This window comes from Streptomyces sp. NPDC052036 (assembly GCF_040680495.1).
Classification (GTDB): Bacteria; Actinomycetota; Actinomycetes; order Streptomycetales; family Streptomycetaceae; genus Streptomyces.
In genome coordinates this window covers 1-54854 of the sequence record NZ_JBFAWW010000032.1, presented here as the reverse complement: position 1 = coordinate 54854, position 54854 = coordinate 1, and the positions used below count along the sequence as shown (strand labels likewise).

The window sequence follows — 54854 nt, the reverse complement described above, 5'->3', positions numbered from 1 at the left end:
CGCCCGTGGTGACCTGCCACCAGCGCTCGGAGCGGTTGACGGCACCGGCCTGGCCGGCGCGCAGACGCTCGTGCAGCGCGGGGCCCAGCTCCCGCACCGCGGCGCCGTCGACGAGGTCGATCCGGCCGCCGTCGTCCGGGACGGGCCGGTGGCGGTCGAGGCCGGTGCGGGAGATCTCGACGACCCACTGGGTGGTGTGGGCGGCCGGGCCGAAGCCGAAGCGGCCGTAGATCGGGTACTCGGCGGCGATGAGCGTGGCGACGACGTCACCGCGCTCCTTCGCGGCCGCGAGGTCGAGGGCCATCATGCGGCTCAGCAGGCCACGGCGACGGTGGGTGGCCGTGACGGAGACGTTGGTGATCGCGTCGGCCGGGACCGGGGTGCCGCCGACCGCGGTCAGCTCCTGGGGGAAGGAACGGAAGGTGGCCACGACGGGGGTCCCGCCGCCCGGGGAGCGGGCGGCGCCGCGGTCGAAGGCGCCGAGGGTGCGGGACGGGATGAGGTACGTGGCCAGGTCCGCGACGTCGTGGTCCGAGATCTCCGGCGGGCGGAGGAAGCCGGTCACGAGAGCCCGGTTCCACTCCTTGATCTCGGACTCGGTGATGGCGCGTACGTCGATGTCCTCGGGGCGGCTCATGCGGACACGCTAGGCGGGTGGCGGCATGGCTGTCGCCCGGATATGCGAGCCGGGGACATGCCGTCGGCGGCCGGTGCCGCGACCGGAAGGGTTCAGCGGCCCTCGACGGGCGACGGGTGCTGGAAAGCCGCGCGTATCGCGCCGACCTCCCGGCCTCCGCCCAGCAGGGGTGCCCGGCCGATCCGGGTCACCACCGGGGCCTCGACGCCCATCAGGGTCAGGGCCCGGGCGAGGATCGGGCCCAGCGTCCGGGTGCCGCCGTCGTCCACCTTGAAGGCGAGGGCCCGGCCGTCGGGCAGGGCGACCGCCTGGACCGCCTCCGCGCCCATCTTCGACAGGGCGCCGGGTATCTCGCGCATCAACCAGGTGTCGGGCCTGCGGGTGCCGGCCACGTACTCCGGGTGCGCCCGCATCGCGTCCGCCACCCGGCGTTCCGCCGTGCCCGGCACCGCGAGGACGAAGGAGCGGAAGGCGCGGGCCAGGCCGACGAGGCTGATCGCCATGAGCGGGGCACCGCAGCCGTCCGTACCGACCGCCGCCACCGGCTCACCGGCCGCCTCCTCCACCACCGAGTGGATCAGCTGCTGCAACGGGTGCGCGGGGTCGAGGTAGGAGTCCAGCGGCCAGCCCCGCAGCGCGCACGCCGCCAGCATCGCCGTGTGCTTGCCGGAGCAGTTCATGGTGATGGGGTCCCGCACGGCCCCCGACGCCAGGTACGCCTCCGCCTCCGTCGGGTCCAGCGGCAGGTCGGGCGGGCACTGGAGCCGCTCGGCGCTCAGGTCGTGCTCCGACAGCATCTGCCGTACGAGTTCCCGGTGGAACGCCTCGCCCGAGTGGCTCGCGGCGGCGATCGCCAGCCGCTCCCCGGTCAGCTCCAGGCCCGCGCGCAGCACCCCGGCCGCCTGCATCGGCTTGTTGGACGACCGGGGGAAGACCGGTGCCCTCACGTCCCCGAGCGCGAACTCCACGGAACCGTCCGCGGCCAGCAGCGCCAGGCTTCCGCGGTGCCGCCCCTCGACGAACCCGGAGCGCACCACCTCGGCGAGCACCGGGGGCACGGGGGACGCGACGGACGGGGTGGGCTGGGCGGAGGTGGCAGGCTGGGCGGATGTCGACATGGGCGGTGGCCTTCGGGACGGGACCCGCCCGGCGGCGCCCGGCCGGAGGTTCTCCGGCCCGGCGAGCGCCTCCGTGCACACTCGGGGCCCCGGGTTCGCCAGGGCCCTCGCGTCACATGAGCAGGTCGTCTACTTGTGCTTCTCCTTCACGGTACCTGCGCGCGATTTCCGCACTGCAATCGTCCGCCGTGCGCTGGAGGTGCTGCCGTCGCCGGGACACCTGCCGCTCGTACCCCACGAGCCGGATCATCCCCGCGCCCAACTCCTCGTCCGTGCGCGCCTGGAGGTCCGACAGCTCGACCTCGCCGAGCATCCGGGACGCCAGCCGCCGGTACTCCTCTCCGTGCGGTGTGCCGAGCGTCACATGGCGGGCGGAGGAGCGCTGGCGGGCGGGCGCGTCCCGGAGGATCTCCGCGAGCCGCTCCATGACGCCCTCGGGGGCGGCCCGGCCGCCGCGCCGGGCCAGCTCCGCCCGCAGGATGTCGATACGACCCTGGAGCAGCCGTCGTACATAACTGAGGTCGGCCTCGTCCCGCTGGGCGTCCCGGCGCACCGCGCGCAGCTCGCTCAGCCGTAGTGCGGACAGATCGTGCCCGGGCGGATCGGTGGCCAGGGGGCTGTCCGTGCGCTGCACGGGCGGCCGGTGCTGTCCCAGAACTCCCGACAGGGCGGGCGCCACAATCCCGGGCGGCTGCCCGGTACTCGATGTGCTCATGTACCTCTACCGTCCCCTCGACCGGCGCGGCACCCCCCACGGATGGGCCGCGACACACGCATCGTGCCACTCCATGCCACCGTCGCGTGACCGAGTGCCACCGATCTGCCCCGGATGGAGGTGTTAAGGGGCAATAAGAATGCCCTCATAAGAAATCACCGGTCCGGTTTTCACCGACCGGTCCCGGACCGCTCTCCCCGGTCCCGGAACGCTCTCCCGGGTGCCCGCACGGGGCGTTCGGGCCGCACGGCATCATGGACCGCATGCGTGCGGTGGTGCAGAGAGTGGACGGCGCGAGCGTCGTCGTGGACGACGAGACGGTCGGCGAGATCGACGGCGAGGGGCTGTGCGTCCTCGTCGGGGTCACCCACGAGGACACCAAGGAGAAGGCGGCCCAGCTCGCCCGCAAGCTGTGGTCGATCCGCATGCTGCACGACGAGAGGTCCTGCTCCGACATCGCTGCGCCGCTGCTGGTGATCAGCCAGTTCACGCTCTACGGCGACGCCCGCAAGGGCCGCCGCCCCACCTGGAACGCGGCCGCCCCGGGCGATGTCGCCGAGCCTCTCGTCGAGGAGGTGGTCGCCCAGCTGCGTGCGCTGGGCGCGACGGTGGCGACGGGCCGGTTCGGTGCGCAGATGCGTGTGTCGCTGACGAACGACGGCCCGTTCACCGTGCTCCTGGAGATCTGAGCCCTACGGGCCCCCGGAAGCTCTGAGCCCTACGGCTCCACGACGACTTCCTGCGCCGCCGCCGTCGAGTCCGCCATCAGGCGGGCGTCCACCGGGATGCTCCGCTTGACCAGGGCGAGGGCGACGGGGCCCAGTTCGTGGTGGCGTACCGACGTTGTCACGAACCCGATCTTGCGGCCGTCCGGGCCGTCGTCCGCGAGCCGCAGCTCGGTGCCGTGCGGCGGCAGATGCACCTCGCTGCCGTCCAGGTGCAGAAAGACCAGGCGGCGCGGCGGCTTGCCCAGGTTCTGGACGCGCGCGACCGTCTCCTGACCGCGGTAGCAGCCCTTCTGGAGATGCACGGCCGAACCGATCCAGCCCAGCTCGTGCGGGATGGTGCGGTGGTCGGTCTCGAAGCCGAGGCGGGGCCGGTGCTGCTCGACCCGCAGCGCCTCGTACGCCAGCAGGCCGGCCGCGGGGCCGCTCTTCTCGGCGTAGGACTCCAGGTCCCCGCGCGGCAGGAAGAGGTCGCGGCCGTACGGCGTCTCCCGGGCCAGGACGCCCTCGGGGACCTCGGCGATGGAGCCGGCGGGCACGTGCACGACGGCGAAGTCGTCCGTGCGGTCGGCGACTTCGACGCGGTAGAAGAACTTCATCGACTCCAGGTACGCGATCAGCGCGTCCTGGGTGCCGGGCTCCACATGGGCCCAGACCGTCTCGCCGTCGTCGACCAGGTACAGCGCGTGCTCGATATGGCCGTGCGCGGAGAGCACGAGCGCCTCGGTGGCCTGGTGCGGGGGCAGTTCGCTGACGTGCTGGGTGAGCAGCAGATGCAGCCAGCTCAGCCGGTCCTCGCCGCTGACGGTGAGGACACCGCGGTGCGAGAGATCCACGAATCCGGAGCCGTCGGCAAGGGAGCGCTGCTCACGGAACAGGTCGCCGTAGTGGGCGGCGACGCCTTCGTCCACGCCTTCGGCGGGGACCGCACCGGGCAGGGACAACAGGGGACTCTTCATGGATCCAAGCCTACGACGCGGTATTTGAACTCTTCACTGAACAGTCCTCGCACCGGCCGAAGATCGCGAAATGCTTCATGTCCGTGTCGAAACCGAACGTCTCGCGCAGCTTCACGATGAACTCGGCGGCGATGTCGAGATCGGCTTCGATCACGTTCGTACAGTCGCGGCAGACCAGGTGGATGTGGTGGTGCCGGTCCGCGAGGTGGTACGTCGGCGCGCCGTGCCCCAGATGGGCGTGGCTGACGAGCCCCAGCTCCTCCAGCAGCTCCAGGGTGCGGTACACGGTGGAAATGTTGACCCCCGACGCCGTCTTCCTCACTTCCACGAGGATGTCGTCGGGGGTCGCATGCTCCAGGGTGTCCACGGCTTCGAGCACGAGTTGCCGCTGCGGGGTCAGCCGGTAGCCGCGCTGCCGCAGATCGCTCTTCCAGTCGGTGCTCACCACAGCACCCAGTGTAGGACCGGGGCCCGCGTCGCGGGTCGCGAGCGAGGGGAACCAGCCGCCAGGGCGTGGCGGGCACCATGCGGCCGGAACGTGATCGCTCAGGAGGCACGACGGACGGCCGCATCGTGCACACGTGGGGCCTGTTCGTTGCGATCCGGCGTCGCCCCTCGCGCGCCGCGCGGCTGCGCCACCTGGACGAGGTGATCAGCGGGGGCGTGGAGGACCCGGCGGACGCCATCGCCGAGATCGGAAGGATCCACGCCGAGGCAAAGGCGGAGGCCGGTCTGCGAGCGACCTGCACCACTGTCCGGAACGGGTGAACCCGACCTACTTGAAGAAGGCGATGCCGTCGTCCGGGAGGTCGTCCGGGAGGGCCTTCGCCCAGCGTTCGACGTCCTCCGGGGTGACGACCTTCTTCAGGTGGGCCGACATGTAGGGGCGCAGCGGGACCTCGGGGGTCTGCTTCTCGCCGACCCACATCAGGTCGCTGTTGACGTACCCGTACAGCCGCTTGCCGCCGGTGTAGGGACCCGAGGCCGCCGTCCGGGCGACGGCGTCCGTGGCGATGTCGACCTGCGGCTTCTTCTCGGCCAGCTCGCCGTACCAGACCTCGACGACCCCGTCGTCGCGGACCATCGTGACCTCGACCTTGCGGTCCTGGTCGATCCGCCAGTAGCCGGACTCGGACTCCAGCGGCCGGACCTTGTTCCCCTCGCCGTCCAGCACCCAGCTGTGGGAGTGGTACTCCAGGAAGTCCCGGCCGTCATGGGTGAAGGAGACCTCCTGCCCGAAGTTGCACTTCTCGGAGCCGGGGAAGTCGTGCACGCCCGCGCCCGCCCAGTTGCCGAGCAGGAAGACGAGCGGGACAAGGTCCTTGTGAAGGTCGGACGGGATCTCGATCATGAGCAGCTTTTCGGTCGTGTCCGGCGGGGGTGTGGGGGTCAGCGCTGGCCCTGGTACAGCTTCTTCACAGCCAGCCCGGCGAAGGCGAGCACGCCGACGCAGACCAGGACCAGCAGGGTTTCGAAGAAGATCTCCACAGGGTGCTCCTCGGCTGAGCGGGGTGAGGTACGTACGTACAGGACCGGCCCCCAGCTTACGCGGCCGGGGCCCGGTCCTCCCTTCGAGGTACGTCCTCACGGGGGTCGGCTGCGGTCAGCCGAGCAGTTGGCTCTGCAGGATCACCGTCTGCTGGAAGGGGACGGCTGGTGCCATGCCCTTACGGGACTGGAGGACCAACGCCACGATGTCACCGGCCTGGAGGTACGCGTGCCGGACCTGTTCGTCGCCGTACGGCTTGTCCTCGGCGTAGACGACGCGCTCGACGTCCTTGACCTCGGCCGCGTAGGGGAAGTCCGCGTCCAGGTGCGACACGTCGGCGCCACGTACCTCGTGCTCGGGCGAGTTCCCCCCGCCGAACGCCTCGCTCGCCCGGTGCGCGACCTCCGCCGTGCCGAATTGCAGCAGGTAGACGCGGGTCCGTGTGCCGTCCTGGGTGGTCCAGCCGCGGGCCGCGATGTGCCGCAGGCCGAGATCGGTGAGGCTCTGCCCGAGCTCAGTCCGGTCCTCCTGCATGGCGAACTCCGCCAGGAAGTCCTTTGTCGCCAGCCAGCCCTCCTCGCCGTTCAGCGCCTTGTCCTCGGTCGCGCCCTTGGGAGCCGGCAGGACGAGGGCGCGCAGGTCGGCGTAGTGGGCGCCGGCCGGGTTGTCCTCGGCGAACGGCCCGGGGCTGCCAGAAGGCAGCGGCGGCTTGCTGAGCATCGGGTAATCCCACCGCCCGTCCGACTCGGTCGCCAGCGCCGGGAGGTCGGTCCGTTCCATGCGCGTGACGCCGTACGCCGTCCCCGCGCCGGCCGCCGCGAAGACGAGCACGGCGGCGGTCCACCGCAGAACGGCCCGCAGCACCCGCCGCTCCCTCGGCGGCTCGGGGCCGTCGGCGGAAGAGGGCCCCACCGGCGCGGCGTCCTCCGGCATCCCGGCCTGCCCCTCCAGTTGTCGCGCCTGCTCCGTCATACGGCCGCCCCCGGCTCTTCGATGCGATCGAGCTGCTTGGTCAGCAGGGCGGCGACCTCCTTGGTGTTCAGGTCACGCGGACCCGACGCGGTGACGCTGACCAGGACATTCCCCTCGTATGCCGAGCAGGCCATCGTCTCGACGCCCTTGTCGCCGTCCTCGCCCTTGGTGTCCTCGTCCTTGGGCGGCAGGAAGCACTTGGCGTTCTTGTGGCCCTTGATCTCCGGACCCTTGCGGAAGATGTCCAGGGCCGCGAGGAACTCGTTCTGGAACGTCGAGAGGTCACGGACGGCGGCCTTGTTCTCCATCTGCGTCAGAACGATGCTCACCGTGACGACCCCGTGCGCCTGGTAGATGTTGCCGACCGCCTGGACGCCGGCCGGCTGGACGTAGCTGCGCATGGCCATGCCCTGGACGCGCTGCTTGTCGATCTCCTTGTCCAGCCGCTCGCGCTGAGTGCGGGGCAGGTCGTGATACGCCTCCTTGCGCAAGGCGGTGGCCTGCTCCCCGCTGAGCCGGGCGTCAGAGCCGAACTCGTCGAGGTCCGGGCCGCGCTGCCAGAGGAGCTCGTACGGCACGAGCATCCCGGCCAGGCCTGCCTGCGCGGCCGGCTTCGCCTGCGCCGCCTTGTCCTTCGGGAACGTCCAGAGGGGAGCGCCGGGATCCCGGTCGGCGTCCCGGACGGTCACGACGGTGTACCCGACTCCGGCGACGACCGCGCCGACGACGAGTACCGCCCCGGCAGCGGCGGCGACACGGCCACGGCGAACCCGCCGTACGGGGTCCTTCGGTGTCGGCTCTTCTTCTGCCTGGCTCTGATCTGCCTGGCTCTCGCTCACAGACGCTCCAACTGTCGCTGGGCGAGATCCATGATCTGCGCCTTGGGAACCGGCTTGGCCGAGTCGATGAAGACTTCTACGGCGATGTCACCGCGCCAGGCGAGGGCCTCGACGCTGTGACCCGTGTCCGGCTTGGAGAGGACGTAAGCCATGCCCGCCCCGGTGCCGGGGATCGGCCAGCTCTTGGTGCCGTGCTCGCCCTGTATCCAGTCCTCCTGGGATTTGGTTGTGTTGGCAGCGCCCGTGGTCTCCTGCTGGCGGTACTGGAGCAGCCGGATCTCCACGATGGATCCGTCGCCGGTCTCCCAGCCGGTGACGGCGCCCCGGCGGAACTCCTCGTCGACCAGGTTCCCGAAGGCGGCGCCGGGCTTGGTGAAAGCATCGGCGTACGCCGTCAGCCCCAACCAGCCGTCGTCGCCCTTCAGCACGTCCACGTCCTTGGCGCCACGCGGCTTCGTCAGCAGAAACTTGCGCAGGTCTCCGTCGGTCCTCACCTGGCGATCCTGCGCGGCCGGCAGCGGCTCGGGAGCGGGCCCCTTGGCCTGCGGGAGCGTGGGCTGTGACAAGGAGGGCAGCCGGGTGGGTTCCCTGTCGGCCTCGATCAGGTAGCCGGTACAGGTGCCGGCGACGACGCCGAGCACGGCGGCCGTGGCGATGAGAAGCGCGGTACGGCCACGACGGCGGGCGCGAGGCGCGGGCTCAGGCAGCTCCGCTGCCACTTCGGGCACCTCTTCGGGTACTTCCAAGACATCCCCCACAAAAGGCGAAGCGCGCATTCCGCATGCGCGCTTCACAGGAGACTCTCGGTCAACACCCGTGGTTGTACGGGAGTTTGATCACGACTTGATGTCGTCTCCCTTGACCGCCTCGACGAACACGGCCCAGGCGGCGGCCTCGAAGACGAGGGCGGCGCGGGCGGGGTCCTTGCTGTCGCGGACGGGGACGACGGAGGGGAGGTTCTGGGCGACCTCTACGCAGTTGCCGCCGTCCGGATTGCTGTAGCTGCTCTTGCGCCATGTCGCGGTGCTCAGGTCGATGGCTCGCACGGCACTTCCTCCAACATCCGCAGGATGAACTTCCGCGACTCGGCCGGGTTCAGAGCCAGGTCACGCATCGCATCGTACGCACGTTGCAGCAGTTCAACTGAGCTGTTTTCTTCCACGAGTTCACCACGGTAGGCATTCTCCGTGTACGCCACCGTCTTGCCATCCAGTAGCCGCAGGAACATCACGTCAGTGCTGACCAAGCCATGCAACCCGGTCTCCAGCGGCAGGACCTGGATCGTGATGTTCGGGCGCCCTGTCGCTTCCAGCAGGTACTCCAGTTGCTCCCGCCATTCCTCCGCGTCGCGCTGCGGGGTGCGCAGCACCGTCTCGGTGAGGAGAGCGCGGAACGGGGGTGCCTCGTCCCCCTCCAGCAGCTTCCGTCGTCCTGTGCGGGCTTCGACCTGCTGGTCCAGCTCTTTACCCTTGGCGCCACCCAGCGCGAGGACCTCACGCGCGTACCCCTCCGTCTGAAGCAGACCCGGAATGATGCTCACCGAGAACTGCCAGAGGCTCACCGCCTCGGCCTCCAGCATCATGTACCGCCGGTACTGCTCCTTGAACTGCGTCGGGTCCCCCACCGCCAGTTCCCACAGCGCCAGCAGCAGCCCGGGGGTCCCGTAATGCTGGTCCAGTGCCTGGACCACCTCGGGGCTGCCCAGCGTCTGGCCGCTCTCCATCTTTCCGAACAGGGACCAGTCCCAGCCCAGCACCTCGCCGAGCTTCCGCAGGCTGTCGCCCCGCTCGGTGCGCAGTAACCGGAGTTCCTCCGCGAACCGCTTCCTCGGTTCCTGGCTGCGTCCCGTGATCACCCTTCGCGGCGGCATCGCGCTCCTTTGCGGAAGACGGCCGTGGAAGGTGTGGAAGGAGCGCCGGGGGGCGGCGAAAGAGGTCTCGACCACGGCATTCCGGCCCTGCTCAGCGGCCATGCTCATACGGTACGGAACACGCAGCGTAGTTCAACTGTCACGCGGCGCGCAGGCGTTGTCGGGAAAGGAACGGCACCCATGACGGCGGAGTCCCCCGAGCGCGGAGCGCTTCTCTACGACCCGGCGACGGGCAAGGTCGGCGCGTACCAGGACCGGTCGGGGCCGTACGCGATGCTGCGCCCGGTCGGCGGGGGCCGGGAATGGCAGGCCGACCCCGCCGCGCTCCGCCCGGCGACGGCCCGGGAACGGCTCAGCGCGGGGGTGACGGCGGCGAACGAACGCACCCGGTCGGCCGGCGACACGAGCCGCCCGCCGCTCCCGGTCCGCGGCTGTGCGACGTGCACGAGGCTGGAGGGGCTGCGGGAGGCGGCGCGGGCGGAGTGCGACGCCAGCGCGGAGACGGACGCCAACGTTCTGCTGCGCCGCCACCACAACCAGGAGCACCGCGCATGACCCCGCCGGACTAGGCTGCGGGCATGGCGAAGAAGCTCGTGATCAAGGTGACGGCCGGGGCGGACGCCCCGGAGCGCTGCTCGCAGGCGTTCACCGTGGCGGCCGTGGCGGTGGCCAGCGGCGTGGACGTCTCGCTCTGGCTGACCGGGGAGTCGTCCTGGTTCGCGCTGCCGGGCCGGGCCGCCGAGTTCGAGCTGCCGCACGCGGCGCCACTGCCGGACCTGATCGAATCGGTCCTGGCGGCCGGGCGGATCACCCTGTGCACGCAGTGCGCGGCCCGCCGTGAGATCACGGAGAAGGACGTCATCGAGGGCGTACGGATCGCGGGCGCGCAGATGTTCGTCCAGGAGGCGCTGGCGGACGACACACAGGCGCTCGTGTACTGACACGCGGGCACATCAGGGCCTAGGGGGTGTGTGACGATTCGCGTCGGATCAGCGCGCGGCGCCTGGTGCGGTGCATCGCAAGGCGGAGGATCGCCCGCGTACTGGACGTACTCGGGTGATCCGACAACGCGGCGAGGTGCCGTGCCAGGCGCCGCGCGCCCGGCGGGAATTGTCAGACACCCCCTAGTGCCGCTTCTTCCCGTCCAGTTCGTCCCACCACTCGTCGGACTTCGCGTCCCCGGACGGGTCGTCCCACCAGCGGTCGTCGGGGCCGCGCCGGTTCGCCACCACCGCGGCCACCGGCGGGATCACCATGGCGACCAGGCACATCCCCACCGCCGCGGGGACGGACCAGAGCCGCACGACGCCCCACGCCAGGACGAACAACCCGATGCAGGTCCCCATCATGGCGAAGTACAGATGACGCCGGCGTGCGTACATACCTCCAGGCTATGCCCGGAACCCGGCATGCCGAAGGGCCGCACCCCGCCCAGCAGCGTCCAACCCCTGGGGGATGCGGCCCTTCAGCCGTCACTCACGGCCCCTCGGACCGTCGTGGAGTGTGCCGTCAGACGGCGATCGCGACCTCCGCGAGGCCGCCCTGCTGGGCGACGACCGTACGGTCCGCGGTGCCGCCCGGCACCAGGGCGCGCACGGTCCAGGTGCCCTCGGCAGCGTAGAAGCGGAACTGTCCGGTCGCCGAGGTCGGGACCTCGGCGGTGAACTCGCCGGTCGCGTCCAGCAGGCGCACATAGCCGACGACGGGCTCGCCGTCGCGGGTCACCTGGCCCTGGATCGTGGTCTCACCGGGCTTGATCGTCGAGGCGTCGGGGCCGCCGGCCTTCGCTCCACACATGGTTCTTCCTTCGGGTAGGTCCGGGGTCCGGGTTACTTGGCGGCGCCGAGCTCGATCGGGACACCGACGAGGGAGCCGTACTCGGTCCAGGAGCCGTCGTAGTTCTTGACGTTCTGGACGCCGAGCAGCTCGTGCAGGACGAACCAGGTCAGCGCGGAGCGCTCACCGATGCGGCAGTAGGCGATGGTGTCCTTGGCCAGGTCGACCTTCTCCTCCGCGTAGAGCTCCTTGAGCTCCTCGTCGGACTTGAACGTGCCGTCGTCGTTGGCGTTCTTCGACCACGGGATGTTGCGGGCGCTCGGGACGTGGCCCGGACGCTGCGACTGCTCCTGCGGCAGGTGCGCCGGGGCGAGCAGCTTGCCGGAGAACTCGTCGGGCGAGCGGACGTCGACCAGGTTCTGCGCACCGATCGCGGCGACCACGTCGTCACGGAAGGCGCGGATGGAGGTGTCCTGCGGCTTGGCCTGGTACTGGGTGGCCGGGCGCTCGGGCACGTCGGTGCCGTCGACCAGCTCGCGGGCGTCCAGCTCCCACTTCTTGCGGCCGCCGTCGAGCAGCTTCACGCTCTCGTGGCCGTACAGCTTGAAGTACCAGTAGGCGTACGAGGCGAACCAGTTGTTGTTGCCGCCGTAGAGGATCACCGTCTGGTCGTTGGCGATGCCCTTCTCCGACAGGAGCTTCTCGAAGCCGGCCTGGTCGATGAAGTCGCGGCGGACCGGGTCCTGAAGGTCCTTCGTCCAGTCGATCCGGATGGCGTTCTTGATGTGGTTCTTGTCGTACGCGGACGTGTCCTCGTCCACCTCGACGATCGCGAGGGTCGGGTCGTCCAGGCGGTCCTGCAGCCAGTCGGCGTCGACCAGGACGTCGCTGCGGCTCATGCGCTTTCTCCTCCGGGGCAGTTGCGGCGGGTGATACGGGTGCGGTGGGCGCGGGTACGCGATCGGGCTGTGGCGTACACGGCGCACAGGGGCCCCGGGGTCAGGCGCGGGGCCGGCGATACGCGAGGGGTACGGGAAGGAGTTCCCGCTCAGAAAGGGCGACAGAGCATGGCGGCGACGCGGCACAGGTCTACTGCCCGCCGCTTCGTGAGATCCGCCTGTCGCTGCATGAGGTCGATCGTAGGGACGTATCGCCGGGCATGTCACCGGCGTGTCGCATACTGAGATGCGATCGTCCGAGATGTGGGAAGGGATCGAGATCGGCCCGCCGCCGGGCGACCGGCGGACGCGCCGGGCCGTCGGCCCATCTGCGGAGCGGACGGGTACGTCTCGCCCTTCGGACAGTCGCCCTTCGGGGCGGGCCGTCGGGGCGGCCCGTCGGGCGTCCTACCCCGCCAGCCTGACGTCCGAACCCTTCGCCGTGATCTCCACGCCGTCCTTCGCCGCCCGCACCGTGTCGAGGCGGATACCGCCGGGCAGTTGGGCGATGCCCTGCTGGAAGTCGGTGATGGCCCGGATCCGGTTCTCGACGAGCGAGACCCCGTCGATTTGGGGCAGCCCGTCGGCGTGCACCTGGACGTTGTTGCCCCGGACCGTGACCGAGCTGAGCACGGAGACGGGCTGCGTCGTCTTGATGCCGGGGGCCGTGAAGGTGAGCGTCACCTTGATCTTGCCGTTGCCGCCGTCCGACAACCCGATCACCCGGGCCGTCACGCCGAGGCCCACGTCGGTGGGCTCCGACTTGGCGGTCCTGAGCAGCTCGGCGTAGGAGATCAGCGCGGTGCCCGTGGCGTCGGAGGCGGTGGCGGAGCTGTAGTTCCCGGAGAACCGGACGCCCTTCATCTCCGCGTGAAGGTCGTCGATACGGACCTTCTGCCCGTCGTTGCCGGTGGGCGCCTCGTAGTCCTTGATGCCGACCTCGACGTCGTCCAGCTCGCCGCCGGCGACCTGGGTGAGGAAGGGGAATCCGTTGATCGACACGTCCGGGGTGGCGGCCAGGTTCTCGGTGGTCCGCAGCTTGTCGGCCACCTTCCCCTCGGCGAAGTGGACCGCGACCCGGTCCACGATCGCGAAGAGTCCGCCCAGGATCACGACGACGATCAACAGTATTCGCAGTGCGCGCATGCTCGGTGTTCCCCCACCTCGGCGGTCGTGCATGACAGATCACCGACGGCCGGGTGGCCGCCGAGCGCGACTGTAACCCCGTGCGCTGTGGCGGCCGTCGGATTGTCGATCACTTGTGACATGCACGGGGGCATGCACGTGTGACATGCACAGGGGCATGACTAACCGAAGGCACGCCCCAGCAGGTAGACGGCCGGCGCCGCCGTCGTCAGCGGCAGGGCCACGCCCGCCGTGAAGTGGACGAAGCGGGACGGGTAGTCGTAGGACGCGGCCCGGTGGCCGATCAGGGCGCAGACGCCCGCGCCGAGACCGAGGAAGGCACCGGAGGTGCCGAGGCCCGTCGCCCCGCCCATCGCGATGCCGGCCCCCGCCGCCGCCAGCAGGGCCACCACCACGGAGGCCGCGGTCGGCAGCGGCAGCGCACGCGCCAGGACCGTCACGGCGACCGCGACGGCGCCCACCGTGACGGCGTCCGGCGTGGCCGCGAGATGCCCGGCCGCCACGATCGACAGCGCGGCCGAGGCGACCGTAGCCATCAGGCCGTACATCCGTGTGTCCGGATCGGCGTGCGACCGCAGCTGGAGCGCGAGGGAGAGCAGCACCCAGACCCCGAGGGTGCCCAGGATCGCGGCGGGCGCGTGTTCCCGGCCGGCCACGAGCAGCACGACGTCCGCGGTGACCGCGCCGAGGAACGCCAGTGCGATGCCCTGCCGGGCGGGCCACATGCCGTTCAGCCGGAACCATCCGGCGGCCGTCACGGCCTGGAGCACCACCAGCGGCACGACGAGGGCGTACGTCCCGAGGGCCGCGGCACCGGCGAGCAGAACGGCGAGGCCCGCGGTGAGCGCGGCGGGCTGGAGTCCGGGCTCGATGATCGGCGAACGGCCCTCCAGCCGGGCCCGCTGGTTGGCGGGGAGGGAGGAGAGGTCGACGGGGGCGGACGGCGCGGCCGTCGCCGTGCCGGCGTGCGCGCCGTCGGCCCGGGTCGGATGGGCCAGGCCTCCGGTGGGGGGTGCCGCGTAGCTGTGGGGCTCGTACGCCGAGCCCTCCGGCGGCAACGGCTGCCCGTACGCCTGTCCCTGCCACTGCTGTTGCGGCGGATACGGCTGTTGCTGTTGCTGTTGCTGTTGCTGTTGCTGTTGCGGATACGGCTGCTGCTGTGGGTACGGCTGCTGCTGCGGATACGCGGCCGCGTTCGGGTCGTACCACCCCTGCTGCGGTGTCTGCTGGGGATAACCCTGCTGCTGGGGACCCGGCTGCTGCGCCTGAGGCGGATAGCCCTGCTGTCCGTAGGCGTCGTAGCCCTGGTCGTACCCCTCGTGGGGCGGGTTGCTCATCGCTCATCCTCCTGCGAACGGCGGGAGCACCTCGACCGTGCCGCCCTCGGCCAGCCGTACCGTCTCATGCGCGCGTGTCCCGACGGGGTCACCGTCGACGAGGTAGGAGCATCGCCGCAGGACACGCACGAGTTCCCCGGGGTGTCGCAGACGGGCCGCGTCGAGCGCCTCCGCGAGCGTCGTCGCGTCGTACGGCTCCTCGGCGGTCCCGGCCGCGGCCTTGGCGGCGGCCCAGTAACGCACCGTGCCCTTTGCCATCTGCTTCCTCAGCTCGTCGTTGTGAACGCCCTCAGGCTAGCCCGCGCGCGAGACCGCCCACGCCCCGATCCTCGCCATCAACGCGTCGTCGGCGGCGTGCTCGGCATGGCCCATCCCGGGCTCCAGCCACAGTTCGGCGTGGCCGGGCGCGGCGTCCGCCAGCATCCGCGGGTGGTCGACGGGAAAATAGCCGTCCCGGTCGCCGTGCACGATCAGCAGCGGGGTCGGCGCGATCAGCGGGACGGACTGCACCGGAGAGACGGGCACGGGGTCCCAGTCGCGGTGGTGGATACGGGTGCGCAGGCCGTAGCGGCCCACCAGGCGGCCCTCCGGCCGGGTCACCAGCCAGTGCAGCCGCCGCATGGGGGCCGTACCCCGGTAGTACCAGCGGGCCGGGGCGCTGACGGCCGCCACCGCGTCCGTGTCCGCGTCCCCCTGGTGCAGTGCCGCGTGCCGCAGCACCACCGATCCGCCCATCGAGAAGCCGACGGTGGCCACCCGGGAGTGCCCCAGCTCGCGCGCCCAGCGCACCGCGGCCGCCAGGTCGTGCACCTCGCGGTCGCCGACCGTGGAGCGTCCCCCCGACGCGCCGTGCCCGCGGAAGGAGAAGGTGACCACGGCGCCGTGCCGGGCGAGGACATCGGCGACGCGGCGGACATGGGGCCGCTCCAGATCGCCGGTGAAGCCGTGCGCGACGACGATCGCAAGATCCCGCAGAGGGCCGGTCGGTGCACGCCCGGTGTCGGGTACGCCGGATCCCGGCTCGTATGCGGCGTCGATCGCGACTCCGTCGACCGTGCGCAGAAAAGTCCGCAAAGGCCCACGACGCGCCGTCTCAGAGTGCGGACGAACCGTGGATCGTGCCATGTGACCTGCCCGACCAGTGCTCATGTGGGCTATTCTGCTGGGCAGAGGACTCGGGCAGCGTAGCCCCCGGGTCCTTTTGTGCTTTCGGACGCGTTGTATACGAAGCGGGAAACCGCAGGTGTACGGGCCGGCGAACGCATAGCGGGTCCCAGGTGGCGGGGATTCGCCACCGTACGAAGCAGTGCCGCAAACGTCCTCGAAGGGACCGAGGAGGAACCAGACGTTATGGGCGAGCGAACCGTGCACGAACCGACGACGATTGAGGCGGGAGGCGCACGATGAGTTCTCTGCTTCTTCTGACCAACGCACTCCAGCCGTCCACGGAGGTGCTTCCCGCTCTCGGCCTGCTCCTGCACAACGTGCGAGTGGCTCCGGCGGAAGGCCCCGCTCTCGTCGACACCCCGGGCGCCGACGTGATCCTCGTCGACGGACGGCGGGACCTGCCGCAGGTGCGCAGCCTGTGCCAGCTGCTGCGCTCCACCGGGCCCGGCTGCCCCCTCGTACTCGTCGTCACCGAGGGCGGTCTCGCGGCCGTCACCGCCGACTGGGGCATCGACGACGTGCTGCTGGACACCGCGGGACCGGCCGAGGTCGAGGCGCGACTGCGGCTGGCCATGGGCCGCCAGCAGATCGTCAACGACGACTCCCCGATGGAGATCCGCAACGGTGACCTGTCCGTGGACGAGGCGACCTACAGCGCCAAGCTCAAGGGCCGCGTCCTCGATCTCACCTTCAAGGAGTTCGAGCTCCTGAAGTACCTGGCGCAGCACCCGGGCCGTGTCTTCACCCGGGCCCAGCTGCTCCAGGAGGTCTGGGGCTACGACTACTTCGGCGGTACGCGCACGGTCGACGTCCATGTACGACGGCTGCGCGCCAAACTCGGCCCCGAGCACGAGTCGCTGATCGGCACCGTCCGGAACGTCGGCTATCGGTTCGTCACCCCGGAGAAGCCGGACCGCTCGGCCGAGGAACCGAAGGCGAAGGCCCCGGCGGACCGGCCAAAGGCGGAGGATGCGGGCGTGACGGCAACCGTGTCCGCGGCCGAGGTCACGGCTGAGGCATAGAACCACGTAAGCCCTGCCCAGGGGCGGTCCATCCGCGTAGACTCCGCGCGTGGCCAAGGTGACTCGGGATGATGTGGCGCGGCTGGCGGGGACTTCCACGGCGGTCGTCAGCTATGTCATCAACAACGGACCCCGGCCGGTTGCCCCGGCCACACGCGAGCGTGTCCTCGCGGCGATCAAGGAACTGGGGTACCGGCCGGACCGGGTCGCCCAGGCCATGGCGTCGCGGCGCACGGACCTGATAGGCATGATCGTCCCGGACGCGCGCCAGCCCTTCTTCGGCGAGATGACGCACGCGGTCGAGCAGGCCGCCGCCGAGCGCGGAAAGATGGTGCTCGTCGGCAACACCGACTACGTTGCCGAGCGCGAGGTCCACTATCTGCGTGCCTTCCTCGGTATGCGCGTCTCCGGGCTGATCCTGGTCAGCCACGCGCTCAACGACCACGCCGCCGCCGAGATCGACGCCTGGGACGCCCGGGTGGTGCTGCTGCACGAGCGGCCCGAGGCGATCGACGACGTGGCGGTCGTGACCGACGACCTCGGCGGCGCCCAGCTCGCCGTCCGCCATCTGCTGGAGCACGGCTACCCGTATGTCGCCTGTATGGGCGGCACCGCGGAGACCCCGGCGGTCGGCGACCCGGTCTCCGACCACGTCGAGGGCTGGCGGCGGGCCATGCAGGAGGCCGGGCTGCCGACGGAGGGCCGGCTTTTCGAGGCGCCGTACAACCGTTACGACGCGTACCAGGTGGGCCTTGAGCTGCTGGCCGGGCCGAACCGTCCGCCGGCCATCTTCTGCTCCACCGACGACCAGGCGATCGGCGTGCTGCGCGCGGCGCGCGAGCTGCGTATCGATGTGCCGGGCGAACTGGCCGTGGCCGGGTTCGACGACGTCAAGGAGGCGGCACTGACGGATCCGCCGCTGACGACGGTGGCCTCGGACCGGTCGGCGATGGCCCGGGCGGCCGTGGACCTGGTCCTCGACGACGGCCTCCGCGTGGCCGGCTCCCGCCGCGAGCGCGTCAAGCAGTTCCCCTCACGCCTGGTGGTACGCGGCTCCTGCGGCTGCGAGGGCTGAGCCGGTAGCCCGGGTTCCCCGGCGCCCGGACCACTCCCGGCCGGGTCGCGTCCTGTCCCACGCCAGGTCCCCGCCGGGCCGCGTCCTGTCCCATGCTGCTCCGACACGACGACGGCCCGCCGGTTGACCGACGGGCCGTCGCCAGGGCTGTGTGCCGAGCGTCCGTGTTCCGAGGGTGCTCGGAACCGCGTGGTGCTCAGATCAGCCTGGTGCTCAGATCAGCCTGGTGCTCAGAACAGCAGGTTGTACTGGTTGAAGCCGGTGCCCAGGCTGATCCGGGAGCCGAACAGGTCCGCGGACGCCTTGTTGGTGCCGGGGTAGAGCCACAGCTTGCCGCTGGAGTCGCGGGTGATGACGTCGGCGATGCCGTCGCCCGTCACATCGCCGTTGGCCACGTTCGAGGTGAAGTTCCACCCCGTACGCGCCTTGATCCGGGCCGACCACGGGGTGTGCTCCTGCTGGGTGCCCCGGTACAACCACAGCGTGCCGTCGGTGGAGCGGACCAGCAGGTCGGCCTTCCCGTCGCCGGACAGGTCGCCCCGGCCGAAGATCTGCACGCCCTTCCACGCCCGGTCGACGACCTTGACCCGGCCGTAGAACTGGCCGTTGCCCTTGCCCGGGTACAGGTACACCGAGCCGTCCGAGTCCACCGCGACCAGGTCCGGGCGGCCGTCACCGGTCATGTCGCCCGGGACGGCGTAGGACTTGTAGCCGCCCCACACCGAGCTGATCTGCATCCAGGTGAACTCCTGGGCGGCGTGGTCGTAGTAGCTGCGGTACAGCTTGCCGTCGCTCTTCTCGCGGACGATCAGGTCCTGGAAGTAGTCGCGGTCCAGGTCGGCCTGGAGAGCCCAGCTGGCGGTCTGCCAGCCGCTGCTGCCGAAGGCGCGCTGGGTGAGCGAGGTGCCCTTGCTGTCCTGCTCGAACAGGCCCCCGGAGGGGGTGCGCTCCAGCAGGTCGGCGCGGCCGTCGTAGTTCAGGTCCGTGTCGTCGATACGGGGCTGGGCGGCCCAGGTGTACGAGGAGACCTTGGTGAAGACCGGGTAGGCGCCCTTGGCCGTGCAGCCCGCGACGCCCCACGACACCACACCGACGATCTTGCCGCCGACCACGAGCGGGCCGCCGGAGTCGCCGTTGCAGGTGCTCTTGGTGCCCTCGTCGGTGCCGGTGGCCGGGGTGCCGGCGCAGATCATCGAGCCCTCGGCGAAGTAGTCCGCGCCGATGACCGACTTCATCGCACTGTTGCAGGTCGTGTCGGCGACCATCGGCAGGCTCACCTTGCGCAGCGTGGCCGACAGGTCGGCACCGTCGGCACCTGAGGTCAGGCCCCAGCCGTAGACGGTGGCGTTGGCGGTGGTGCTGGGCTTGTAGAGCGCGCTGTCGTTCGACGCGGCCAGGCGCATCCACTGCTGCTCCAGCGGCGCGCCGAGGGTGAGGACGGCGATGTCGTTCTGGAGCGTGTCGTGGTTGAAGTGGGGGTGGCTCCACTGACGCAGGACGGACACCGCGGTCCCGCCGTCGAGGTCCCCCGAACCGGCCCGCACGACACCGTTGTCGACCCAGTTCAGGCCCGCGACGCAGTGCGCGGCGGTGAGGACCTTGTTCGGGGCGACCAGGGTGCCGCCGCAGAAGTAGCCCTCGTCGGTGGCGGGGTCGTAGTAGCCGAGCTGGACCATCCACGGCGCGGAGGCGATCGTCGTCGTCGTGCCGCCGATGATGAACGAGGACGGCTTGCCCGTGGCGGCGGGCGCCTTGACGGCCGCCGTCTGCGCCTGCTCCTTGTTCACGGCCGCCTGCTTCTTGGCGGCGTTGATCAGGCGCTCGTGCAGTTCCTGGGACGATGCGGCCGGCTTCGGCGCATCGGTCCGCTGTTGGGTGACTCCGGGCGTCGGGAGTCCGTCGGCGGCGGCCGCCGACTGGGCCGCCAGGGCGCCGACACCGCTCAGGGTCAGCGCAAGGGCGGCCACGGGAAGCGCCACGGCAGGGCGTCTCCAGCGGTCGCGCAGGGCACGTATCACTCAGGGCTCCTGGGATATGTCGTAGGCAAGGGCCCGAGGAGGGCGTACGACGCACCGGCCCGACGCAGCGCGCGCAAAAGCCGCGCAGAGCAGTCGGGCGAAACCGCGGAGCCCCCCTCCGGTGGGCGTGATCGTAGCCTCGGGCGCCCTTCCGTCACACGGGCTTCACAGCCCTCAGACAAATGTTCGTCTGCCGCTCCCCTGCCACTCATCTCACAGAAACCTCAGATTTCCCCGATCTCCATGGCACCAGGGGCCCCGGGACTGTCACGGCCTTCCTGCGCCCCGTTCCCGAGGGCGTCCGCGGGGCGCCTTTATATCGGGCATACGAGGTTCTGTCGGGCTTCTCAGCGGTGACTCAGCTGGCTCTCATGATCCCGGGACACTCTCTATTCCATGACCGAGAGCTTCCGCCGCAGCAGCGAGTACGACCCCCAGGGTGACGGACACCAGTCCGCGTACCCCCGGCAGCAGCACGTCGCTCCCTCCGTGAACCCCGAGTGGCCGCCCCCGCCGGCGTACGAGCCGGCCCGGCCGGCCTTCGCCCCGGGATACGGCGGAGGCGACGGCGACGGTGGCGACGCCACCGCGCACCTCGGCACCGTCCCCGCAGCACCCGAGCCGAAGAAGCGGACCAAGGGGCCGCTCGCGATCCTCGCCGCCGTGGCGATCGTCGCCGCGGCCATAGGCGGCGGCACGGCCTACGGCATCCAGGAACTGACCGGCAAGACCACCACCCCCTCCAGCTCGACCAGCACCAATGTCGTGCCGTCGAGCAAGAGGGGCACGGTCGCCGGGGTCGCCGCCGCGGTCAGCCCGAGCATCGTGGAGATCAGCGCCACCTCGGGCCAGGGCCAGTCGACCGGCTCCGGCGTGATCATCACCGGCAACGGCGAGATCGTCACCAACAACCACGTCATCTCCGGCGCGTCCTCGATCAAGGTCGCCACGAGCAGCGGCAAGTCCTACACCGCCCAGGTCGTCGGCACCGACAGCAAGAAGGACCTCGCGCTCATCCAGCTGGAGGGCGCCTCCGGGCTCAAGGCCGCCACGCTCGGCAACTCCGACGGCATCCAGGTCGGCGATCAGGTCGTGGCGATCGGCTCCCCCGAGGGCCTGACCGGGACCGTCACCAGCGGCATCGTCTCGTCCCTCAACCGCGACGTCACCGTCTCGACCGACGAGAGCCAGGGCCAGGGCCAGGGCAACAGCAACGGCCAGTGGCCGTTCGAGTTCGGCGGCCGCCAGTTCAACGGCGACACCGGGTCCTACACCACCACGTACAAGGCGATCCAGACGGACGCGTCCCTCAACCCGGGCAACTCCGGCGGCGCCCTCATCGACATGAACGGCAACATCATCGGCATCAACTCGGCGATGTACTCCGCCAGTTCGGACTCGACCTCGTCGAGCACCGGCAGCGTGGGTCTCGGCTTCGCCATCCCGATCAACACCGTCAAGTCCGACCTGGCGACTCTCCGCTCCGGTTCTCAGAACTGAACGGACGCCCGGTAGGGCCGGTTGGTAAGGAGCACGACATGATCAAGCAGGTTCTGCACCCCACGACCGCCCCCGTCGCCCCCGCCCGGGTCTGCCTGGCCCTGGCCGTGGCACACGAGCTCCACACCCCTGCGGCCCCCGCGCCGGAGGCGTACGAACTCCGCATCGTCGTGGCCCCCGCGGCCCCCGCCTCGAAGGCGTACGAGCTGCGCGCACCGGTCGGCCGGGCCCCCGAGGTGGCGGTCCCCCAGCTGATGGGCCTGCGGCGCACCAACGTCGGGCGCCCCCGCCGCAAGGTGCCGCTGAACCGTCTCACCACGGCGATGTGCTGACCGCACGCCACACGGCCCCGGCACGCACACCGCACAGCCCCCGCAGATCCGCAGCCGCCACGCACCTTCGCCCCGCCCGCCCCTCCGCAGATCCGCCCGCCTCAGCGCCCCGGCGCCGGCGCCCACCCGATCCGCCCGCCCGTACGCTCCCGGCGCCGGCGCACGCCCTCCGCGCGCAGACGATCCCGGCGCCGGTGACCGTTCCGGTCCCTTCCGCCTCTTCCGCACGAAACGTGCGAGGCTGAAGACGTTCAGCCACCGTCCCGCCGCACCCCGAGGAACCCCCGACCCATGAGCCCCGCCGAAGGCGACCGTGAACCCCAGCGCATTCTGATCGTCGACGACGAGCCCGCGGTCCGCGAAGCACTCCAGCGCAGCCTCGCCTTCGAGGGCTATGACACCGAGGTCGCCGTGGACGGCGCGGACGCCCTGGCGAAGTCCACCGCGTACCAGCCCGACCTGGTCGTCCTCGACATCCAGATGCCGCGGATGGACGGCCTCACCGCCGCCCGCCGGATGCGCGGCGCGGGCACCACCACCCCCATCCTGATGCTCACGGCCCGCGACACGGTCGGCGACCGCGTCACCGGTCTCGACGCCGGGGCCGACGACTACCTGGTCAAACCCTTCGAACTGGACGAGCTGTTCGCCCGTATCCGCGCCCTGCTCCGCCGCAGCTCGTACGCGGCCACCGCGGTGGGTGCCCTGGAGGAGGAGGCCCTGACCTTCGCGGACCTGCGGATGGACCTGGCGACGCGCGAGGTCTCACGGGGCGGGCGGCCGGTGGAACTGACCCGTACCGAGTTCACGCTCCTGGAGATGTTCCTGGCACATCCGCGCCAGGTGCTGACCCGCGAGCAGATCCTCAAGGCGGTCTGGGGCTTCGACTTCGAACCGTCGTCGAACTCCCTCGACGTGTATGTGATGTACCTGCGCCGCAAGACCGAGGCGGGCGGCGAACCCCGTCTGGTGCACACAGTGCGCGGTGTGGGCTACGTCCTGCGGCAGGGCGGCGCCGAGTGATCAAGCGTTTCCGCTCCCTGCCGCTGCGCTCCCGGCTCGCTCTGCTGGTGGCGGCGGCGGTGGCGTTCGGGGTGGCGGCGGTGTCGGTGAGCTGCTGGTTCATCGTGCAGGGCAAGCTGTACGAGCAGGTGGACAGCGACCTGAAGAGCTCCACCGCGCCGGTGCGGCCGGGCGGTCTGGCGAACGTCCTGGCCGACTGCACCACCACGCCCTCCCCGCAGGGCGACCGCGGCCCAGAGATGAGCACGTACTACACGCAGGTGGTCAGCGTCGACGGCCAGATCTGCGTGTACCCGAACTCGGCCGGCATGGTCAAGATCACCCACAGCGACACCGAGATCGCCCAGAACCCGACCCACGGGATCCTCCACAACAGCGTCGACAGCAAGGGCGCGCCGGTGCGGGTGCTGACGACGCCCCTGCTGAGCGAGAGCCCCGCGGGCCCTCAGCTGAACCCGGGCTATGTCCTGATCGTGGCGTACCCCCTGAAGGACACCGACAAGACGCTCGACGACCTCGCCGTGATCCTCCTCATCGTGTCCGGCCTCGGCGTCGTGGGCGCCGGTGCCGTCGGCCTGGCCGTGGCCCGTGCGGGTCTGCGCCCCGTCGACAAGCTGACGGAGGCCGTCGAACACATCGCCCGGACCGAGGACCTGACCACGCGGATCCCGGTGGACGAGGTCAGCATGGACGAGATCGCCCGGCTGTCCCGCTCCTTCAACTCGATGACCTCGGCCCTCGCCAGCTCCCGCGAACTGCAGCAGCAGCTGATCGCGGACGCCGGCCATGAGCTGCGCACCCCGCTCACGTCCCTGCGCACCAACATCGAACTGCTCACCCGCAGCGAGGAGACGGGCCGCCCGCTCCCCGCGGAGGACCGCAAGGCGCTCCTCGACTCGGTGAAGGCCCAGATGACCGAGCTGGCCTCGCTGATCGGTGACCTCCAGGAGCTGTCCCGCCCCGAGAAGGGTCTGCACGCCGGCAAGGCCCAGGTGGTGGAGTTGCAGGACACCGTCGAGGCCGCCCTGCGCCGGGCCCGGCTGCGGGGCCCCGAGCTGACCATCACGACGGCCCTCCAGCCCTGGTACGTCCAGGCGGAGCCGTCCGCGCTGGAGCGGGCGGTCGTGAACATCCTCGACAACGCGGTGAAGTTCAGCCCCGACGGCGGCACGATCGACGTCGCCCTCGCCAACGGCGTCCTGACGGTCCGCGACCACGGCCCCGGCATCCCGGCCGAGGAACTCCCGCATGTCTTCGACCGCTTCTGGCGCTCCCCCTCGGCCCGCGCGCTGCCCGGCTCCGGCCTCGGCCTGTCGATCGTGGCCCGCACGGTCCAGCAGGCGGGCGGCGAGGTGGCCCTTCAGCCGGCGGACGGCGGAGGCACGGTGGCGACGCTCCGGCTACCGGGCGCCCCGACACCGCCGCCCACTCCGGACGAGTGACCGCCGGACCTTCCCACACCCCTCCCGGTTCCCTCCCCTCCTCCCGGCCCGCCCCTTACCCTCGTATCCATGACCAGCGACGACACCGCCCGCCCGGCACCGACCCGCTCCATCGACACCGTCACCACGCTCCCCCCCGCACAGGCCGAGGCCGTGCTGGAGCTGCTCGCCGACGCCGCCCGGGTCGACGGACAACAGGCGGTGTCCGAGCAGGGGCGGCTGCAACTGCGCGGCGGTGAGCGTGAGGGCGTCTCCCATCTGCTGCTGAAGGTCGGCGAGACGCTCGTCGGGTACGCCCAGCTGGAGGACACCGACCCGGTGGAGGCCCCGGCCGCCGAACTGGTCGTGCACCCCTCGTACCGCGGCCACGGGCACGGCCGGGCGCTGGGCGCCGCCCTTCTGGCCGCCTCCGGCAAGCGGCTGCGGGTGTGGGCGCACGGCGGTCACTCCGCCGCCCGCCACCTCGCCCAGGTGCTCGGCCTCACCCTCTTCCGCGAACTGCGCCAGCTGCGCCGCCCGTTGGACCAGCTCGAACTGCCCGAGCCGAAGCTGCCCGACGGTGTCACCGTCCGCACCTTCGTGCCCGGCCAGGACGACGCGGCCTGGCTCGCCGTCAACGGCGAGGCCTTCGCCCACCACCCCGAGCAGGGCTCCCTGACCCAGCGCGACCTCGACGACCGCAAGGCCGAGTCGTGGTTCGACCCGCAGGGCTTCTTCCTCGCGGAGCGGGAGGGTGCGCACGGCCCCGAACTCATCGGCTTCCACTGGACCAAGGTCCACGCGGAGGAACAGCTCGGCGAGGTGTACGTCCTCGGTGTCCGGCCCGGCGCCCAGGGCGGCGGCCTCGGTCGCTCCCTCACCACGATCGGACTGCGGTACCTCACCGCCCAGGGCCTGCCGACCGCCATGCTCTACGTCGATGCGGACAACGCGGCGGCGCTCGCGGTGTACGAGCGGCTGGGCTTCAGCACCTACGAGACGGATCTGATGTACCGGACGGAGACCTGAGAGACCTGAGAGACCGGTGAGCCGCTGCCGGGTCCGGAGCACCGGCAGCAGGTGTCCGCGCAGGGGCTCCGGCAGCGGCACGGCGCCCGTCGGCGGGGCACGCAGACCGGGCAGCCCCCCGCTGACGGGCCACCGCCCGGCCGGGTGACGACGGTCCCCACCGAGCCCGCGGCAGCCCTCGGCGGAACTTGCGGGAGACCCGGGCCCGACCGCAGCAGCCCCAGCGCGACCAGAAGCAGCCCCCGCCCCGTGCACCGCACCCGTCCCGGGCCGGGGCGCCGTATACGCCCCGTCCAGCCCTTCGTACGCCGCCACGCCTCCTGTAGACGTCCGCGAGCCTCTCCGCGCTATCCCGCACGTCATGTCGCCGTAACCATTGATTCAGACGGACTTGCGACGCTCAGCCAATGAACGCCGTCGTGCCAGAGCCCTCGCCGCCCCCGCACCACGGGGCCGGCGCGGAACGCGGGGTTCCGTTCTCCGCACCGCCGCCCGCCCGCTCCGACGCGCCTGTCACCCGGTCGGCGCGGAAGAATGGGTTTATGAGCCAGCAGAACGCCCAGGCACCGGCCCACCCGTCCCCCGCCGCCCCCCGCGAGGGGGAACCCTCGGGTCGCGCGAACACGCAGAATCAGCAGCCCTCTGTGGGTTCCATCGCCGCGCACCGCCCGCACACCGTGGCCGCGACGGTCTCCGAACTCGAACCCGACATCGACGCCGACCTCGACGCCTACGAGGAGGGAGAGGGCGCCCAGCTGCCGCAGGGCCGCTTCCTCGACCGCGAGCGCAGCTGGCTCCAGTTCAACGAGCGCGTGCTCGAACTGGCCGAGGACCCGAACACACCCCTGCTGGAGCGCGCCAAGTTCCTGGCGATCTTCGCCAGCAACCTGGACGAGTTCTTCATGGTCCGGGTGGCGGGTCTGAAGCGCCGTATCGCCACCGGTGTCGCCACCCGCTCGGCGTCCGGCCTCCAGCCCCGCGAGGTGCTGGAGATGATCTGGGCCCGCTCCCGCGAGCTCATGGCCCGGCACGCGGCCTGCTTCCACGAGGACGTCGCCCCCGCGCTCGCGGAGGAGGGCATCCACCTGGTCCGCTGGAACGATCTGACGGACAAGGAGCAGGCGCGCCTGTTCACGCTGTTCCGGCACCAGATCTTCCCGGTGCTCACCCCGCTGGCCGTCGACCCCGCGCACCCCTTCCCGTACATCTCGGGACTCTCGCTCAACCTCGCGGTCGTCGTGCGCAACCCGGTCTCCGGCCACCGCCACTTCGCGCGCGTCAAGGTGCCGCCGCTGCTCTCCCGCTTCCTGGAGGCCTCCCCGCAGCGCTACGTCCCCATCGAGGACGTCATCGCCGCGCACCTGGAGGAGTTGTTCCCGGGCATGGAGGTGCTGGAGCACCACACCTTCCGGATAACGCGCAACGAGGACCTCGAGGTCGAGGAGGACGACGCCGAGAACCTGCTCCAGGCCCTGGAGAAGGAGCTCATGCGGCGCCGCTTCGGACCGCCGGTGCGCCTGGAGGTCGAGGAGTCCATCGACCGGTATGTGCTGGACCTGCTGGTGCGCGAGCTGAAGATCTCCGAGGCCGAGGTGTACCCGCTGCCGGGTCCCCTGGACCTCACCGGTCTCTTCGGCATCGCCGCCCTCGACCGACCCGAGCTCAAGTACCCGAAGTTCGTCGCGGGCACCCACCGTGACCTCGCGGAGGTCGAGTCGGCGTCCGCGCCCGACATCTTCGCGGCGCTGCGGGAACGGGACGTCCTGCTGCACCACCCGTACGACAGCTTCTCCACCTCGGTGCAGGCGTTCCTGGAGCAGGCGGCCGCCGACCCGGACGTGCTCGCCATCAAGCAGACGCTGTACCGGACCTCGGAGACCTCGCCGATCGTCGACGCGCTCATCGACGCGGCCGAGTCCGGCAAGCAGGTCCTGGTGCTGGTCGAGATCAAGGCCCGCTTCGACGAGCAGGCCAACATCAAGTGGGCCCGCAAGCTGGAGGAGGCGGGCTGCCATGTCGTCTGGGGGCTCGTCGGCCTGAAGACGCACTGCAAGCTGTCCCTGGTCGTACGGCAGGAGGGCGAGACGCTCCGCCGCTACAGCCATGTCGGCACGGGCAACTACCACCCGAAGACCGCACGCCTGTACGAGGACCTGGGGCTGCTGACCGCCGACCCGCAGGTGGGCGCGGACCTGTCCGACCTGTTCAACAGGCTGTCCGGCTACTCCCGCCGGGAGACCTACCGCCGGCTGCTGGTCGCCCCCAAGTCCCTGCGCGACGGCCTGGTCTCCCGGATCGACAAGGAGATCCAGCACCACCGGGCCGGCCGGCCCGCGTGCGTGCGCATCAAGGTCAACTCGATGGTGGACGAGGCGATCATCGACGCGCTCTACCGCGCGTCGCAGGCCGGCGTCCCGGTCGATGTGTGGGTGCGCGGCATCTGCGCGGTGCGCCCCGGCGTCACCGGCCTGTCGGAGAACATACGGGTGCGGTCCATCCTCGGCCGCTTCCTCGAACACTCGCGTGTCTTCGTGTTCGGAAACGGTGGCGAACCCGAGGTGTGGATCGGCAGTGCCGACATGATGCACCGCAACCTCGACCGCCGCATCGAAGCACTTGTCAGGGTCACCGACCCGGCGCACCGGGCGGCCCTCAACCGGCTCATCGAGACCGGCATGTCCGACACCACGGCCTCCTGGCACCTGGGCCCGGACGGCGAGTGGACCCGGCACGCGACCGACGCGGACGGCCAGCCCCTGCGGAACATCCAGGAGATGCTCATAGACGCCCGGAGGCGCCGGCGTGGCACAGCAACACCTTGACCCCCCCACCAACCCCACGGCCGGGCCCACCGGGGACGCCCTCGCGGGCTACCTGCGGGCCCAGGCCACGGAGTTTCTCCGCTCGCTGCGGCAGCACCGGGAGACCGGTGTGGGTGGACCCTCGGCTCATGGGGGTCCCCCGGCCCGAGCGAGGTCGAGAGTGGGGGAGGAGCCGCACGTGGGGGGTCCCGACGACTCCGGCGACGCGGCGCTCGCCCTGCGGCGCTCGGCCCGCCGCATCAGCGGCACGCTGCACACCTTCCGTCCTCTCCTGGACGCCGACTGGTCGGAGGCGATGCGCCCGGAGCTCGCGTGGCTCTCGGGCACTCTCGCCCGCGAGCACGCGTACGCGGCCCGGCTCGAACGGCTGCTGCTCGCGCTGCACCGGCTGTCGGGCTCCTCGGTCTTCCCCGCGCCGACGGGGGGCGCGGCGGAGTCCGGCACCGGGCCGCGCAGCCAGCCCGGCGTCCCTGAGCGGGGCAATCTGACCGTCGGCGCGGCGAAGGCGGGAGCCCTGCTGGAGCGCCAGCTGACCCTGGCCCGGACGCGCGCCCACTCCGCGGCCCTCCAGGCCCTCGGCTCCAGCCGGTTCCACGCGGTGGCGGACAGTGTCGCCGTCCTCGCCAGCGAGGTCCCGCTCACGTCCGCGGCGGCCACCGCCGATCTGCGTCCGCTGGCCGCCGCCGCGGAGGAGCGTCTGTGCGACGCGGTGGCCACGCTGCCGCTGGTCACCGCGGGCCACCCGTACAACGCGGAGGCCCTGATCCACGGCCTGTCCCCCGACCCGGCCCCGCACCCCCAGGACGGCCCCTGGCACCAGGTCCGGCTGCTGCTGCGCCTGCACCGCTATGCCCGGGAGGTGCTCTACGGGGAGGACGCGCCCGTCGACGTACGACTGCTGGCGGCGGGCCAGGCCCTGAACCGGCACCGGGACGCCTCGGAGGCCGCCGCGGCCGCCGCGGCGGCGGCGCGCACCCCGCGCATCGCCCCGGCCACGGCGTACGCGCTGGGCGTGCTGCACGCCGACCAGCGCCATGAGGTGGAGGCGGCCCGCTTCGCGTTCCAGCAGTCATGGCAGAAGCAGGCGGTGGGTACCCCGTAGGCGCCCCGGGGCGGGCGCACTCACCGGCTCCCGCCCCCGACTCCGCGGGCACACGCACGACGGCACGGCACAACAGCACGGCAGGCACTCGCACGACGGCACGGCACACCGCGACAGGCGTGCCGCAGCCACGAGAGAGGAGCCGGAGCACCCGATGAACGACGACATCATCCGCGCGGCGGGCTGTGTCCTGTGGCGCCGTTCCCCCGTAGACGGCGAACCGCAGATCTGCCTGGTCCACCGGCCCAGATACGACGACTGGTCCCATCCCAAGGGCAAGCTCAAGCGCGATGAGGACCCGCTCGCGGGTGCGCTGCGCGAGGTGGCGGAGGAGACGGGGTACACCGCCGTCCCCGGCGCGCCCCTGCCCACCGCCCGCTACGAGGCGAACGGCCGCCCCAAGCAGGTCCACTACTGGGCGGCCGAGGCGACGGCGGGCTCCTTCGCCCCGAACCGCGAGGTCGACCGCATCCTGTGGCTCCCGCCCGCCGCGGCCCGGGCCCGGCTGACCCAGCCGCGCGACCGGGAACTGGTCGATGCCTCGCTCAACGTACTTAACCTGACATAAGGGCCATGCACCCCGAAAAAGGGCAACCGCTCGACGCCCGCGCCCGCACGGAGCGCGGTACCGCGCGGGCGGCCGGAAACAACCGCAACCGGCCGAAACTCGCAGGCCAACCACCCACCAGTGCGGCCCGGCCACCGGAATGACCCCGTGTCCGAGACGTAAGCGTTCCGTGACCTAACCACACCGACCGCAGGGGTTCACCTTCCGTTCACTCTCGACCATCGGCAGCTTCACCTGTTCTGCCTAATTTCGGCCGTACACGGTGCGAAGCGCGCATGGGGCGTGCTGTCGCGTTCACCGTCACAGCAGCCCTGACGGGCTACCACACTTCGCACGCCGCCGCGGACGGCGGCTTCTGGAAGGAACTCCCGAAAGTGATGCTTCAGCGCAAGAACCGGCTTCGCGCCCTTTCGCTCGGTGCTGTCGCCGTCTCCGGCGCCCTGGCCCTGACGGCGTGCGGCTCCGATGACACGGGCAAGAGCAACAACAGCGGCGGCAGCTCGGCCTCGGCGTCCAGCGCCTCCGCCATCAAGTGCGACAACGCCAAGGGCCAGCTGCAGGCCTCCGGCTCTTCCGCGCAGAAGAACGCGATCGACGCGTGGGTCAAGCAGTACACGCAGTCCTGCCACGACGTTCAGATCAACTACAACCCGACCGGTTCGGGCGCCGGCGTCACCGCGTTCCTCGGTGGCCAGACCGCGTTCGCCGGCTCGGACTCCGCGCTGAAGCCCGACGAGGTCACCCAGTCGAGCAAGGTCTGCACCGGTGGCGGCAAGGCCATCGACCTCCCGATGGTCGGCGGCCCGATCGCGGTCGGCTTCAACGTGCCGGGCGTCGACAGCCTGGTCCTCGACCCGTCCACCATCGCCCAGATCTTCAACGGCAAGATCAAGATGTGGAACGACAAGGCGATCGCGAAGCTGAACCCGAGCGCCAAGCTGCCGGCCCTCAAGATCCAGGCCTTCCACCGCTCGGACGAGTCCGGCACCACGGACAACTTCACCAAGTACCTGATCGCCACCGCCAAGAGCGACTGGCCCTACTCGGGCGGCAAGGCCTGGCAGGCCAAGGGCGGCCAGTCCGCTCAGGGCTCCGCCGGTCTGGCCCAGCAGGTCAAGCAGACCTCGGGTGCGATCTCCTACTTCGAGCTGTCCTACGCCGCCGACGGCATCAAGACGGTCGACCTCAAGACCGGCGCCTCCACCCCGGCCAAGGCCACCGTCGAGAACGCCACCAAGGCCATCGCGAGCGCCAAGGTCGCCGGCACCGGCAAGGACCTGGCCCTCAAGCTGAACTACCAGCCGACCGAGGACGGCGCCTACCCGCTGACCCTCGTCACCTACGAGATCGTCTGCGACAAGGGCAACAAGGCCGACACCCTGCCGGCCGTCAAGTCCTTCCTCAACTACATCGCGTCGGAGGACGGCCAGAACCAGCTGGCCGAGGCCAAGTACGCGCCGATCCCCGCCGAGATCAACTCCAAGGTTCGCGAGACCATCTCGAGCCTGAGCTGACCCGATGTGCGGCCCGCTCCCCGAAGGGGGAGCGGGCCGCACCGTCCGGTGCACCGCCGCCTGGAGCCGCCAACCCGCCACGGCTCCGCAGACCGGAGATCCTGATGGACATCACTACACAGAACACAGAAGCGCCTCCCCCCGCCCCCCAGCCTTCCGCGGCCTCGCACAAGCGCACGAGCCGCGGCGCCACCCGCCCCGGGGACCGGATCTTCCTCGGTCTCTCCCGTGGGTCGGGCATCTTCCTTCTGGTGATCATGGCCGCGATCGCGGTCTTCCTCGCCTACCGTGCGACCGTCGCGATCAGCAACGACCACGGCAACTTCCTGACCACGTTCGAGTGGAACACCAACCTGACCCCGCCGGTCTTCGGCATCGCGGTCCTGGCCTTCGGCACGGTCGTCTCCTCGATCATCGCCATGGCCATCGCGGTCCCGGTCGCGGTCGGTATCGCGCTGTTCCTCACGCACTACTCGCCGCGCAAGCTCGCCGGGCTCATCGCCTACGTCATCGACCTGCTCGCCGCCGTGCCGTCCATCGTCTACGGCCTGTGGGGCGCCCTGGTCCTCGTACCGCACATGGCCGGTCTGTTCGGCTGGCTGAACGACTACCTCGGCTGGACCGGCATCTTCTCCTGGCAGGGCGGTGCCCCGCGCTCCCTCCTCACCGTCGGCATCCTGCTCGCGATCATGATCCTCCCGATCATCACCAACGTGAGCCGTGAGGTCTTCCGGCAGGTCCCGCAGATGCACGAGGAAGCGGCCCTCGCCCTCGGCGCCACGCGCTGGGAGGTCATCCGGATGGCCGTGCTGCCGTTCGGCCGCTCCGGTGTGATCTCCGCGTCGATGCTCGGCCTCGGCCGTGCGCTCGGCGAGACGATGGCCGTCGCCACCGTCCTCTCCCCGACCTTCGACATCCAGACCAGCCTGCTGGACCCGGGCGGCGGCACCTTCGCCCAGAACATCGCCAGCAAGTTCGGCGAGGCCACCGACCAGGGCCGTGACGCCCTCATCGCCTCCGGCCTGGTCCTCTTCGTCATCACCCTGCTGGTCAACGGTGCGGCTCGCGTGATCATCGCCCGCCGCAAGGAGTACTCGGGGGCCAACGCATGAGCACCGCAGCCGTCAGCGACAAGCGTGTGAGCACCCTGCGCGGTGCCAGCCTGCCGAAGTGGTCGCCCTGGGCGATCGCCGCGGGCTCGATCGCCGTGGGACTGGGCATCAGCCTGGCCGCAGGCCTCGACAGCAGCATCCAGTGGGCCCTGATGGCCGCGGTCCTGTTCGTCGTCGGCACGTACGCCATCGCGGCGCGCGTCGAGGGCCGCCGGCAGGCCAAGGACCGGATCGCGACCAGCCTCGTCTGGGTCTGCTTCCTCCTCGCGGTCATCCCGCTGGCCTCCCTCATCTGGGAGACCCTCAAGCGCGGTGTGAAGGTCTTCGACGTCTACTTCCTCACCCACTCGATGGGCGTGGTCGCCGACACCGAGACCGGCGGTGGTATCTACCACGCGATCCTCGGCACCCTGGAGCAGGTCGGCCTCGCCACGGTGATCGCCGTGCCGGTCGGTGTGCTGACCGCCGTCTACCTCGTCGAGTACGGGCGCGGCAAGCTCGCCCGGTCCGTCACCTTCTTCGTCGACGTCATGACGGGTATCCCGTCGATCGTCGCCGGTCTGTTCGTCCTCAGCTTCTGGATCCTCATCCTCGACATGGGCTACTCCGGCTTCGCCGGTTCGCTGGCCCTGGCGATCCTGATGATGCCCGTGGTGGTCCGCTCCACGGAGGAGATGCTCAAGCTCGTCCCGAACGAGCTGCGCGAGGCGTCCCTCGCGCTGGGTGTCCCGAAGTGGCGCACCATCCTCAAGGTGGTGCTGCCGACCTCGATCGGCGGTATCACGACGGGTGTGATGCTCTCCATCGCACGTATCACCGGCGAAACGGCGCCGATGCTGCTGCTGGTGTGGGGCACCAACTTCATCAACAGCGACCCGTTCAAGGACCCGCAGGCCTCGCTGCCGCTGTACATCTACCAGCAGTACGCGAACAGCGCCGGTTCCGGCGCGGCCTACGACCGGGCCTGGGCGGCGGCACTCGCCCTCATCGCCTTCGTGATGATCCTCAATCTGGTGGCCCGCGGCATCGCCCGCTGGAAGGCCCCGAAGACCGGTCGCTAAAGGCGACGATTTCCGGCTCCGCCGGTCGGGGCCCACAGCGACTGATACTGGAAGTGAAGTAGTCATGGCCAAGCGAATCGACGTAAGCGGTCTCACCGCCTACTACGGCTCCCACAAGGCGATCGAGGACATCTCGATGGCGGTCGAGCCGCGTTCGGTGACGGCGTTCATCGGCCCCTCGGGCTGCGGCAAGTCGACGTTCCTGCGCACGCTCAACCGCATGCACGAGGTGACGTCGGGCGGACGCGTCGAGGGCAAGGTGCTCCTCGACAACGAGGACCTCTACGGCGCCGGGGTCGACCCCGTCTCGGTCCGCCGCGAGGTGGGCATGGTCTTCCAGCGCCCGAACCCCTTCCCCACGATGTCGATCTTCGACAACGTGGCGGCGGGCCTGCGGCTGAACGGCAACTACAAGAAGTCCGAGCTGAGCGACGTCGTGGAGAAGTCGCTCAAGGGCGCCAACCTCTGGAACGAGGTCAAGGACCGCCTGAACAAGCCTGGCTCCGGCCTGTCCGGTGGCCAGCAGCAGCGTCTGTGCATCGCCCGCGCGATCGCGGTCGAGCCGAAGGTGCTGCTCATGGACGAGCCCTGCTCGGCCCTGGACCCGATCTCCACCCTCGCGATCGAGGACCTCATCGGTGAGCTGAAGGAGCGCTTCACGATCGTCATCGTGACGCACAACATGCAGCAGGCCGCGCGTGTCTCCGACCGCACCGCGTTCTTCAACCTGGCGGCCGTGGGCCAGCCCGGCCGACTGATCGAGATCGACGAGACGGAGCGGATCTTCTCCAACCCGTCGGTCCAGGCGACGGAGGACTACATCTCGGGTCGCTTCGGCTGATCCGAGCCTGGTCCGAGGACCCCTCGCGGTGCTGCATGGCGGTGCCACCGTGAGGTAGAAGAGGGCCCGCCCCTGGCTCCCGGGGGCGGGCCCATTCGCGTTATTCGGCGACTTCCGTGCGTTCCCACCACTGGTAGACGGTGACCTGCCCCTCCTGGCTGTTCTCGTGTCGCGGCGTCATCTTGTAGTGCTCGTATCCGCCGAGGTGCGGGATCTTCAGCTCTTTTCCGGGCGGGACAATGGGCACGAGCTTGCCCGCGAGATCGTCCGGCCCGCCTTCGAGGAGTGCCTTCGCAGTCATAGCTCCAGTCTTGTCATGCGCCCGGACCCCGCATCTCGAACCGGGGGCGCAGAGGCGTGAGGGGGCACACAGCAAGGCACCCCATCTCCTGGCCGGCGGCTTCGGTGAAGCCCCGCCGGGCGGGAGATGGGGTGCGAAGAAAGGTTTCTGCTCCGGCCCTCCGGCCGGGTGGCTACAGGAACGCCAGATTGACCAGCCAGAAGGCGCACGCCGCCACGATCGCCGCCGCGGGCATCGTGATGAACCAGCCCAGGACGATGTTCTTGGCGATGCCCCAGCGCACGGCGTTCACCCGCTTCGTCGCGCCCACGCCCATGATCGCCGACGTTATGACGTGCGTCGTGGAGATCGGCGCCTTGAACAGGTACGCCGTCGCGAACATGATCGAAGCGCCCGTGGTCTCCGCCGCGAACCCCTGCGGCGGATCCAGTTCGATGATCTTGCGGCCGAGCGTGCGCATGATGCGCCAACCGCCCGCGTACGTCCCCAGCGACAGCATCGCCGCGGAGACGAGCTTCACCCATACCGGGATCGGGTCGCCGTAGTGCTGGACATCACCGATGACCAGCGCCATCGTCACGACGCCCATGGTCTTCTGCGCGTCCTGGAGGCCGTGGCCGAGCGCCATGCCCGCCGCCGAGACGGTCTGCGCTATGCGGAATCCCCGCTTCGCCTTGTGGGGACTGGCCCGGCGGAAGATCCACATGATGGCCGTCATCACCAGATAGCCGACGATCAGGCCCACCACAGGGGACAGGAACATCGGCGTGACGATCTTGTCCAGGACCCCGGACCAGTACACCGTCGTCCCGCCGGCCAGCGCCGCGCCCACCAGTCCGCCGAAGAGCGCGTGTGACGAGGACGATGGCAGGCCGAAGTACCACGTGACCAGGTTCCAGACGATCGCGCCGAGCAGTGCCGCGAAGAGGATGCCCATCCCCTTGCCGCCGGAGGGCGTCTGGATCAGGCCCTCGCTGACCGTCTTCGCCACCTCGTTGCCGAGGAACGCGCCGGCGAGGTTCATCACCGCCGCCATTGCCAGCGCGGCGCGCGGCGTCAGCGCGCGCGTCGACACCGAGGTGGCGATGGCGTTCGCCGAGTCGTGAAAGCCGTTGGTATACGCGAAGAACAGCGCGATCAGGATGGTGAGGATCAGAGCAAAGGTGTCCATGGACGCCTCAGGACTCCTTGACCGCGATGGTCTCCACGGTATTGGCCACGTGTTCGAACGCGTCCGCCGCTTCCTCCAGCACGTCCACGATCTGCTTGAGCTTCAGGACCTCGATCGCGTCGTACTTGCCGTTGAACAGATGGGCGAGCAGTTTGCGGTGGATCTGGTCCGCCTGGTTCTCCAGACGGTTCACCTCGATCCAGTACTCGGTCAGGTTCTCCATCGTGCGCAGATGGGGCATCGCCTCGGCCGTCAGCTCGGCCGCCCGCGCCAGCACCTCGATCTGCTGTTCGACGCCCTTCGGCAGCTCCTCGATGTTGTAGAGGACGACCAGGTCGACGGCCTCCTCCATGAAGTCCATGATGTCGTCCAGGGAGGACGCGAGGGAGTAGATGTCCTCACGGTCGAACGGCGTGATGAACGAGGAGTTCAGCTGGTGGAAGATCGCGTGCGTGGCGTCGTCACCGGCGTGTTCCGCGGCCCGCATACGCTCTGCGATCTCGGCCCGGGCGGAGGCGTCCGCCCCGAGCAGTTCCATCAGGAGTTTCGAGCCCGTGACGATGTTGTCCGCGGACGCGGCAAACATGTCATAGAAGCTCGTCTCCCTGGGGGTCAGACGAAAGCGCACGTGGGGTCCTCAGGATGCTTCGGTTTCGGTCAGGCTGATGCTAGGCACATCATCCGGCCACGGCTAAGGGGCCGTCCTCCAGTGTCGCCCATCGGACACGGTGGTCAGCACGGGGGCGGTACGGGGGCGGCCAAGGCTCTGGCCAAGGGCCCTATACCCAGCAAAGTTCGTTACCATATACCCGCCAGGGGTATATGTCCGTGCCGGAAAGTGCAGGATCCGCCACAGCGGGCCGTCCGTCCGGTTCCGTCTCCCCGGGCAACTGTCGACAGGAGGACGCGATGACGACCACCGAGGCCGGCGCGGCGTCGCCCTCCGAGGGCGACGGGACCGGGGCCGTGGTGACCGACCACGACCGCGGCATCCACGGCTACCACAAGCAGAAGGACGAGCACCTCAAGCGGCTGCGCCGGATCGAGGGCCAGATCCGCGGCCTGCAGCGCATGGTCGACGAGGACGTGTACTGCATCGACATACTCACGCAGGTCTCCGCCTCGACGAAGGCCCTGCAGTCCTTCGCGCTCCAGCTCCTGGAGGAGCATCTGCGCCACTGCGTCGCGGACGCGGCGCTCAAGGGCGGCTCGGAGATCGACGCGAAGGTGGAGGAGGCCGCGAGGGCGATCGGCCGGCTGCTGCGCACCTGACGCCGCAGGCGGGCGGGGCGTCCGCCGCCGGGCGGCGGATCACGGCTCACCCCCCGGTCGCGTCCCGTTCCTCGGCCACCCTGAGCACCTCGTCGATGCTCTCCAGACTGAGCCGGTCCTCGTGTGCGGCCGAGGCGGCGATGATCAGGTCGCCGCACAGCTCGATCTCGGCGAGGGCCACGTGGTCCTGTACTGCCGTACCGCCGAGCGGAGCCACGTGCATCACCTCTTTCTGCCGTCACCGACTTCCTAGGGTAGGGAGCGGTCTACGCGCCGCGCATGGCACGGACGGACCATTTCCGGCCCCCTCAGCCGCGCCACTTCCGGCCTGTCCGCCCCGGCGACGCCCGGCCCTCCTCACTGCTCCGCGATCTTCCCGGCGAAGATGTCCCTGGTCGCCGGCAGTCGTACGTCGACCCGGGCCCCGAAGCCGAAGAGCAGCGTCGTCGACGCCACCGCGACGGTCGTCCTCTGCCGGCCGTTGACAAAGCTGAAGCGGTGGCGCACCTTCCGCAGGCGCCCCTGGTCGTCGAGATAGGCGTCGAACGGCACCTCGGCCGTGGCGAACCCTTTCGCCGCCGCCCGGAACGGCTCCTGGTCCACGGCCGGAACGCTCTGTGCCGCGAGGGCGATGTCGGCGACTCCCCGGTAGTGCCGCACAGGGACTCCCTCGACCTCGGCCTGTCCGACGTATCGCGCGCTGCGGGCCCCGCGCAGCAACTGGGCCGCCGCGTAGGGATCGGTGGCGCCGCCGGTGACGAGGTTGCCGTCGGAGAGCGTGGCCGTGTCGACCCGTACCCATTTGTCGGCGGGCACTCCCGCGCCCCGGTTCTTCATGAACAGGGATCCGGGGGAGAGCAGTTCGGTGATGGGGCGGTGCTCCTCGGTGCCGGCGGGGTCCCTCGGCAGCAGGACGGTCAGCCGGCCGAGCCGGGCGCGGTAGTCGTAGACGCCCTCGCCGTGGATGGTGACCCGGGTGCCGCCGGTGGCCATCTCCATCGACGTCCGCGTCCGTGAACTGCCCGCCCGCACCAGGGCCCCGGCCGCCCGGCGCAGTTCCCGGACGGCGTCCGTGCCGGAGGGCGCGTCGTCGGCGACGGCCCCGCCGCCCGCGCATCCGGTGGCCGAGGTGCCGCAGACCAGCAGTCCCAGGGTCGCAATGACCGCCGCACCGACCCGACCGTGCTGCCGCATCACCATCGTCCGCCTACCCCCAGCCGGTACGCCCCGGTGTACCTCCTGTCGTTTCGGTTAACGACCAGTAGGGAGAGCCGTCACGCGCCCCGGGGGCTCATACGCCTTGGCCCGCAGCACACTTGCCTTGGGTAACCTTGTCGGAGTGGAACAAGGGGACATGGCCGCCGGCCCGGACGCGCACCGCGCGACGACGGTGGAGCAGGGCCGGTTCTGTGTGGCCCGGTGCACCTGCGGCTGGCGAGGGCCGGCACGCAGAGCCCGCAGCCTCGCGCGGACGGACGCCGAGGGGCATGCCGGCAGCGGGGACGGCCGACCGGACCATCTCCGGCAGAACGACTGAAAACGGTCATATCCAGTCGCAACTGCCTGGCGCTGTAGCGATTCTGTGGCACTTTTCTGCGAACTCGTGGCACGGGCGGACCATCTCACTCCACAGGAACCCATGGGAGGCCCACATGCAACGGCGTATGTTCATCGGCGGAAGCACCGCCGCACTCGCGACGGCCGTGACCGCCGCGTGCACCGGCGGTACCAGCAGCTCCGCGGCGGCCGCGGGCACTGCGAACGCCGAGGGCACGTCGGTGCGTACAGCCACCACCACCGCCCCCCGTGCTGCCGCCGCCAACCTGACGGCTCTGGCCAAGGACCTGGCGGGCACCCTGGTCCGCCCCGGCGACCACACCTGGCCCGCGGCCCACCAGCTCTACAACACCCGCTTCGACTCCCTGAAGCCCTCGGCGGTCGCCTATGTGGCGCACGCCGACGACATCCGCACCGTGCTGGCGTACGCCCGGGCCCACCACGTCAAGGTCGCGATACGCAACGGCGGACACTCCTACGCCGGTTGGTCCTCCGGCGACGGCCGGCTGATCCTCGACGTCTCGAAGCTCAACAAGATCCGGGCGAGCGGCAGCGAAGCGGTCGTCGGCGCGGGCTCCAAGCTGATAGACGTCTACCGCGCGCTCACCGCGAAGGGCGTCACCATCCCCGCCGGCTCCTGCCCCACCGTCGGCGTCTCCGGACTCACCCTCGGCGGCGGCCACGGCGTGGTCTCCCGGGCGTACGGACTGACCTGCGACAGCCTCACCCAGGCGACCCTCATCACCGCCGACGGCAAGCAGCTGGTCGCGAACGCCACCGAGAACAAGGACCTCTTCTGGGCCCTGCGCGGCGCGGGCAACGGCAACTTCGGCGTCGTCACCGAACTGCGCTTCAAGACGCACCCGGCGCCGCAGGCCGTGTCGGCCTATGTGACCTGGCCCTGGACCAAGGCCGCCGCCGTGCTCAAGGCCTGGCAGGAGTGGGGCCCCGACCAGCCCGACGAGATCTGGTCCTCCTGCCACCTGGAGAACGGCGGCACGCCCACCGTCTCCGTCGCCGCGTTCTCGCTCGGCACGTACGGGGAACTGCAGAACGCGGTCGACCGCCTGGCCGCCAGGGTGGGCGCCCCCGCCCGTAGCGTCACGCTCAAGCGGCACACGTACGAGGGCGCGATGGAGGCGTACGCCGGCTGCTCGTCCTTCCCCACCGCCGCCCAGTGCCATCTGCCGGGCTCGACGCCGGGCCGCTCGCCGCAGGGCGCCCTCGGCCGCGAGACCTACGCGGCCCGCTCGGACTTCTTCGACCGCTCGATCCCGGCGGCCGGCATCCAGACCATCCTGAACCAGGTCGCGCAGGCGCGGGGCGGCGCGGGCAGCGTCGCGTTCACCGCGCTCGGCGGTGCGGTCAACCGGGTCTCGCCGACGGCCACCGCGTTCGTGCACCGCCGCTCGCGCATGCTGGCGCAGTACATCGCGAGCTGGGGCGCGGGCTCCTCCGGCACGACGGCCCAGTCCTGGCTGACGTCCGCGCACTCCTCCATGCGCGCCTACGCGTCCGGGGCCGCGTACCAGAACTACACGGACCCGACCCTGACGAACTGGCGGAAGGCGTACTACGGGGACGCGGCCACCCGGCTCGCCCAGCTGAAGCACCAGTACGACCCGACCGGCTTCTTCACGTTCCCGCAGTCTCTGTAGGGAACGCGGCGAGTCTCTGCAGGGAACGCGGCGCGCGGGGCCGCCCTGCCGGGCCGCCGCCGGGGGCCATGGCGTCGGACCGCGGCTCCGGCGCCGGCCGTGCGGCAGCCAGCGCGGCCGGCCCTCGTCACGCCGCCAGGTCCCGCTCCTCGGTCGTCTGTTCGGTGCGCGCCCCGGGAATCACGGCCTGCGCGGGGCGCGCCCCGCGGGCCCGGATCAGCCGTCCGGCGCGGGGCGAGGCCTCGATCGCCTTCGTCAGGGGGGTGAGCAGCGCCATGGCGAGCGGGGAGAGCAGCAGGGCGACGGCCGTGCCGAGGGCGAAGCCGCCGATGACGTCTGTCGGGTAGTGCACTCCCATGAAGACCCGGCAGAAACCTTCGAGCAGAGCGAGCCCCAGGCCGACGAGCCCGAACTTGCGGTGGGCGATGAACAGGCCGACCGCCGCCGCCATGGTGAGCGTGGCATGGTCGCTGACGAAGGAGTAGTCCGTCTTGCCGGTGGCGAGGACGTCGAGCCCCTGGTGGTCGGCGAACGGCCGGGGGCGCTCCACGAAGCCCCGGATCGGCACGTTCACGAGCACCGCGAGACCGGCGGCCAGCGGGGCCCAGACCAGCGCGGCGACACTGGAGGCGGCATCGGCATCGCCCCGTCGGCGCACATGCCACCAGCACCACAGGATGAGCAGGACCATGGCGAGCAGCAACCCGTACTCGCCGACGAAGGACAGGGCGCGGTCGAACCAGTGCGGCGCGTCCTTGGCCAGGCCATTGATGTCGTACAGCAGATCGACGTCAGGGTTCGACCCGGATTCGGCGAGTCCAGCCATCGTGCACGGCCCCTTCGTCCTCTGTCCCGTTCCACGGACGCGCAGGTGCGCGCTCCGTTCCACCACTCCCGTGGTCGTAGATCCGCTCCACGCCAAGTCGCCTGCCGTAGTCAACGCTCTACGTCAAAAGGAACGCACAGCCCTCCGGTCCCCGTTCCGCATTCCACACAATGATCACGCAGACGTTATCGAAGAGAGACTCGTCTTCGCAGCTCAGAGAGGTGTGTGTGGCAAAAAGTTCCAGCCGACGTGTATCTGCGCGCATGTCCTTCACACCCCGGTTCACACCGTCGTGGGCAGTGCTTTCGCGCCATCCTCGGTGACACGCGTCGCCCCGAAGTAATCAGGGGTGTCGACCGGGTCGAAACGGATCACGGCACCGGTCCTGGGCGCGTCGATCATGTAGCCGCCGCCGACATAGATACCGACGTGCCGGATGGCGCGGGAATTGGTCAGATCGTCGGAGAAGAACACCAGGTCGCCCGGGAGCAGTTCGTCCCGCTTGGGGTGGGGCCCGGCGTTGTACTGGTCGTTGGCGACACGCGGCAGCGTGACACCCACGGTCTCGTACGCGGCCTTGGTCAGTCCGGAGCAGTCGAAGCGGCCGCCCTGGTCGGGGGTGCCGTTGCCACCCCACAGATACGGGGTGCCGAGCTTCTTCTGTGCGAAGTAGATAGCGCCGGCCGCCTGCTTGGAGGGGTCGACCCGACGCACGGGCGCGGCGAAGCTCTTCGCCAGGGTCGTGATGGTCTTCACATAGTTCCGGGTCTCCGCGTACGGCGGCACGCCCCCGTACTTGATGACCGCGTACGCCCCCGCGTTGTAGGCGGCGAGCATGTTGTCCGTGAGGCTCCCGGGTGCGTCCTTCACATACGAGGCGAGCTTGCAGTCGTACGACGCGGCCGACGGGATGGCGTCGCGCGGGTCCCAGACGTCGGCCCGGCCGTCGCCGTTGCCGTCGATGCCGTGGATGGCCCAGGTGCCCGGGATGAACTGGGCGATCCCCTCGGCCTTCGCGGGGCTCTTGGCGTTCGGGTTGAAGCCGCTCTCCTGGTACAGCTGGGCGGCGAGCAGCGCGGGGTTGATCGCGCCGCACAGGTTGCCCCACTGCTGCACGAGGGACGCGTACGCGGCGGGCACGGCGTTCTTGGCGAGCCCGACGGTTCCGTTCCCGAGGCCGTTCACCAGGTTTCCGGCCACGACATAGACGCCTACGACGAGCAGCATCACGAAGCTCAGCGCGGCGCCGACGGCAGCGGTCGCCCAGATCCACGCCTTACGCACCGTCAACCGCCCCTCGCCGCACGGGAGTCCGCCGAGGGTCAGTGTAGGGGCGGGGGACCGCCGGGGGACCGGGAAAGTGCTGGTCCGGCCACCGCCGACGAACAAGATCGGCCAGTCACGGGACGGGCGGCGGTGGCGGGGGTTCAAGGGGGGTGCACGGGTGGGTGCGTGAGTGGGTGCACGAATGGGTGCACGGGTGCTTCAACGGGTCCCCACGACCGTCCGACGAAGCCTCCCGGACGCCCTGCCGACCACTCGGCGCGGACCCCCGACCGCCCGGCGGGCGCGCCGGCGGCCGGGGTCACATGCCCGAGGCGGTCCGGTACAGGTTCGCGGCCTCGTCCTTCAGGACGACGCTGTAGGAGATGTCGGGGGTGGTACCGCCCTGTTCGTGGCCGCCGAGCACGCCGACGACCTCTCCGTCGCCGTTCACCCAGGGGCTGCCGCTCGTGCCGCCGCTGAAGCCGGGGCACGCGATGCGCTGTTGCGTGGCGCTGTGGACGGTCGGCTTGTTGACGCAGGTTATGGGCGTCTCGCGGGAGTCGGGGTATCCCGTGACGGTGACTGCGGTGGCCCCGGTCTGCCGCCCCGTGACAAACCGGTTGCCCCCGACGATGTCCTCGACATCGACACCGCCGATGGTCTCCACGGTGGCGAAGGCGACATCGCTGTCCTCGTCCTGGTCACCGCTCCAGCCGTCGCCGACGTAGGTCTTGGTGATCTTCCAGAGCCCGTACGGTGCCTTGCCGTCCCGGTAGCCGGGGGCGAACCAGACGGTGCCGGTGCCCAGACAGTGCGCGGCGGTCACGATCAGGCTGTGGGCCTTGCTGCGCACCACGGAGGCGGTGCAGAAGTGCCCGCCCTCCAGAGCGCCGCCGGGACCGAAGAGCGCACCGATCCGTGAAGCGGCCGTATTGGGTCCGGCCTCGGTGGTCAGACCCAGCGGTCCGGTACCGCCGTCGGCGGCGGCCACGGAGGAGGTCGTGACGGCCAGGAGCACGAGAGCACCGAGGAACGCGTGCCGGCGGTTGCCAGGGGGGCGTGTGATGCGCTTCATCACCCTCCACTGTGGCCCACCAAGGTGAGAAAAACCCTGTGAGCATCCTGAAATTAACCTATGAGGTTCCGTTGCCGCAGGTCAGCATGCGCATCCGGCCCACAGCGGCCTCGCCCCTTCGGACGTACGGCCTCCGCTGCGACCCGGATGCCTCCCCAGCACCGATACCCCGCCCGGCGGAAGGCCTACGCGCCGATGTACGCCGCGGTCGTGCGCTCCGCCGCGGCCCTCGCCGCTTCCTCCGGCTCGCCCGCCGCCGCATTGGCCTCCCCCCAGGCCGCGCTGCTGAGCGTCACATAGCGGCGCCCCTCCTCCGACGCCAGCCACGCCATGCTCTCGGCGGGGTCCACGGAGGCTCCGGTCGCCAGATGACGGGACAGACCCAGCAGGCCCATGTCCCAGCCCACGCCCACCGCGCCCGGGCCGAACTCGGCCCAGCGTTCGTCGTCCACATGAGCGATGTGGTCCAGTTCGAAGCGCGTCCGCTCCTGCGCGACCGGCGCCAGCCGCAGCTCGATCCAGCTGACCTCGCCGCCGAACTCCCAGGTCGCGAAGAAACCCCTCGGCGGGTCGCACCGCTCGATCGTGCCGCTCGCGTTGCCCTGCAACTCGAAGCGGCCGCCCAGGCGCAGTTCGCCCGACACGGGCAGGAACCAGCGCGGGATGCGCTCGGGGTTCGTACACGCGTCCCACAGGTCTTCGAGCGAGGCGTCGTAGGTCCGGGAGATCGTCACCACCCGTGCCTCGCCCGGCCCGAACACCTTGCGGCCCACCTGCCGCTGCACGGAATTGATCTCGTGCGTCACGTCAATGCCGTCGAGCATCGCTGTCTCCTTCCAGGCGGCGTGCCCGCCTTCCTCGCGCCAACTCCGTCTCCAGCGCGTCCAGCCGTGGGGCCCAGAACCGCCGGAAGCGGCCGATCCACTCGTCCACGTCACGCAACGGCTCCGAGTTCACCGCGTACAGCCGGCGCGCTCCCTGCGGACGTACCGTCGCGAAGCCGTTCTCCCGCAGCACCTTCAGATGCTGGGAGACCGCCGGCTGGGATATCCCGAACTCCGCGGTGATCACTTCGCACACCGCCCCGGACGCCATCTCCCCGTCCGCCAGCAGTTCGAGGATCCTGCGGCGCACGGGGTCTCCGAGCACATCGAATGCGTGCATGGACGCGACCATATCAGCGGTGACTTATATAAGGCATCACTGAAGTCACCACTGAAGTACACGAGCCGGGAGCGCCGTCCACCGCACAGGCGGACGCGCATGGATCACCCGGATCCGAACCCGCGAGCCCCTGCGCACCCCGTCAAGTGACTGTCAGGCACACGTCATCATCCGGCCATCGACCGGTAAGGCGGCCGCCTCGGTTCGGTATGGCGGAAGTCAGGATTCCCGAACTCTCTTGTTTGTCGCGTACTCAACAAGTCAGGGTCGTCGCGGACCGCCGTCTCGCCGCCGGGCACCCGCCCGGCGACGCACCCGCACAGCCCCCGTCCCGCTGACCCAGGAGAACGCAGTTGCGCAGCACACCCCCCAACTCAGCTCCCATACGCGGCAGATGGCGTCGCATAGGCTCGGCCGCCGCGGCCACCACCGCCCTTCTGCTCGCCGGCCTCGGCACCGCGGCACACGCGAACGCCGCTCCGACGACCGCCACCGCGTCCCCATCCGCGAAGGTGACGTGGACCCGCTCGTGTGCCGTGCCCAGGAACAAGGGCGAGATGGCCTGCAACGCCCTGCGCGTCACGGGCGGCGTCACGGCCTTCCAGCAGCAGCGGGCCAAGGCGGAGGGCATCGCCCCCAAGGCCCTCTCCCCCCGGGCCGCCGCCGACTCCCCCACCGGTTACGGCCCCAGTGACCTCCAGGACGCCTACGGCCTCACCGACGCCGCCTCCTCGAACGGCTCCGGGCGGACGATCGCGATCGTGGACGCGTACGACGACCCGAACGCCGAGTCGGACCTCGCCGCGTACCGCTCGTACTACGGCCTGCCGGAGTGCACCACCGACAACGGCTGCTTCAAGAAGGTGAGCCAGACCGGCTCGACCACCTCGCTGCCCACCGCCGACAGCGGCTGGGCCGGGGAGATCTCGCTCGACCTCGACATGGCCAGCGCCGTCTGCCCGAACTGCAACATCACGCTGGTCGAGGCCAAGTCGTCCTCGATGGCGAACCTCGGCACCGCGGTGAACGAGGCCGTCAAGCTCGGCGCGAAGTACGTCTCCAACAGCTACGGCGGCTCGGAGTCCTCCTCCGACACCGGCTACGACACCTCGTACTTCAAGCACCCCGGAGTCGCCATCACGGTGAGCGCGGGCGACGAGGCGTACGGCGCCGAGTACCCGGCCGCCTCCCGGTACGTCACCGCCGTCGGCGGCACCAAGCTCTCCACCTCCTCCAACAGCCGCGGCTGGACCGAGAGCGTGTGCCACACCAGCAGCACCGAGGGCACCGGCTCCGGCTGCTCCGCCTACGACGCGAAGCCCACCTGGCAGACCGACACCGGCTGCACCAAGCGCATGATCGCCGACGTGGCGGCCGTCGCCGACCCGGCGACCGGCGTCTCGGTCTACGACACCTACGGCGACGGCACCGGCTGGGCGACCTACGGCGGCACCAGCGCGTCGGCCCCGATCATCGCCGCCGTCTACGCCCTCGCGGGCACCCCGTCCAGCGGCTCCTACCCGGCGCAGTTCCCGTACAAAGCCGCCGGCACCTCCGCCCTCAACGACGTGACCAGCGGCAGCAACGGCAGCTGCTCGACGAGCTACTTCTGCACCGCGCGGTCCGGCTACGACGGCCCGACCGGCTGGGGCACCCCGGAGGGCACCGGCGCCTTCACCGGCTGATCCCCCTCCGCACACCAGGACGGACGCCGCCGGGAAACACGTGGGGACTTGACCGCCGGCGTTCTTCCGGAACCGGGCCACGGCAGCCGGCCGCGGCCCGGTTCCCCCTTTTCTCCGTCCCCGAAGAACCCCTGAGCCGTCGGCGAGTTGCGCCGTGAGCGGGGCGCCCGCCCTGCGCCCCGCAGAAAGAGGGCCGCGGCTGGATGCCGCGGCCCTCTTTCTGTCGACCGGGGGCGCGAACACCCGGCACGCTCCGCTTCGCCGTCCGGATATAGCCTTCCGCTCATACGGGTGACCCTCGTACCGAGCGGACCGGCCGAACGGGTCACCCCACGGGCCGACCCGAGTCGTCGCGGCGTGAAGGGGGTTGACGACAGCACTGCACGACAGGTTCCGCTTCCACCTCATTGCCCGCCGTGACCTGCCGTGATACACACAGTGACCATGCTCCCCTTCTCCTGCCGCCCGACGTACGCATGAGGGGCCCGCACAGGCCGGAGGCAAGGGACACATACGAAACCCGCCAATCAATGACGCCAAGTCGACATGCGACGGCGTCATTGTCAGCGAGAATGTCCCTGACCTCTGCGCGCGTGGCAGGGGCTACGGAACTACCCACCAGGGGCGGTGACTTACATGCATCTCGCGGCCGCAAAAGGCGACATCAACACGATCATCGGCGGTATCGCCCCAGACTGGGGCCCGTTCGGCAGCCTGGGCAACGAGGCTCGCGTGATGGTCGAAGTGGTGATGGCCGTTGCCATCCTGCTCTGTCTGGCGATCGCGATCTGGGGCGCGGCCAAGCAGCGCATCGGCGCGACCGCCCTGCGCGACACGTTCAGTGCCGAGCAGGGCAAGGGCCTGATCATCGCGGGGCTGACCGGAGTCTTCATCATCGGCTCACTCGGCACGCTGTTCACCATCGTGTACGGCATGGCCGTCTAGGGCCGCCCCGGTCCGCCGAGACCCGCCTGGCGCGCCGTCAGTCCCCTCCGGGCGCGCCCGGCTCCCTCCTCCGACCCATCCGTCCGTCGCGCCCACCGGCTGAGGTTGCGTTTCCCTGATGTCGAGTCACCACACCGCGCCCGCGCGGGAACCAGCACGGCTACCGTCGTACTTCTACGCGTTTCCGCACGGGGCGCGGAACGGTCACGAGTTCGAGGGGGCGGGCGCGACGTGAGTCCCGGTGAGGGTGCCTCCGGCGGGGGCGACGGGGAGTACGGCGGCGTCGGGCAGACGCGGACACGGCTGCCCGACCGGCCCGGTGACGTGTACGGGGGCGCCCGACGGGGCCGCTCCTCCTCACGGAGTCTGATCACGGTCGTCGGGGTGGTCGTGCTGCTGATCGCCGCGATCGCCTTCGCGAACCGCGGCGGCGACTCCGCCTCGTCGGACGGCAACCGCGACAGCAAGGCGGGCGCGGCCCCCACGGCAGCGACGGGCACCCGCCCGGTTCGCACGAAGGAGGGCACGATCCCGTCGGGCTACGCCCACGACGAACAGGGAGCACAGTCGGCTGCGGCGAACTATGCGGTGGCGTTGGGTTCGGCCGACATGTTCAACAAGGCCAGACGGGACGAGATCCTCAGGACGATCATCACACCCTCGCGGGTGGCCGGCTTCGAAGGCACGCTGGACAAGGCGTATAGCCCCGAGTTCAACAAGAAGGTCGGTCTGACCGAGGACGGCGCCGCGCCCCAGGGCTACACGTTCGTCTCGCGCACCACCCCCATCGGCACCAAAGTCACAAGCTTCTCGACCGACAGAACGACCGTGGACGTCTGGTGCAACGGCCTCTTGGGGCTCGCAGGGCAGAACTCCACCAACCCGGTCACCAGCAGCTGGTTCACCATCACCATGCAGCTCGAGTGGAACAACGGCGACTGGAAGATCGTGCAGCACTCTCAACAGGACGGCCCCGCGCCCGTCCCGGGGGACGACCGTGCTTCCAGTGCCGATGACATGGCCAAAGCCGTTGAGGAGTACGGAGGGTTCACCTATGCGCGCTGACCGCTACGTGCTCAAGCTGTCGGGCGCCGTTGTGGCCCTTCAGAGCGCAGCCATGTTGCTCGCCGCCCGCGCTGTCGCCGTCCCCAGTCCCACGCCCACGCCCACGAAGAGCGGCGACCCCTGCGACCTCATCCACGGCCCCGCCAAGGACTACTGCGAAAAAGGCAACTCCCCCGGCTCCAGCCGCTCCCCCAACACCCTCAACGACAGCCTCGACCCCCTCTCCTCCCTCGCCAAGGGCTGCGCCAAGGCCGCCTCCTGGACCGTGGACAAGCTCAGCGAGGCCGTGAAGCAGACCGCCAGCGTCGACTTCACCAACCAGGCCTTCCTGCACCAGTACGAGATCGTCTTCGCGGCATCGGCCATCCTCACCCTCCTGCTGTGGCTCCTGGCCGTCGCCAAGCGGGCGGTCCGCGGTGTCCCGTTCACCACCGCCGTGTCCGAAGCCGTCGGCTTCCTCTGGCTGACCGTGCTGGCCTCCGCCTTCACCCCGCTGATCCTCTACACGGTCGTCTCGGCGACCGACGGCGTCAGCGACGTCCTCGCCAAAACCACGGGCGACCAGACCGAGACCTTCTTCGGCGCGTTCTCCGGCGCGCTCAGCAAGGGAACGGACATCGGCGGCGGCCCCATCATGCTGATCATCGTGTCGCTGGTCTCGATCCTCGCCGCGGGCGTCCTGTATCTGGAACTGTTCCTGAGGGCGGTCCTGCTGTACGTCGGCGCCCTCCTCGGCGTCGTCGTCTACTCGGGCCTGGTCGACAAGAACCTCTGGGGCCACGTCCGCCGCTGGGCGGGCATCATGATCGCGGTGATCCTGGTCAAGCCGGTGATCGTCATCGTGCTCGGGCTCGCCGGCGCCCTCGCCACGGAGAAGGGCCCGGGCTCCCTCGCGGCCATCGTCTCCGGCCTCGCCATCATCCTGCTCGCCATCTTCGCGAGCGGCATGATCTACCGCTTCGTCCCCGGTTTCGGCGACGAGATCGCCGCCTCCCGCAACAACCGCGTGATGCAGGGCGCCGAGCGCAAGGCCGCGGCCGTCATCAGCTCCCCGGCGACCCTCGTCGCCCAGGGCATCAAGACCCACAGCACCCGCGCCGACACCGGCGGCGGCCCGGGCGGCGGCGGCCAGCCGCCCCGCCCCGCCAACCCCGTGAGCGGCGGTGTGGCCGCGCACAGCACCCGCGTCCCGGGCGGCGGGCCCGTCGCCTCGTCCGCGCCCCCGCCGCGCACCAGCCCGGCCGACACCCCGCACGCCAGCAGCACCCGCAACAGCAGTACCAACCGCACAGGAGGTGAAGGGCGTTGACGACCCAGTCCCATGTGTCGCATCCGGTCACGCCCCGCCGGACTTATCTGATCGGCCGCGCCCGGCCGAACGCGATCATCGGCCGCAACCGCGAGTCCGGCGAGATCGTGCTGATCATCGCGGGCGCGTTCCTCGGCATGATGTGCGGGCTGCTCGTCCCGGTCCTGTCCCTGCGCCTCGTGCTCCTGATGGGCTTCCCGCTGCTCGCGCTGGCCGCCGTGTACATCCCGTACAAGCACCGCACGTTCTACAAGTGGTTCGAGGTCAACCGCAGTTACAAGCGGACCCTGCGCCAGGGGACGACGTACCGGAGCCCCGTGATGGAAGCGGGCACCGGGTACGACGGCCGCGAGGTCGAGGTGGGGCCGCCGCCCGGCATCGGGCGGATCTCCTGGCTCGCCGCCCCCTTCGGGCCGGACGAGATCGCCGTACTGCTGCACGCCGACCGGCGCACCGTCACCGCCGCCATCGAGATCGAGGGACCGGGCGTCGGCCTGCGCGACAGCGAGGACCAGGAAGCCCTCGTCGACCGCTTCGGCACACTGCTGAAGCACGTGGCCAACGGCGACGGCTTCGTCACCCGCCTCCAGATGCTGGCCCGCACCCTGCCCGCCGACCCGGACGCGCACGCCAAGGACGTCGCCCAGCGCGGCGACGAACGCGCCCCGGCCTGGCTGCGGCAGTCCTACGACCAGTTGCAGTCCATGGTGTCGACGAGCAGCGAGCAGCACCGCGCCTACCTCGTCGCCTGTATGCACTACACCCGTGAACTTGCCGCCGAGGCGCAGGCCATGGCGCGCGCCGCCCGGCCCCAGGGCGGCAGGAAGGTCGACCGGGACGCGGGCCTCGCGGTGGTCATGGCGCGTGAGCTGACCGACATCTGCTCACGTCTGCAGGAGGCCGACATCCGCGTACGGCAACCGTTGGGCCAGGGCCGGCTGGCCTCCCTCATCCACTCCATGTACGACCCCGACCACCCCATCGACCACATCCAGGCGATGACCAAGCGCAACGCCTGGCCCGCCGAGCTCGACGCCATGGAGCCCACCTACCTCCAGGCGAAGACCCGGGAGTCCTCGACACGCGCGCCCTGGTGCCACGCCACCGCATGGGTCAAGGAGTGGCCGATGACCCCGGTCGGCGTGAACTTCCTGGCGCCGCTGCTGGTCCACACCCCGGACGTCATCCGGACCGTCGCCGTCACCATGGACCTCGAACCCACCGAGGTCGCCATCGAGCGCATGCTCACCGAGAAGACGAACGACGACGCCGAGGCCAGCCGCGCCGCCAAGATGAACCGCACCGTCGACCCCCGGGACATCGCTGCCCACTCCCGGCTCGACCAGCGCGGCGAGGACCTCGCGAGCGGTGCCGCGGGCGTCAACCTGGTCGGCTACATCACCGTCTCCGCCCGTACGCCGGAAGCGCTGGCCCGCGACAAGCGGACCATCCGCGCCTCGGCCGGCAAGTCGTATCTGAAGCTGGAGTGGTGCGATCGCGAGCACCACCGGGCCTTCGTCAACACGCTCCCCTTCGCCACCGGCATTCGGAGGTAAGGACCTGATGCGGGATCCGCTGTCCGTCCTGACCGACGCCTTCACGTCCTTCCTCTTCGGAAAGGTCGAGACGACCCGGCTGCCCGTCCGCACGTCCACGGGCCAGGCCCAGGCCGTCTACCTGCCCACCGCCGCACCCGGCCTGGGCGACTCCGGCGTGATCATCGGCCGTGAGGTCTACTCCGGGAAGGGGTACATCTACGACCCCTTCCAGCTGTACGGGCAGCAGCTCCCCGCGCCGCACTGGCTCGTCCTCGGCGAGTCCGGCAACGGCAAGTCGGCGCTCGAGAAGACGTACGTCCTGCGCCAGCTGCGTTTTCGTGACCGGCAGGTCGTGGTCCTGGACGCACAGGGCGAGGACGGCGTCGGCGAGTGGAACCTCATCGCCGAGGAACTGGGCATCACCCCCATCCGGCTCGACCCGACGGCCGCCCTGGACCACGGCATCCGCCTGAACCCGCTCGATCCGGCGATCACCACGACCGGTCAGCTGGCACTGCTGCGCACGATCATCGAGGTCGCGATGGGACATGGCCTGGACGAGCGGTCCGGCTTCGCCCTGAAGGTCGCGCACGCCTATGTCAACGAGACGATCGTCGAGCGCCAGCCGGTGCTCACCGACATCGTCGAACAGCTGCGGCACCCCGAACCGGACTCCGCGGAGGCGATGAACGTCGCCCTGGACGACGTACGGGCCTGGGGCCTGGACGTGGCACTGGTCCTGGACCGCCTGGTCGACGGTGACCTACGGGGCATGTTCGACGGTCCGACCACGGTCGGCATCGACCTGGACGCCCCGTTGATCGTGTTCGACCTCTCCCACATCGACCGCAACTCGATCGCCATGCCGATCCTGATGGCGATCGTCGGTGTGTGGCTGGAGCACACCTGGATCCGCCCCGACCGAAAGAAGCGCATCTTCCTGGTCGAGGAGGCCTGGCACATCATCAACAGCCCGTTCGTCGCCCAGCTGTTCCAGCGGCTGCTGAAGTTCGGCCGACGGCTCGGTCTGTCCTTCGTGGCGGTGGTGCACCACCTCAGCGACGTCGTGGACGGAGCGGCGGCGAAGGAGGCCGCCGCGATCCTGAAGATGGCGTCGACCAGGACGATTTATGCCCAGAAGGCGGACGAGGCACGGGCCACCGGCCGGGTGCTCGGCCTGCCGAGGTGGGCCGTGGAGATCATCCCGACCCTGACGCCCGGTATCGCGGTCTGGGATGTCAACGGCAATGTGCAGGTGGTGAAACACCTGGTCACAGAGTCGGAGCGGCCGATCGTCTTCACCGACCGCGCGATGACGGAGTCGTCGAGCGACCGGGGCACGGACGACGCGCTGCGCGCCGCGGAGCTGGAGGCGGAGGAGCGGGCGGCGGCGTTCGTGGAACAGCGGATGGGCGACCTGGACGGCACGTCCGAGTCCACGGTCGCTTGAGACTGGGGTCCCGATGAGACCAGGCAAGGAACAGCGGGAGCAGCGGGACGGCCAGGGTGGCATCCCCGACGGCCTGTTGGTGGGTGTGCTGGCCTTCCTGCTGGGTGTGACGCTGATGGTGTGGACGGCCACGGGCCTCGCGGGCTGGTTCTCGCGGGGCACCTGGCCCGACGGTGTCCGGTTCAGCCGTACGCCGGTGGCCATACGGCATCTGATCGCCCAGCCCCATGACATCCAGGGCGCGTGGCCGGACGCATCGGCCGGTCAGCTGTCCGGGTACGGGCTCTTCTGGGGCCTGTTCATAAGCGAACTGATGGTGTTGTTCGTGCTCACCGTGTTCGGGATCGGCACGGTGGCGCGGTGGAAGTCGGTACGGGCCCGAAGAAAGGCGGCGGCCGCGGCGGGCCACCCGCCCGCCTCGCCCGCCGGCACCCCGGCCCCGGCGCCGGGCTTCGGACGGCCCGCTCCCACGGCCGCCGAGCCCGCACCGACACCCGGCTCACCCGCCCCGGCTCCGCTTCCCGCCCCGCGCCCCGACGGGGAGGAGTCCCGCCCGCTGGAGCACCTCCCGGCAGGACCGCCGCCCCCGACGGCTCCTCTCCCGGCCACGGCGGACGGGGGACCGCACGCCCCGCTCACCGGTACGGGCCCCGAGCGACCCGGCACCCCCGCCGTACCTGCCGCCACCGTCCCCTGGACGCCCCGGTCCGTGGTCCTCGGCACCCCCGACGTCCGTCACCCCGCGGCCGCCCAGGCCGTACGTGACGCCGAGGGCCCCGCTCTCGTCGTCACCTCCAGCCCGGCTCTGTGGTCCGAGACGAAGGACGCCCGCGCCAAGCTCGGCCCCGTCCTCCTCTACGACCCCTCGCATCTGTGCGACACCCCGGCCCGGCTGCACTGGTCCCCGTTCTCCGGCTGCGAGGACAAGGCGACGGCTGCGGCCCGCGCTGTCGCGCTCCTCGCCCCAGTGCGCCCGACGGCCCGGATCGACCAGGCGGTCGCCGATGTGGCGGAAACGCTCCTGCGGAGCTATCTGCATGCCGCCGCCATAGACGGGCGCACCATCCGGCACCTCCATCGCTGGGCCCAGGGAAGCCAGGTCCAGGAGGCGGTACGAGCCCTGCGCACCCACCACAAGGCGTCCTCCGGCGCGGCCGGGGAGCTGGAGGCGGCGCTCACCTCGTACCCCGAACGGCGCGACATGGCCCAGGAGTTGACCGCACGCGCGCTGTCCTCCCTCTTCACGGTCAATATCCGCGAGGCATGCACACCCAACCGAAATGACAGCCTCGCCTTGGATTCCTTCGTCAACGAAGGGGGCACGCTTTATGTGGTCGGTGAATCCATCGAGGATCCCAGACAACACCCCGGCGCGATGCCGCTCCTGACGGCTCTCGCCTCCAGCGTGGTCGAGCGCGGCCGGCGCATGGCCGAACGGTCATCCTCTGGTCGCCTCGACCCACCACTCACCCTGGTCCTGGACGACGTGGCGGCCGTCACCCCCCTGCCCCAGCTCCCGGAACTGCTCACCACGGGAGCGGACCGCGGCCTGCCCACCCTGGCCCTGCTCCGCTCACGCGAACAGGCCCGGGCACGCTGGCCCCGGTACGAACTCCCGGTGTAGCGCCGTCCGCTGTGGCGCTGTCCGCTGGTGCTGCGACCGGAATGACCACGGCACTATCCCCGCTCGAACACCATCTCCAGCTCGGACTCCCCCGAGTTCTCGGACAGCGGCACGGTCACCCCGCTCGGCACGAAACCCACCTTGCGGTACAGCGCCTTGGCCCGGGTGTTGTCCTCGTGCACGATCAGCCGCACCCGCTCGACGCCGTGCGCCCACGCCCACTCCATCCCGGCGTCGAACAGCGCCTCGCTGAGCCCGCTGCCCCGGTGCTCGGGGCGTATGAACACACCGACGACGTGCCCCTGCTTCCGCTCGACCGGAAGCCCCGCCCAGTCCTTCGTCCCGGCCTCCTCGACCAGCACCGTCAGGGTGCCGGCCCACCGGCCGTCCGTGCCCTCCGCGACGATCTGCTGGGCCTCCAGGGCCCCTTCGGCCCCATTCGCCGTCCGCTCCTGCCAGAAGGCGTCCGGCCTGGCCGAGGCCTGCTCGAAAGTCTCCAGGAACGCGAGGTGAGCGACGGGATCCTGGAGCGCGGCGAGCCGCAACTCCTTCACCGCGGGCCACTCGTCGGGGCGTATGGACCTGATCACGTAAGGCATACGGCCACCGTAACGACCGAACGCGCCAGATGCGGACCGATTTTCCCGCTCCCCTTCAGCCAAGGGGCCGCGGGAACGCGAAAGAGCCCCAACTCACGGGATCCATCCCGGAGTTGGGGCTCTTTTTCAAAATTTGTTCGGCGGCGTCCTACTCTCCCACAGGGTCCCCCCTGCAGTACCATCGGCGCTGTAAGGCTTAGCTTCCGGGTTCGAAATGTAAC

Annotated in this window: 59 protein-coding genes and 1 rRNA gene (1 of these 60 running past the window's edge); 28 read left to right on the top strand and 32 right to left on the bottom strand. The window is 70.4% G+C overall.

Annotation, left to right across the window (positions count from 1 at the left end; translation table 11 throughout):
* The 3 genes from AB0L95_RS31990 to AB0L95_RS31980 all read right to left on the bottom strand — a co-directional run.
* Positions 1-637: the 5' portion of a GNAT family N-acetyltransferase gene (locus AB0L95_RS31990; protein ID WP_365167665.1), read on the bottom strand. The gene continues 647 nt to the left of window position 1, outside the view; 637 of the gene's 1284 nt are visible here — the first part of the coding sequence; it begins with the start codon at positions 635-637; the stop codon falls past the left edge of the window.
* A 92-nt stretch (positions 638-729) separates the two neighbouring features.
* Positions 730-1755, bottom strand: coding sequence for an asparaginase (locus AB0L95_RS31985; protein ID WP_365167662.1), 1026 nt, complete (start codon positions 1753-1755; stop codon positions 730-732).
* Between the two features lie 112 nt (positions 1756-1867).
* Positions 1868-2470 carry an AmfC protein gene (locus AB0L95_RS31980; RefSeq protein WP_365167660.1) on the bottom strand — a complete coding sequence of 201 codons (603 nt, stop codon included), beginning with the start codon at positions 2468-2470 and terminating at the stop codon, positions 1868-1870.
* A 263-nt stretch (positions 2471-2733) separates the two neighbouring features.
* Here AB0L95_RS31980 and dtd point away from each other — a divergent pair, with 263 nt between their 5' ends.
* Positions 2734-3159, top strand: coding sequence for a D-aminoacyl-tRNA deacylase (dtd, locus tag AB0L95_RS31975; protein ID WP_365167658.1), 426 nt, complete (start codon positions 2734-2736; stop codon positions 3157-3159).
* A 29-nt stretch (positions 3160-3188) separates the two neighbouring features.
* Here the strand turns inward: dtd and AB0L95_RS31970 are convergent, their stop codons facing one another.
* Positions 3189-4154 carry a folate-binding protein gene (locus tag AB0L95_RS31970; protein WP_365167655.1) on the bottom strand — a complete coding sequence of 322 codons (966 nt, stop codon included), beginning with the start codon at positions 4152-4154 and terminating at the stop codon, positions 3189-3191.
* Between the two features lie 10 nt (positions 4155-4164).
* The gene (locus AB0L95_RS31965) at positions 4165-4602 is read right to left on the bottom strand and encodes a Fur family transcriptional regulator (RefSeq protein ID WP_365167652.1); all 438 of its coding nucleotides are present in this window, start codon (positions 4600-4602) and stop codon (positions 4165-4167) included.
* A gap of 125 nt (positions 4603-4727) precedes the next feature.
* Here AB0L95_RS31965 and AB0L95_RS31960 point away from each other — a divergent pair, with 125 nt between their 5' ends.
* Complete coding sequence (locus AB0L95_RS31960) at positions 4728-4922, top strand: hypothetical protein (protein WP_365167649.1); 195 nt, start codon at positions 4728-4730, stop codon at positions 4920-4922.
* Positions 4923-4929: 7 nt separating this feature from the next.
* Here AB0L95_RS31960 and AB0L95_RS31955 read toward each other — a convergent pair whose 3' ends face one another.
* The 6 genes from AB0L95_RS31955 to AB0L95_RS31930 form a co-directional block, all read right to left on the bottom strand.
* Entirely contained in the window at positions 4930-5505 is a 576-nt protein-coding gene (locus tag AB0L95_RS31955; protein WP_365167647.1) for an FABP family protein, read from the bottom strand.
* 252 nt (positions 5506-5757) lie between these two features.
* The gene (locus AB0L95_RS31950) at positions 5758-6615 is read right to left on the bottom strand and encodes a hypothetical protein (protein ID WP_365167644.1); all 858 of its coding nucleotides are present in this window, start codon (positions 6613-6615) and stop codon (positions 5758-5760) included.
* Positions 6612-7454 carry a hypothetical protein gene (locus AB0L95_RS31945; protein ID WP_365167642.1) on the bottom strand — a complete coding sequence of 281 codons (843 nt, stop codon included), beginning with the start codon at positions 7452-7454 and terminating at the stop codon, positions 6612-6614. The genes AB0L95_RS31950 and AB0L95_RS31945 overlap by 4 nt, the downstream gene beginning before the upstream one ends.
* Positions 7451-8173 (bottom strand): hypothetical protein, encoded by a 723-nt coding sequence (locus AB0L95_RS31940; protein WP_365167640.1) that lies wholly within the window; start codon positions 8171-8173, stop codon positions 7451-7453. Before AB0L95_RS31940 ends, AB0L95_RS31945 begins: the two co-directional genes overlap by 4 nt.
* A 117-nt stretch (positions 8174-8290) precedes the next feature.
* The gene (locus tag AB0L95_RS31935) at positions 8291-8500 is read right to left on the bottom strand and encodes a DUF397 domain-containing protein (RefSeq protein ID WP_365167638.1); all 210 of its coding nucleotides are present in this window, start codon (positions 8498-8500) and stop codon (positions 8291-8293) included.
* On the bottom strand, positions 8482-9324 hold the full coding sequence (locus AB0L95_RS31930) for a helix-turn-helix transcriptional regulator (RefSeq protein ID WP_365167734.1): 843 nt from the start codon (positions 9322-9324) through the stop codon (positions 8482-8484). Before AB0L95_RS31930 ends, AB0L95_RS31935 begins: the two co-directional genes overlap by 19 nt.
* A gap of 180 nt (positions 9325-9504) precedes the next feature.
* Between AB0L95_RS31930 and AB0L95_RS31925 the strand changes: the two genes are divergently transcribed.
* On the top strand, positions 9505-9879 hold the full coding sequence (locus AB0L95_RS31925; RefSeq protein ID WP_365167635.1) for a hypothetical protein: 375 nt from the start codon (positions 9505-9507) through the stop codon (positions 9877-9879).
* Positions 9880-9902: 23 nt separating this feature from the next.
* Positions 9903-10265: a DsrE family protein gene (locus AB0L95_RS31920; RefSeq protein ID WP_355921187.1), complete on the top strand. Its 363-nt coding sequence runs from the start codon at positions 9903-9905 to the stop codon at positions 10263-10265.
* A gap of 183 nt (positions 10266-10448) precedes the next feature.
* Here AB0L95_RS31920 and AB0L95_RS31915 read toward each other — a convergent pair whose 3' ends face one another.
* From AB0L95_RS31915 to AB0L95_RS31880, 8 genes are all read right to left on the bottom strand, one after another.
* Positions 10449-10706 (bottom strand): DUF3099 domain-containing protein, encoded by a 258-nt coding sequence (locus tag AB0L95_RS31915; protein ID WP_365167632.1) that lies wholly within the window; start codon positions 10704-10706, stop codon positions 10449-10451.
* A gap of 127 nt (positions 10707-10833) precedes the next feature.
* Entirely contained in the window at positions 10834-11121 is a 288-nt protein-coding gene (locus AB0L95_RS31910; RefSeq protein ID WP_365167630.1) for a DUF1416 domain-containing protein, read from the bottom strand.
* A 32-nt stretch (positions 11122-11153) separates the two neighbouring features.
* Entirely contained in the window at positions 11154-11999 is an 846-nt protein-coding gene (locus tag AB0L95_RS31905; protein WP_365167628.1) for a sulfurtransferase, read from the bottom strand.
* Positions 12000-12148: 149 nt separating this feature from the next.
* On the bottom strand, positions 12149-12229 hold the full coding sequence (locus tag AB0L95_RS31900) for an Ms5788A family Cys-rich leader peptide (RefSeq protein ID WP_351335063.1): 81 nt from the start codon (positions 12227-12229) through the stop codon (positions 12149-12151).
* Between the two features lie 217 nt (positions 12230-12446).
* The gene (locus AB0L95_RS31895; RefSeq protein ID WP_365167625.1) at positions 12447-13184 is read right to left on the bottom strand and encodes a DUF2993 domain-containing protein; all 738 of its coding nucleotides are present in this window, start codon (positions 13182-13184) and stop codon (positions 12447-12449) included.
* Between the two features lie 161 nt (positions 13185-13345).
* Positions 13346-14521 (bottom strand): hypothetical protein, encoded by a 1176-nt coding sequence (locus AB0L95_RS31890; protein ID WP_365167622.1) that lies wholly within the window; start codon positions 14519-14521, stop codon positions 13346-13348.
* 3 nt (positions 14522-14524) lie between these two features.
* On the bottom strand, positions 14525-14779 hold the full coding sequence (locus tag AB0L95_RS31885) for a MoaD/ThiS family protein (protein ID WP_365167619.1): 255 nt from the start codon (positions 14777-14779) through the stop codon (positions 14525-14527).
* 36 nt (positions 14780-14815) lie between these two features.
* Positions 14816-15670 carry an alpha/beta fold hydrolase gene (locus AB0L95_RS31880; protein ID WP_365167616.1) on the bottom strand — a complete coding sequence of 285 codons (855 nt, stop codon included), beginning with the start codon at positions 15668-15670 and terminating at the stop codon, positions 14816-14818.
* A 254-nt stretch (positions 15671-15924) separates the two neighbouring features.
* On the opposite strand from AB0L95_RS31880, the gene AB0L95_RS31875 reads away from it, so the two are divergent.
* The gene (locus AB0L95_RS31875) at positions 15925-16710 is read left to right on the top strand and encodes a response regulator transcription factor (RefSeq protein ID WP_365167613.1); all 786 of its coding nucleotides are present in this window, start codon (positions 15925-15927) and stop codon (positions 16708-16710) included.
* 49 nt (positions 16711-16759) lie between these two features.
* Positions 16760-17785 carry a LacI family DNA-binding transcriptional regulator gene (locus tag AB0L95_RS31870; protein WP_311694384.1) on the top strand — a complete coding sequence of 342 codons (1026 nt, stop codon included), beginning with the start codon at positions 16760-16762 and terminating at the stop codon, positions 17783-17785.
* Between the two features lie 230 nt (positions 17786-18015).
* Here the strand turns inward: AB0L95_RS31870 and AB0L95_RS31865 are convergent, their stop codons facing one another.
* A complete protein-coding gene (locus AB0L95_RS31865) occupies positions 18016-19764 on the bottom strand; it encodes a trypsin-like serine protease (protein ID WP_365167610.1) in 1749 nt (582 codons plus the stop codon).
* 435 nt (positions 19765-20199) lie between these two features.
* On the opposite strand from AB0L95_RS31865, the gene AB0L95_RS31860 reads away from it, so the two are divergent.
* From AB0L95_RS31860 to pstB, 12 genes are all read left to right on the top strand, one after another.
* Entirely contained in the window at positions 20200-21303 is a 1104-nt protein-coding gene (locus AB0L95_RS31860; protein WP_365167608.1) for a trypsin-like peptidase domain-containing protein, read from the top strand.
* Positions 21304-21341: 38 nt separating this feature from the next.
* Positions 21342-21635: a hypothetical protein gene (locus AB0L95_RS31855; RefSeq protein ID WP_365167606.1), complete on the top strand. Its 294-nt coding sequence runs from the start codon at positions 21342-21344 to the stop codon at positions 21633-21635.
* A 291-nt stretch (positions 21636-21926) separates the two neighbouring features.
* The gene (locus AB0L95_RS31850) at positions 21927-22658 is read left to right on the top strand and encodes a response regulator transcription factor (RefSeq protein ID WP_365167604.1); all 732 of its coding nucleotides are present in this window, start codon (positions 21927-21929) and stop codon (positions 22656-22658) included.
* On the top strand, positions 22655-24100 hold the full coding sequence (locus AB0L95_RS31845) for a HAMP domain-containing sensor histidine kinase (protein ID WP_365167602.1): 1446 nt from the start codon (positions 22655-22657) through the stop codon (positions 24098-24100). The genes AB0L95_RS31850 and AB0L95_RS31845 overlap by 4 nt, the downstream gene beginning before the upstream one ends.
* Positions 24101-24169: 69 nt before the next feature.
* Entirely contained in the window at positions 24170-25108 is a 939-nt protein-coding gene (gene mshD / locus AB0L95_RS31840) for a mycothiol synthase (RefSeq protein WP_365167600.1), read from the top strand.
* A gap of 542 nt (positions 25109-25650) precedes the next feature.
* The gene (locus tag AB0L95_RS31835; RefSeq protein WP_365167597.1) at positions 25651-27930 is read left to right on the top strand and encodes an RNA degradosome polyphosphate kinase; all 2280 of its coding nucleotides are present in this window, start codon (positions 25651-25653) and stop codon (positions 27928-27930) included.
* The gene (locus AB0L95_RS31830; protein WP_365167595.1) at positions 27911-29032 is read left to right on the top strand and encodes a CHAD domain-containing protein; all 1122 of its coding nucleotides are present in this window, start codon (positions 27911-27913) and stop codon (positions 29030-29032) included. Before AB0L95_RS31835 ends, AB0L95_RS31830 begins: the two co-directional genes overlap by 20 nt.
* Positions 29033-29186: 154 nt before the next feature.
* The gene (locus AB0L95_RS31825; protein WP_365167593.1) at positions 29187-29600 is read left to right on the top strand and encodes an NUDIX hydrolase; all 414 of its coding nucleotides are present in this window, start codon (positions 29187-29189) and stop codon (positions 29598-29600) included.
* A gap of 374 nt (positions 29601-29974) precedes the next feature.
* Positions 29975-31114, top strand: coding sequence for a phosphate ABC transporter substrate-binding protein PstS (gene pstS / locus AB0L95_RS31820; protein WP_365167732.1), 1140 nt, complete (start codon positions 29975-29977; stop codon positions 31112-31114).
* Positions 31115-31218: 104 nt separating this feature from the next.
* On the top strand, positions 31219-32226 hold the full coding sequence (pstC, locus tag AB0L95_RS31815; RefSeq protein WP_365167591.1) for a phosphate ABC transporter permease subunit PstC: 1008 nt from the start codon (positions 31219-31221) through the stop codon (positions 32224-32226).
* A complete protein-coding gene (gene pstA / locus AB0L95_RS31810) occupies positions 32223-33287 on the top strand; it encodes a phosphate ABC transporter permease PstA (protein WP_365167589.1) in 1065 nt (354 codons plus the stop codon). Before pstC ends, pstA begins: the two co-directional genes overlap by 4 nt.
* 64 nt (positions 33288-33351) lie before the next feature.
* The gene (gene pstB, locus AB0L95_RS31805) at positions 33352-34128 is read left to right on the top strand and encodes a phosphate ABC transporter ATP-binding protein PstB (protein WP_365167587.1); all 777 of its coding nucleotides are present in this window, start codon (positions 33352-33354) and stop codon (positions 34126-34128) included.
* Between the two features lie 100 nt (positions 34129-34228).
* Here the strand turns inward: pstB and AB0L95_RS31800 are convergent, their stop codons facing one another.
* From AB0L95_RS31800 to AB0L95_RS31790, 3 genes are all read right to left on the bottom strand, one after another.
* Complete coding sequence (locus AB0L95_RS31800; RefSeq protein WP_365167585.1) at positions 34229-34429, bottom strand: DUF5988 family protein; 201 nt, start codon at positions 34427-34429, stop codon at positions 34229-34231.
* A gap of 172 nt (positions 34430-34601) precedes the next feature.
* A complete protein-coding gene (locus tag AB0L95_RS31795) occupies positions 34602-35600 on the bottom strand; it encodes an inorganic phosphate transporter (protein ID WP_365167583.1) in 999 nt (332 codons plus the stop codon).
* A 7-nt stretch (positions 35601-35607) separates the two neighbouring features.
* Entirely contained in the window at positions 35608-36228 is a 621-nt protein-coding gene (locus AB0L95_RS31790) for a DUF47 family protein (RefSeq protein WP_030183796.1), read from the bottom strand.
* Between the two features lie 281 nt (positions 36229-36509).
* On the opposite strand from AB0L95_RS31790, the gene AB0L95_RS31785 reads away from it, so the two are divergent.
* Complete coding sequence (locus AB0L95_RS31785) at positions 36510-36872, top strand: metal-sensitive transcriptional regulator (protein ID WP_365167581.1); 363 nt, start codon at positions 36510-36512, stop codon at positions 36870-36872.
* Between the two features lie 46 nt (positions 36873-36918).
* Here the strand turns inward: AB0L95_RS31785 and AB0L95_RS31780 are convergent, their stop codons facing one another.
* Both AB0L95_RS31780 and AB0L95_RS31775 read right to left on the bottom strand, forming a co-directional pair.
* A complete protein-coding gene (locus tag AB0L95_RS31780; protein WP_355919676.1) occupies positions 36919-37095 on the bottom strand; it encodes a hypothetical protein in 177 nt (58 codons plus the stop codon).
* 134 nt (positions 37096-37229) lie between these two features.
* Positions 37230-38072: a hypothetical protein gene (locus AB0L95_RS31775; RefSeq protein ID WP_365167578.1), complete on the bottom strand. Its 843-nt coding sequence runs from the start codon at positions 38070-38072 to the stop codon at positions 37230-37232.
* A 154-nt stretch (positions 38073-38226) separates the two neighbouring features.
* Between AB0L95_RS31775 and AB0L95_RS31770 the strand changes: the two genes are divergently transcribed.
* Positions 38227-38409 (top strand): hypothetical protein, encoded by a 183-nt coding sequence (locus tag AB0L95_RS31770; RefSeq protein ID WP_365167729.1) that lies wholly within the window; start codon positions 38227-38229, stop codon positions 38407-38409.
* Between the two features lie 115 nt (positions 38410-38524).
* The gene (locus AB0L95_RS31765) at positions 38525-40087 is read left to right on the top strand and encodes an FAD-binding oxidoreductase (RefSeq protein WP_365167576.1); all 1563 of its coding nucleotides are present in this window, start codon (positions 38525-38527) and stop codon (positions 40085-40087) included.
* Positions 40088-40214: 127 nt separating this feature from the next.
* Here AB0L95_RS31765 and AB0L95_RS31760 read toward each other — a convergent pair whose 3' ends face one another.
* From AB0L95_RS31760 to AB0L95_RS31740, 5 genes are all read right to left on the bottom strand, one after another.
* Positions 40215-40913 (bottom strand): phosphatase PAP2 family protein, encoded by a 699-nt coding sequence (locus AB0L95_RS31760; RefSeq protein ID WP_365167573.1) that lies wholly within the window; start codon positions 40911-40913, stop codon positions 40215-40217.
* 282 nt (positions 40914-41195) lie between these two features.
* Positions 41196-42203: a bifunctional lytic transglycosylase/C40 family peptidase gene (locus AB0L95_RS31755; RefSeq protein ID WP_365167571.1), complete on the bottom strand. Its 1008-nt coding sequence runs from the start codon at positions 42201-42203 to the stop codon at positions 41196-41198.
* A gap of 295 nt (positions 42204-42498) precedes the next feature.
* Positions 42499-43254, bottom strand: a complete 756-nt coding sequence (locus AB0L95_RS31750) for a trypsin-like peptidase domain-containing protein (protein ID WP_365167568.1) — start codon at positions 43252-43254, stop codon at positions 42499-42501.
* 185 nt (positions 43255-43439) lie between these two features.
* Positions 43440-44078 carry an SRPBCC family protein gene (locus tag AB0L95_RS31745; RefSeq protein WP_365167565.1) on the bottom strand — a complete coding sequence of 213 codons (639 nt, stop codon included), beginning with the start codon at positions 44076-44078 and terminating at the stop codon, positions 43440-43442.
* Positions 44062-44418, bottom strand: coding sequence for a metalloregulator ArsR/SmtB family transcription factor (locus AB0L95_RS31740; RefSeq protein WP_365167562.1), 357 nt, complete (start codon positions 44416-44418; stop codon positions 44062-44064). Before AB0L95_RS31740 ends, AB0L95_RS31745 begins: the two co-directional genes overlap by 17 nt.
* 353 nt (positions 44419-44771) lie before the next feature.
* Here AB0L95_RS31740 and AB0L95_RS31735 point away from each other — a divergent pair, with 353 nt between their 5' ends.
* The 7 genes from AB0L95_RS31735 (at position 44772) to AB0L95_RS31705 (ending at position 54034) form a co-directional block, all read left to right on the top strand.
* Positions 44772-46103, top strand: a complete 1332-nt coding sequence (locus AB0L95_RS31735) for a S53 family peptidase (protein WP_365167559.1) — start codon at positions 44772-44774, stop codon at positions 46101-46103.
* 636 nt (positions 46104-46739) lie between these two features.
* Positions 46740-47048: a hypothetical protein gene (locus tag AB0L95_RS31730; RefSeq protein WP_043441655.1), complete on the top strand. Its 309-nt coding sequence runs from the start codon at positions 46740-46742 to the stop codon at positions 47046-47048.
* Between the two features lie 231 nt (positions 47049-47279).
* Entirely contained in the window at positions 47280-48113 is an 834-nt protein-coding gene (locus AB0L95_RS31725) for a hypothetical protein (RefSeq protein ID WP_365167555.1), read from the top strand.
* The gene (locus tag AB0L95_RS31720) at positions 48103-49422 is read left to right on the top strand and encodes a hypothetical protein (RefSeq protein ID WP_365167553.1); all 1320 of its coding nucleotides are present in this window, start codon (positions 48103-48105) and stop codon (positions 49420-49422) included. Before AB0L95_RS31725 ends, AB0L95_RS31720 begins: the two co-directional genes overlap by 11 nt.
* Complete coding sequence (locus AB0L95_RS31715; protein WP_365167550.1) at positions 49419-50978, top strand: SCO6880 family protein; 1560 nt, start codon at positions 49419-49421, stop codon at positions 50976-50978. Before AB0L95_RS31720 ends, AB0L95_RS31715 begins: the two co-directional genes overlap by 4 nt.
* 7 nt (positions 50979-50985) lie before the next feature.
* Complete coding sequence (locus tag AB0L95_RS31710; protein ID WP_365167548.1) at positions 50986-52410, top strand: ATP-binding protein; 1425 nt, start codon at positions 50986-50988, stop codon at positions 52408-52410.
* Positions 52411-52423: 13 nt separating this feature from the next.
* A complete protein-coding gene (locus tag AB0L95_RS31705) occupies positions 52424-54034 on the top strand; it encodes a type IV secretory system conjugative DNA transfer family protein (RefSeq protein ID WP_365167545.1) in 1611 nt (536 codons plus the stop codon).
* A 53-nt stretch (positions 54035-54087) separates the two neighbouring features.
* Here the strand turns inward: AB0L95_RS31705 and AB0L95_RS31700 are convergent, their stop codons facing one another.
* Both AB0L95_RS31700 and rrf read right to left on the bottom strand, forming a co-directional pair.
* Positions 54088-54633 carry a GNAT family N-acetyltransferase gene (locus tag AB0L95_RS31700; protein WP_365167542.1) on the bottom strand — a complete coding sequence of 182 codons (546 nt, stop codon included), beginning with the start codon at positions 54631-54633 and terminating at the stop codon, positions 54088-54090.
* A gap of 135 nt (positions 54634-54768) precedes the next feature.
* A 5S ribosomal RNA gene (gene rrf, locus AB0L95_RS31695) occupies positions 54769-54854 on the bottom strand; the annotation flags it as partial.

What these genes read in the sequence shown, in the direction of transcription:
- AB0L95_RS31900 (WP_351335063.1), bottom strand. Translation starts at nt 12,229, where the DNA reads ATGCAGCGACAGGCGGATCTCACGAAGCGGCGGGCAGTAGACCTGTGC.
- AB0L95_RS31980 (WP_365167660.1), bottom strand. Translation starts at nt 2,470, where the DNA reads ATGAGCACATCGAGTACCGGGCAGCCGCCCGGGATTGTGGCGCCCGCC.
- AB0L95_RS31740 (WP_365167562.1), bottom strand. Translation starts at nt 44,418, where the DNA reads ATGCACGCATTCGATGTGCTCGGAGACCCCGTGCGCCGCAGGATCCTC.
- AB0L95_RS31985 (WP_365167662.1), bottom strand. Translation starts at nt 1,755, where the DNA reads ATGTCGACATCCGCCCAGCCTGCCACCTCCGCCCAGCCCACCCCGTCC.
- pstB (WP_365167587.1), top strand. Translation starts at nt 33,352, where the DNA reads ATGGCCAAGCGAATCGACGTAAGCGGTCTCACCGCCTACTACGGCTCC.
- AB0L95_RS31760 (WP_365167573.1), bottom strand. Translation starts at nt 40,913, where the DNA reads ATGGCTGGACTCGCCGAATCCGGGTCGAACCCTGACGTCGATCTGCTG.
- mshD (WP_365167600.1), top strand. Translation starts at nt 24,170, where the DNA reads ATGACCAGCGACGACACCGCCCGCCCGGCACCGACCCGCTCCATCGAC.
- AB0L95_RS31775 (WP_365167578.1), bottom strand. Translation starts at nt 38,072, where the DNA reads ATGGTGATGCGGCAGCACGGTCGGGTCGGTGCGGCGGTCATTGCGACC.
- AB0L95_RS31770 (WP_365167729.1), top strand. Translation starts at nt 38,227, where the DNA reads ATGGCCGCCGGCCCGGACGCGCACCGCGCGACGACGGTGGAGCAGGGC.
- AB0L95_RS31745 (WP_365167565.1), bottom strand. Translation starts at nt 44,078, where the DNA reads ATGCTCGACGGCATTGACGTGACGCACGAGATCAATTCCGTGCAGCGG.
- dtd (WP_365167658.1), top strand. Translation starts at nt 2,734, where the DNA reads ATGCGTGCGGTGGTGCAGAGAGTGGACGGCGCGAGCGTCGTCGTGGAC.
- AB0L95_RS31700 (WP_365167542.1), bottom strand. Translation starts at nt 54,633, where the DNA reads ATGCCTTACGTGATCAGGTCCATACGCCCCGACGAGTGGCCCGCGGTG.
- AB0L95_RS31835 (WP_365167597.1), top strand. Translation starts at nt 25,651, where the DNA reads ATGAGCCAGCAGAACGCCCAGGCACCGGCCCACCCGTCCCCCGCCGCC.
- AB0L95_RS31930 (WP_365167734.1), bottom strand. Translation starts at nt 9,324, where the DNA reads ATGCCGCCGCGAAGGGTGATCACGGGACGCAGCCAGGAACCGAGGAAG.
- AB0L95_RS31765 (WP_365167576.1), top strand. Translation starts at nt 38,525, where the DNA reads ATGCAACGGCGTATGTTCATCGGCGGAAGCACCGCCGCACTCGCGACG.
- AB0L95_RS31885 (WP_365167619.1), bottom strand. Translation starts at nt 14,779, where the DNA reads ATGGCAAAGGGCACGGTGCGTTACTGGGCCGCCGCCAAGGCCGCGGCC.
- AB0L95_RS31825 (WP_365167593.1), top strand. Translation starts at nt 29,187, where the DNA reads ATGAACGACGACATCATCCGCGCGGCGGGCTGTGTCCTGTGGCGCCGT.
- AB0L95_RS31970 (WP_365167655.1), bottom strand. Translation starts at nt 4,154, where the DNA reads ATGAAGAGTCCCCTGTTGTCCCTGCCCGGTGCGGTCCCCGCCGAAGGC.
- AB0L95_RS31705 (WP_365167545.1), top strand. Translation starts at nt 52,424, where the DNA reads ATGAGACCAGGCAAGGAACAGCGGGAGCAGCGGGACGGCCAGGGTGGC.
- AB0L95_RS31875 (WP_365167613.1), top strand. Translation starts at nt 15,925, where the DNA reads ATGAGTTCTCTGCTTCTTCTGACCAACGCACTCCAGCCGTCCACGGAG.
- AB0L95_RS31955 (WP_365167647.1), bottom strand. Translation starts at nt 5,505, where the DNA reads ATGATCGAGATCCCGTCCGACCTTCACAAGGACCTTGTCCCGCTCGTC.
- AB0L95_RS31720 (WP_365167553.1), top strand. Translation starts at nt 48,103, where the DNA reads ATGCGCGCTGACCGCTACGTGCTCAAGCTGTCGGGCGCCGTTGTGGCC.
- AB0L95_RS31860 (WP_365167608.1), top strand. Translation starts at nt 20,200, where the DNA reads ATGACCGAGAGCTTCCGCCGCAGCAGCGAGTACGACCCCCAGGGTGAC.
- AB0L95_RS31895 (WP_365167625.1), bottom strand. Translation starts at nt 13,184, where the DNA reads ATGCGCGCACTGCGAATACTGTTGATCGTCGTCGTGATCCTGGGCGGA.
- AB0L95_RS31850 (WP_365167604.1), top strand. Translation starts at nt 21,927, where the DNA reads ATGAGCCCCGCCGAAGGCGACCGTGAACCCCAGCGCATTCTGATCGTC.
- AB0L95_RS31795 (WP_365167583.1), bottom strand. Translation starts at nt 35,600, where the DNA reads ATGGACACCTTTGCTCTGATCCTCACCATCCTGATCGCGCTGTTCTTC.
- AB0L95_RS31730 (WP_043441655.1), top strand. Translation starts at nt 46,740, where the DNA reads ATGCATCTCGCGGCCGCAAAAGGCGACATCAACACGATCATCGGCGGT.
- AB0L95_RS31890 (WP_365167622.1), bottom strand. Translation starts at nt 14,521, where the DNA reads ATGAGCAACCCGCCCCACGAGGGGTACGACCAGGGCTACGACGCCTAC.
- AB0L95_RS31920 (WP_355921187.1), top strand. Translation starts at nt 9,903, where the DNA reads ATGGCGAAGAAGCTCGTGATCAAGGTGACGGCCGGGGCGGACGCCCCG.
- AB0L95_RS31855 (WP_365167606.1), top strand. Translation starts at nt 21,342, where the DNA reads ATGATCAAGCAGGTTCTGCACCCCACGACCGCCCCCGTCGCCCCCGCC.
- AB0L95_RS31880 (WP_365167616.1), bottom strand. Translation starts at nt 15,670, where the DNA reads ATGAGCACTGGTCGGGCAGGTCACATGGCACGATCCACGGTTCGTCCG.
- AB0L95_RS31780 (WP_355919676.1), bottom strand. Translation starts at nt 37,095, where the DNA reads ATGCACGTGGCTCCGCTCGGCGGTACGGCAGTACAGGACCACGTGGCC.
- AB0L95_RS31910 (WP_365167630.1), bottom strand. Translation starts at nt 11,121, where the DNA reads ATGTGTGGAGCGAAGGCCGGCGGCCCCGACGCCTCGACGATCAAGCCC.
- AB0L95_RS31950 (WP_365167644.1), bottom strand. Translation starts at nt 6,615, where the DNA reads ATGACGGAGCAGGCGCGACAACTGGAGGGGCAGGCCGGGATGCCGGAG.
- pstA (WP_365167589.1), top strand. Translation starts at nt 32,223, where the DNA reads ATGAGCACCGCAGCCGTCAGCGACAAGCGTGTGAGCACCCTGCGCGGT.
- AB0L95_RS31710 (WP_365167548.1), top strand. Translation starts at nt 50,986, where the DNA reads ATGCGGGATCCGCTGTCCGTCCTGACCGACGCCTTCACGTCCTTCCTC.
- AB0L95_RS31915 (WP_365167632.1), bottom strand. Translation starts at nt 10,706, where the DNA reads ATGTACGCACGCCGGCGTCATCTGTACTTCGCCATGATGGGGACCTGC.
- AB0L95_RS31800 (WP_365167585.1), bottom strand. Translation starts at nt 34,429, where the DNA reads ATGACTGCGAAGGCACTCCTCGAAGGCGGGCCGGACGATCTCGCGGGC.
- AB0L95_RS31750 (WP_365167568.1), bottom strand. Translation starts at nt 43,254, where the DNA reads ATGAAGCGCATCACACGCCCCCCTGGCAACCGCCGGCACGCGTTCCTC.
- AB0L95_RS31785 (WP_365167581.1), top strand. Translation starts at nt 36,510, where the DNA reads ATGACGACCACCGAGGCCGGCGCGGCGTCGCCCTCCGAGGGCGACGGG.
- AB0L95_RS31905 (WP_365167628.1), bottom strand. Translation starts at nt 11,999, where the DNA reads ATGAGCCGCAGCGACGTCCTGGTCGACGCCGACTGGCTGCAGGACCGC.
- AB0L95_RS31925 (WP_365167635.1), top strand. Translation starts at nt 9,505, where the DNA reads ATGACGGCGGAGTCCCCCGAGCGCGGAGCGCTTCTCTACGACCCGGCG.
- pstC (WP_365167591.1), top strand. Translation starts at nt 31,219, where the DNA reads ATGGACATCACTACACAGAACACAGAAGCGCCTCCCCCCGCCCCCCAG.